This is a genomic window from Streptomyces sp. NPDC036764, from assembly GCF_055609385.1.
This window is the reverse complement of record NZ_JBVJPT010000021.1, coordinates 1-57671: the sequence shown is the minus strand read 5'-3', so window position 1 is coordinate 57671 and position 57671 is coordinate 1. Positions and strand designations below refer to the sequence as shown.

General features: G+C 71.1%; 41 protein-coding genes, 6 tRNA genes, 1 pseudogene and 1 riboswitch (1 of these 49 running past the window's edge). Of the genes and pseudogenes, 26 read left to right on the top strand and 22 right to left on the bottom strand.

Annotated elements, in window-relative coordinates; all coding sequences use genetic code 11:
• A protein-coding gene (gene purM, locus ACZ69Q_RS42930) for a phosphoribosylformylglycinamidine cyclo-ligase (protein ID WP_471053708.1) crosses the window boundary here: on the top strand, nucleotides 1–51 show its 3' portion. It extends 1026 nt beyond the left edge of the window; the window shows 51 of its 1077 coding nt (coding positions 1027–1077); its start codon lies beyond the left edge, outside the window; its stop codon occupies nucleotides 49–51.
• A gap of 72 nt (nucleotides 52–123) precedes the next feature.
• Here purM and ACZ69Q_RS42925 read toward each other — a convergent pair whose 3' ends face one another.
• Entirely contained in the window at nucleotides 124–384 is a 261-nt protein-coding gene (locus tag ACZ69Q_RS42925) for a DUF3073 domain-containing protein (protein WP_346186433.1), read from the bottom strand.
• Nucleotides 385–668: 284 nt separating this feature from the next.
• Nucleotides 669–1766 (bottom strand): Leu/Phe/Val dehydrogenase, encoded by a 1098-nt coding sequence (locus ACZ69Q_RS42920; RefSeq protein WP_471053704.1) that lies wholly within the window; start codon nucleotides 1764–1766, stop codon nucleotides 669–671.
• Nucleotides 1767–1988: 222 nt separating this feature from the next.
• Here ACZ69Q_RS42920 and ACZ69Q_RS42915 point away from each other — a divergent pair, with 222 nt between their 5' ends.
• On the top strand, nucleotides 1989–2831 hold the full coding sequence (locus ACZ69Q_RS42915; protein ID WP_471053701.1) for a DUF8083 family protein: 843 nt from the start codon (nucleotides 1989–1991) through the stop codon (nucleotides 2829–2831).
• 582 nt (nucleotides 2832–3413) lie between these two features.
• Nucleotides 3414–3620 (top strand): developmental transcriptional regulator BldC, encoded by a 207-nt coding sequence (gene bldC, locus ACZ69Q_RS42910; protein ID WP_003949541.1) that lies wholly within the window; start codon nucleotides 3414–3416, stop codon nucleotides 3618–3620.
• A gap of 538 nt (nucleotides 3621–4158) precedes the next feature.
• Here the strand turns inward: bldC and ACZ69Q_RS42905 are convergent.
• The 7 genes from ACZ69Q_RS42905 to ACZ69Q_RS42875 form a co-directional block, all read right to left on the bottom strand.
• A complete protein-coding gene (locus tag ACZ69Q_RS42905; protein WP_471053698.1) occupies nucleotides 4159–4353 on the bottom strand; it encodes a DUF6274 family protein in 195 nt (64 codons plus the stop codon).
• A 348-nt stretch (nucleotides 4354–4701) separates the two neighbouring features.
• Nucleotides 4702–4776 (bottom strand) — tRNA-Asp (locus ACZ69Q_RS42900).
• A 94-nt stretch (nucleotides 4777–4870) separates the two neighbouring features.
• Complete coding sequence (hrpA, locus tag ACZ69Q_RS42895) at nucleotides 4871–8875, bottom strand: ATP-dependent RNA helicase HrpA (RefSeq protein WP_471053695.1); 4005 nt, start codon at nucleotides 8873–8875, stop codon at nucleotides 4871–4873.
• Nucleotides 8876–8996: 121 nt separating this feature from the next.
• Nucleotides 8997–9070 (bottom strand) — tRNA-Phe (locus ACZ69Q_RS42890).
• Between the two features lie 22 nt (nucleotides 9071–9092).
• Nucleotides 9093–9170 (bottom strand) — tRNA-Asp (locus tag ACZ69Q_RS42885).
• 37 nt (nucleotides 9171–9207) lie between these two features.
• Nucleotides 9208–9280: transfer RNA gene (locus ACZ69Q_RS42880), tRNA-Glu, on the bottom strand.
• 80 nt (nucleotides 9281–9360) lie between these two features.
• Nucleotides 9361–10923 carry a metallophosphoesterase family protein gene (locus ACZ69Q_RS42875; RefSeq protein ID WP_471053692.1) on the bottom strand — a complete coding sequence of 521 codons (1563 nt, stop codon included), beginning with the start codon at nucleotides 10921–10923 and terminating at the stop codon, nucleotides 9361–9363.
• Nucleotides 10924–11008: 85 nt separating this feature from the next.
• Between ACZ69Q_RS42875 and ACZ69Q_RS42870 the strand changes: the two genes are divergently transcribed.
• The 6 genes from ACZ69Q_RS42870 to ACZ69Q_RS42845 all read left to right on the top strand — a co-directional run bounded on the left by ACZ69Q_RS42870 (nucleotide 11009) and on the right by ACZ69Q_RS42845 (nucleotide 19553).
• Nucleotides 11009–11359: a metallopeptidase family protein gene (locus ACZ69Q_RS42870; protein WP_471053689.1), complete on the top strand. Its 351-nt coding sequence runs from the start codon at nucleotides 11009–11011 to the stop codon at nucleotides 11357–11359.
• A gap of 112 nt (nucleotides 11360–11471) precedes the next feature.
• A complete protein-coding gene (locus ACZ69Q_RS42865) occupies nucleotides 11472–12011 on the top strand; it encodes a hypothetical protein (protein ID WP_471053685.1) in 540 nt (179 codons plus the stop codon).
• Between the two features lie 248 nt (nucleotides 12012–12259).
• A complete protein-coding gene (locus ACZ69Q_RS42860; RefSeq protein ID WP_471053682.1) occupies nucleotides 12260–14452 on the top strand; it encodes a DEAD/DEAH box helicase in 2193 nt (730 codons plus the stop codon).
• Between the two features lie 210 nt (nucleotides 14453–14662).
• Nucleotides 14663–17761 (top strand): FG-GAP repeat domain-containing protein, encoded by a 3099-nt coding sequence (locus tag ACZ69Q_RS42855; protein ID WP_471053679.1) that lies wholly within the window; start codon nucleotides 14663–14665, stop codon nucleotides 17759–17761.
• Between the two features lie 48 nt (nucleotides 17762–17809).
• The gene (locus tag ACZ69Q_RS42850) at nucleotides 17810–19360 is read left to right on the top strand and encodes an amino acid permease (RefSeq protein WP_471053676.1); all 1551 of its coding nucleotides are present in this window, start codon (nucleotides 17810–17812) and stop codon (nucleotides 19358–19360) included.
• 120 nt (nucleotides 19361–19480) lie between these two features.
• A tRNA-Lys gene (locus ACZ69Q_RS42845) sits at nucleotides 19481–19553 on the top strand.
• Between the two features lie 93 nt (nucleotides 19554–19646).
• Here ACZ69Q_RS42845 and ACZ69Q_RS42840 read toward each other — a convergent pair.
• Nucleotides 19647–20072, bottom strand: a complete 426-nt coding sequence (locus tag ACZ69Q_RS42840; RefSeq protein ID WP_471053673.1) for an arsenate reductase ArsC — start codon at nucleotides 20070–20072, stop codon at nucleotides 19647–19649.
• A gap of 109 nt (nucleotides 20073–20181) precedes the next feature.
• On the opposite strand from ACZ69Q_RS42840, the gene ACZ69Q_RS42835 reads away from it, so the two are divergent.
• Both ACZ69Q_RS42835 and ACZ69Q_RS42830 read left to right on the top strand, forming a co-directional pair.
• Nucleotides 20182–20490 carry an ArsR/SmtB family transcription factor gene (locus tag ACZ69Q_RS42835; protein WP_471053670.1) on the top strand — a complete coding sequence of 103 codons (309 nt, stop codon included), beginning with the start codon at nucleotides 20182–20184 and terminating at the stop codon, nucleotides 20488–20490.
• Nucleotides 20487–21266, top strand: coding sequence for an aquaporin (locus ACZ69Q_RS42830; protein WP_471053668.1), 780 nt, complete (start codon nucleotides 20487–20489; stop codon nucleotides 21264–21266). The genes ACZ69Q_RS42835 and ACZ69Q_RS42830 overlap by 4 nt, the downstream gene beginning before the upstream one ends.
• Before the next feature lie 99 nt (nucleotides 21267–21365).
• On the opposite strand, the gene ACZ69Q_RS42825 is transcribed toward ACZ69Q_RS42830, so the two are convergent.
• Nucleotides 21366–22151 (bottom strand): sulfite exporter TauE/SafE family protein, encoded by a 786-nt coding sequence (locus tag ACZ69Q_RS42825; RefSeq protein WP_471053666.1) that lies wholly within the window; start codon nucleotides 22149–22151, stop codon nucleotides 21366–21368.
• A 224-nt stretch (nucleotides 22152–22375) separates the two neighbouring features.
• Between ACZ69Q_RS42825 and ACZ69Q_RS42820 the strand changes: the two genes are divergently transcribed.
• Nucleotides 22376–22711, top strand: a complete 336-nt coding sequence (locus ACZ69Q_RS42820) for a YnfA family protein (protein ID WP_383832809.1) — start codon at nucleotides 22376–22378, stop codon at nucleotides 22709–22711.
• 45 nt (nucleotides 22712–22756) lie between these two features.
• Here the strand turns inward: ACZ69Q_RS42820 and ACZ69Q_RS42815 are convergent, their stop codons facing one another.
• Complete coding sequence (locus tag ACZ69Q_RS42815) at nucleotides 22757–23134, bottom strand: ArsR/SmtB family transcription factor (RefSeq protein ID WP_471053664.1); 378 nt, start codon at nucleotides 23132–23134, stop codon at nucleotides 22757–22759.
• Nucleotides 23135–23286: 152 nt separating this feature from the next.
• Here ACZ69Q_RS42815 and ACZ69Q_RS42810 point away from each other — a divergent pair, with 152 nt between their 5' ends.
• Both ACZ69Q_RS42810 and ACZ69Q_RS42805 read left to right on the top strand, forming a co-directional pair.
• Nucleotides 23287–24660, top strand: a complete 1374-nt coding sequence (locus ACZ69Q_RS42810; protein WP_471053661.1) for an FAD-dependent oxidoreductase — start codon at nucleotides 23287–23289, stop codon at nucleotides 24658–24660.
• A 28-nt stretch (nucleotides 24661–24688) separates the two neighbouring features.
• Nucleotides 24689–25156, top strand: a complete 468-nt coding sequence (locus ACZ69Q_RS42805; RefSeq protein ID WP_471053658.1) for an ArsI/CadI family heavy metal resistance metalloenzyme — start codon at nucleotides 24689–24691, stop codon at nucleotides 25154–25156.
• 63 nt (nucleotides 25157–25219) lie between these two features.
• On the opposite strand, the gene ACZ69Q_RS42800 is transcribed toward ACZ69Q_RS42805, so the two are convergent.
• Entirely contained in the window at nucleotides 25220–25795 is a 576-nt protein-coding gene (locus tag ACZ69Q_RS42800; protein ID WP_471053656.1) for a TetR/AcrR family transcriptional regulator, read from the bottom strand.
• Nucleotides 25796–25885: 90 nt separating this feature from the next.
• Here ACZ69Q_RS42800 and ACZ69Q_RS42795 point away from each other — a divergent pair, with 90 nt between their 5' ends.
• Nucleotides 25886–26719 (top strand): oxidoreductase, encoded by an 834-nt coding sequence (locus tag ACZ69Q_RS42795; RefSeq protein ID WP_471053653.1) that lies wholly within the window; start codon nucleotides 25886–25888, stop codon nucleotides 26717–26719.
• Nucleotides 26720–27085: 366 nt separating this feature from the next.
• A complete protein-coding gene (locus ACZ69Q_RS42790; protein WP_471053650.1) occupies nucleotides 27086–30367 on the top strand; it encodes a S8 family serine peptidase in 3282 nt (1093 codons plus the stop codon).
• Between the two features lie 69 nt (nucleotides 30368–30436).
• Here ACZ69Q_RS42790 and ACZ69Q_RS42785 read toward each other — a convergent pair whose 3' ends face one another.
• Both ACZ69Q_RS42785 and ACZ69Q_RS42780 read right to left on the bottom strand, forming a co-directional pair.
• Nucleotides 30437–31081, bottom strand: a complete 645-nt coding sequence (locus ACZ69Q_RS42785) for a GTP cyclohydrolase II (RefSeq protein ID WP_471053647.1) — start codon at nucleotides 31079–31081, stop codon at nucleotides 30437–30439.
• Between the two features lie 110 nt (nucleotides 31082–31191).
• Nucleotides 31192–31707: a MarR family winged helix-turn-helix transcriptional regulator gene (locus ACZ69Q_RS42780; RefSeq protein ID WP_471053644.1), complete on the bottom strand. Its 516-nt coding sequence runs from the start codon at nucleotides 31705–31707 to the stop codon at nucleotides 31192–31194.
• Between the two features lie 66 nt (nucleotides 31708–31773).
• Here ACZ69Q_RS42780 and ACZ69Q_RS42775 point away from each other — a divergent pair, with 66 nt between their 5' ends.
• From ACZ69Q_RS42775 to ACZ69Q_RS42760, 4 genes are all read left to right on the top strand, one after another.
• The gene (locus tag ACZ69Q_RS42775) at nucleotides 31774–32907 is read left to right on the top strand and encodes a dihydrofolate reductase family protein (protein ID WP_471053642.1); all 1134 of its coding nucleotides are present in this window, start codon (nucleotides 31774–31776) and stop codon (nucleotides 32905–32907) included.
• A gap of 251 nt (nucleotides 32908–33158) precedes the next feature.
• Nucleotides 33159–33232: transfer RNA gene (locus ACZ69Q_RS42770), tRNA-Met, on the top strand.
• Nucleotides 33233–33353: 121 nt separating this feature from the next.
• Complete coding sequence (locus ACZ69Q_RS42765) at nucleotides 33354–34166, top strand: PP2C family protein-serine/threonine phosphatase (RefSeq protein WP_471053639.1); 813 nt, start codon at nucleotides 33354–33356, stop codon at nucleotides 34164–34166.
• A 214-nt stretch (nucleotides 34167–34380) separates the two neighbouring features.
• A riboswitch (cyclic di-AMP (ydaO/yuaA leader) is annotated at nucleotides 34381–34538 on the top strand.
• Nucleotides 34539–34549: 11 nt separating this feature from the next.
• Nucleotides 34550–35572 carry a M23 family metallopeptidase gene (locus ACZ69Q_RS42760; RefSeq protein WP_471053636.1) on the top strand — a complete coding sequence of 341 codons (1023 nt, stop codon included), beginning with the start codon at nucleotides 34550–34552 and terminating at the stop codon, nucleotides 35570–35572.
• 123 nt (nucleotides 35573–35695) lie between these two features.
• Here the strand turns inward: ACZ69Q_RS42760 and ACZ69Q_RS42755 are convergent, their stop codons facing one another.
• From ACZ69Q_RS42755 to lhgO, 3 genes are all read right to left on the bottom strand, one after another.
• The gene (locus ACZ69Q_RS42755) at nucleotides 35696–37048 is read right to left on the bottom strand and encodes a PrsW family intramembrane metalloprotease (protein ID WP_471053634.1); all 1353 of its coding nucleotides are present in this window, start codon (nucleotides 37046–37048) and stop codon (nucleotides 35696–35698) included.
• 121 nt (nucleotides 37049–37169) lie between these two features.
• Nucleotides 37170–38021 carry a tRNA (guanosine(46)-N7)-methyltransferase TrmB gene (trmB, locus tag ACZ69Q_RS42750; protein ID WP_471053632.1) on the bottom strand — a complete coding sequence of 284 codons (852 nt, stop codon included), beginning with the start codon at nucleotides 38019–38021 and terminating at the stop codon, nucleotides 37170–37172.
• A gap of 106 nt (nucleotides 38022–38127) precedes the next feature.
• The gene (gene lhgO / locus ACZ69Q_RS42745) at nucleotides 38128–39336 is read right to left on the bottom strand and encodes an L-2-hydroxyglutarate oxidase (RefSeq protein ID WP_471053630.1); all 1209 of its coding nucleotides are present in this window, start codon (nucleotides 39334–39336) and stop codon (nucleotides 38128–38130) included.
• Nucleotides 39337–39609: 273 nt separating this feature from the next.
• Here lhgO and ACZ69Q_RS42740 point away from each other — a divergent pair.
• A pseudogene (locus tag ACZ69Q_RS42740) lies at nucleotides 39610–40360 on the top strand (histidine-type phosphatase); the annotation flags it as partial.
• 87 nt (nucleotides 40361–40447) lie between these two features.
• Here ACZ69Q_RS42740 and ACZ69Q_RS42735 read toward each other — a convergent pair.
• A complete protein-coding gene (locus ACZ69Q_RS42735) occupies nucleotides 40448–41872 on the bottom strand; it encodes an MFS transporter (protein ID WP_471053628.1) in 1425 nt (474 codons plus the stop codon).
• Nucleotides 41873–42632: 760 nt separating this feature from the next.
• Here ACZ69Q_RS42735 and ACZ69Q_RS42730 point away from each other — a divergent pair.
• Both ACZ69Q_RS42730 and ACZ69Q_RS42725 read left to right on the top strand, forming a co-directional pair.
• Nucleotides 42633–44726, top strand: a complete 2094-nt coding sequence (locus ACZ69Q_RS42730; RefSeq protein ID WP_471053626.1) for an asparagine synthase-related protein — start codon at nucleotides 42633–42635, stop codon at nucleotides 44724–44726.
• Nucleotides 44727–45182: 456 nt separating this feature from the next.
• On the top strand, nucleotides 45183–48545 hold the full coding sequence (locus ACZ69Q_RS42725; protein ID WP_471053623.1) for an AfsR/SARP family transcriptional regulator: 3363 nt from the start codon (nucleotides 45183–45185) through the stop codon (nucleotides 48543–48545).
• Nucleotides 48546–48568: 23 nt separating this feature from the next.
• Here the strand turns inward: ACZ69Q_RS42725 and ACZ69Q_RS42720 are convergent, their stop codons facing one another.
• Nucleotides 48569–50509: a sigma-70 family RNA polymerase sigma factor gene (locus ACZ69Q_RS42720; protein WP_471053621.1), complete on the bottom strand. Its 1941-nt coding sequence runs from the start codon at nucleotides 50507–50509 to the stop codon at nucleotides 48569–48571.
• A gap of 322 nt (nucleotides 50510–50831) precedes the next feature.
• Nucleotides 50832–51602 (bottom strand): TetR/AcrR family transcriptional regulator, encoded by a 771-nt coding sequence (locus tag ACZ69Q_RS42715; protein ID WP_471053620.1) that lies wholly within the window; start codon nucleotides 51600–51602, stop codon nucleotides 50832–50834.
• 385 nt (nucleotides 51603–51987) lie between these two features.
• Here ACZ69Q_RS42715 and ACZ69Q_RS42710 point away from each other — a divergent pair, with 385 nt between their 5' ends.
• Together ACZ69Q_RS42710 and ACZ69Q_RS42705 are read left to right on the top strand one after the other, a co-directional pair.
• Entirely contained in the window at nucleotides 51988–53367 is a 1380-nt protein-coding gene (locus ACZ69Q_RS42710; RefSeq protein ID WP_471053617.1) for an NAD(P)/FAD-dependent oxidoreductase, read from the top strand.
• 243 nt (nucleotides 53368–53610) lie between these two features.
• On the top strand, nucleotides 53611–55281 hold the full coding sequence (locus ACZ69Q_RS42705) for an ATP-binding SpoIIE family protein phosphatase (RefSeq protein ID WP_471053616.1): 1671 nt from the start codon (nucleotides 53611–53613) through the stop codon (nucleotides 55279–55281).
• 15 nt (nucleotides 55282–55296) lie between these two features.
• On the opposite strand, the gene ACZ69Q_RS42700 is transcribed toward ACZ69Q_RS42705, so the two are convergent.
• Nucleotides 55297–56568: an MFS transporter gene (locus ACZ69Q_RS42700; RefSeq protein WP_471053922.1), complete on the bottom strand. Its 1272-nt coding sequence runs from the start codon at nucleotides 56566–56568 to the stop codon at nucleotides 55297–55299.
• 146 nt (nucleotides 56569–56714) lie between these two features.
• On the opposite strand from ACZ69Q_RS42700, the gene ACZ69Q_RS42695 reads away from it, so the two are divergent.
• A complete protein-coding gene (locus ACZ69Q_RS42695) occupies nucleotides 56715–57263 on the top strand; it encodes a MarR family winged helix-turn-helix transcriptional regulator (protein WP_471053613.1) in 549 nt (182 codons plus the stop codon).
• The last annotated feature ends 408 nt before the right edge of the window (nucleotides 57264–57671 follow it).

The following is a 57671-nucleotide window of genomic DNA, read 5'->3' as shown; positions in this document are numbered from 1 at the left end:
CGCGGCGAGCACACGACAGGTGCCGCCCTGGTCGGCGACTACGCGAGCTGAGGCCGACGACAGCAGCGCAAAACCCGGTCCGGCGGGTAACCGCTCAGGACCGGGTCAGGCACTGCTGGGTAGTCAAGCGCCGCGGCGTTGTTGCGACGTGGGACCGGACTCGTCGTCCTCGTCGTCCTCATCGTCGTCGTTGTAGAGATCCGCGTACTGGGCGTACGGGTCGTCTTCTTCTTCGTCGTCCTCGAACGGCTCGCCGTTCGGCGGCTGGTTCGAAGTCGAAGCGCCCAGCTCGTTGGCCAGACGCGACAGGTCAGTCCCGCCGCTGTTGTACTTCAGCTGGCGGGCGACCTTCGTCTGCTTGGCCTTGGCCCGGCCGCGCCCCATGGCTCGACCCCCTCGGTGACGGGGCTCGACGGCCCCAGAGTCTTGACACGCGTTCATGATCTGGAACGGGCTCTCCGCGGAGAGACCGGTCCGTAGGGCTTCCACGGTACCTGAGCCCGCGCCCATACGGTACGTCGCCCGCAGCACGTGCCTGGTTCCAGAACCCTCGGGGCGCCCCGTCCCCGCTGGTCAACCGCGATTTTAACCACTTCTTGGCAGCCGACCCGCCGACGAACGTGAGAGTTCTCTCTAAGTGTGCGCCGACGGGTACCGGTCAAACCCGATCAGGGCATCCGGCGCGCCTGAGCGGCCTCGTGCATCCGCTGCTCGGCGATCCGGTCGGCCGCGGCGGCCGGCGGAATTCCGTCCGCCTTCGCACGTGCGAATATGGCCAGCGTGGTGTCGTAGATCTTCGCGGCCTTCGCCTTGCACCGCTCGAAGTCGAAGCCGTGCAGTTCGTCGGCCACCTGGATGACGCCGCCGGCGTTCACCACGTAGTCGGGCGCGTAGAGGATCCCGCGGTCGGCGATGTCCTTCTCGACGCCGGGATGGGCGAGCTGGTTGTTGGCCGCGCCGCACACCACCTTGGCGGTCAGCACCGGCACGGTGTCGTCGTTCAGGGCGCCGCCGAGCGCGCACGGGGCGTAGATGTCGAGGTCCTCGACGCGGATCAGGGTCGCGGTGTCGGCGACCGCGCGCACACCGTCGGGGTGTGCGGCGAGGATCCGGCCGACGGCCTCCTCGCGCACGTCCGTGATGACGACCTCGGCGCCCTCGGCGCGCAGGTGCTCCACCAGGTGGTGGCCGACCTTGCCGACACCGGCGATGCCGACCTTGCGGCCGCGCAGCGACGGGTCGCCCCACAGGTGCTGGGCGGAGGCGCGCATGCCCTGGTAGACGCCGAAGGCGGTGAGCACGGAGGAATCGCCCGCTCCGCCGTTCTCCGGCGAGCGCCCGGTCGTCCAGCGGCACTCACGGGCCACGACGTCCATGTCGGCGACGTACGTACCGACGTCGCACGCGGTGACGTAGCGGCCGCCGAGCGAGGCCACGAACCGGCCGTAGGCGAGCAGCAGCTCCTCGGACTTGATCTGCTCGGGGTCCCCGATGATCACGGCCTTGCCGCCGCCGTGGTCGAGGCCGGCCATGGCGTTCTTGTACGACATCCCGCGCGCGAGATTCAGCGCGTCGGCGACGGCCTCTTCCTCGCTCGCGTACGGGTAGAAGCGCGTACCGCCGAGGGCGGGGCCCAGGGCGGTGGAATGGAGGGCGATGACGGCCTTGAGGCCGCTGGCGCGGTCCTGGCAGAGCACGACTTGCTCATGACCCCCCTGGTCCGAATGGAACAGGGTGTGCAGGACGCCGTGTGTTACGTCGGTCACTGTGGTGACTCCTGAGTACGGTGCGGCGGTTGGAGCGAGCTCCCGTACAGGTGGCGGGGGCTGTTGAGCATGAGATTAGACCCGCGAGCGCCCGTCCAACCCGCAGTGCTCAGGATCACCTACTCGCGGAGTACCTCCGTGCGACGATTTGCATAGTTTTCCCGCGCATTTGTCGGCGGGTTTCGCAGGTTTCCCTGGCAGACGGCGGGGGAGGGAGCAGGCGTGCCCAAGGTGTCTTCGGTGATCGTCCCGTACGCGACGTATTTGCGGGTCTATGAACCGCTGGCGGCCTTCCCGGAGCCGGAGCGCGGCCACTGGGCCCGTTACGCCCGCCGCCCCGACCGCCCCTCGTACCAGGACGAACTGCGCCGTTCCCTGGCGGACTTGCTGCCCACCCCGCCCGTCCCGGTGCCGGTGCAGGAGAGCAGCGACGCCTTCGTGCTGGAGATCGACGGGGTGCTGTGCGTGTGCCCGTGGCGCACCCGGCTGCGCGGCTGGCAGGCGCTGGGGGAGCTGGGCGACGAGCTGCCCAGGCCGGTCCTGGACGCGGTGCTGCCCGAGTTCGTACGGCGGCAGGCGGCCCAGGACTACGAGCGCTGGCTGGCCCGCAACCCGGACGCCCGGCCGTGGATCCGCACCTCGACCTGGCAGGTGCCGCTGCACTGGTTCGTGCTGGTCTCGGACGAGGAGCGGCGGTTCGACAAGGGCTCGGGCGAGATCCCCCCGACGCTGCGCTACCGGACGCCGATGGTGCAGGCGCGCCGGCGGGTGGCGCGGGCTCTGCGGACACTGAAGGACGCCATCGACGAAGGGCCCCTCATCGACGGCCTGGTGGACGTCGGGCGCTGGCTGGAGGAGTTCCATCCCCGCTCGCTGGTCGAGTTGGACTACGGCGGTCTGGTGCACACCCTCCCGGCCGGCGAGCTGGAGGACGATCACTCGGCGGCCGACGTGGCCGACGGCATCGAGGCGCTGCGGCAGGGCGACGGGGCGGGGGCCGGGGAGGCCTACGCGCGGCTCGTGGAGCGCTGGCGGTCGGTGCGGGACCGGCGCTCGGCCAACTGAGCCGGCGCCGTCGGAGTGACCTGGAGCACTACGGCCGGTGTGATCTGACGCACTGTGTGACGTAACGAACTGGCGTTTGACGGGACGCCCGTTTTGGGGTTTCGTGCTCGTTCTGAGGTTCTTGATGCCTCGTCAACAAGGGACGTAGGTCCCGATCCGGGCGTATGCATCAAGGTCGTGTCAACACCCGCAAGCGTGACGGAATGCACGTACGCGGCTCTTGCGCCCCTAACCCCCCCTCGTGCCAAAATAGGACAAGGAGTCCGGGGAGGACTCCATCTCGACATTGCACGCTTTGGGGGGTCTTGGGACTCCTGCACGCCACTGTGACTGATCGTCACAGTGGCGTGACTGTCCGCTATGGCATGGTCCATCGGCATCCGTCGCTGATGACTACCTGGGAGGGCAATTCCATCGGTTTGGCCGACGCGGCTGGACAGATGGTGTAGTTGTAGTGCCGAGGACAAGCCGTTCGTCCTATAACCGACTCGACTCGCGTCCGCCATTTCGGGCAACGCGGGTCAAGGTGCAGAATTTAGAGGAAAGAACCGAGAAGGTTCGGTTCTCCCGAGGAGGCCGCTCATGACCGCTCGCACCCCTGATGCCGAGCCGCTGCTGACCCCGGCTGAGGTCGCCACCATGTTCCGTGTCGACCCCAAGACGGTCACGCGGTGGGCGAAGGCCGGGAAGCTTACTTCCATCCGTACGCTCGGCGGTCACCGCCGTTACCGCGAGGCTGAGGTCCGCGCTCTGCTCGCGGGTATCCCGCAGCAGCGCAGCGAGGCCTGAACAGCTTCATAACCGGGCAAAACGGCGGTTCCCCCAACTCGCCGCAGCGCCCGAACCCTAGCTCCAAGCGACGCGGGTTCTGCCCCAACAGGGCCCACGCCCCAGCCGACAGAGCACTTCAGGCACGCAACAAGGGTGCGTCGTAGATCGCGCTGGACTCCGCCGAGTCCAGCGCGATCTTTTTTGTGCGCGGTGTGTGCGCCGGCTGCGCGTCCTGTGAGCGGGCTTGTCGGAGTCTGGGGAGGGCTGTCGGATCTCCTGTGGACTCACTCTGCGTGTTCACCGTGTGTGGGCTGCGTGTGCGCCCGGAGCGGGGTGGGCGGACGTCGGCGGGGGCCCGAAACCAGCGCGGACGCTGGTGCAATTGCACATATTAAATTGACCAGTTGTAGGGGAGGTGTAAGAGCTACCCCCCAGGAAACTTATACGGTGACACCCGTCACATGCCACGGCGCTTGTTGCCTCTGGCCTATGTGCGCTAGTGGGAAGCGCGTACTCCAGCGGCCCATGGCCGGAGGGCAGTTGACGAGGCCGAGGGTCATGCCGTGGACGGGGCCTCGTCCTCGATGACCTCGTCCGGAGCCGGCCGGTAGGCCCGCGTACCGGAGTCCATCGCGAGCCGCAGGAGCCGGTGGCATATCGGGCAGTGGCGCGTGAGATGTCGATAGGAGGTGGCGGCCGACAGGTGCGCGCGGAGCAGCGCCCGCGTCTCGTGCCTAGCCGTCGCCGTCATACGCCACCTCCAGGGGCCACGCGGGGAAGGGTCCTGATTTCTGGGTACCGACCGAATGTGACCCCGTCAAGGAGGCCTGCGCCCGGCCCGACCGGGAGACGAGAAGACCCCGCAGCTCACGGGCATGAAGAAGGGCCCGCATCCGTCGCGGGACGCCGGGCATGGAGAAGGGCCCGCATCCACCACGGGATGCGGGCCCTTCTTTGTTGCGGTCCTGACGGGATTTGCTGTACCCGATTGCGGCTGCGCCGCGGGCGCGGCCTCCACCTTGACAGTGTGGCGGGTGGGCGAGGCGGGGGGATTGAGAAGGGCCCGCATCCACCACGGGATGCGGGCCCTTCTTTGTTGCGGTCCTGACGGGATTTGAACCCGCGGCCTCCACCTTGACAGGGTGGCGAGCACTCCAAACTGCTCCACAGGACCAGATTTCGCTGCGCGATTCGTGCGTTGCGCTGCGAGAAGAGACTGTACAGGAGCGCGAGCCCCCTGGTCGAACTCACCCAGCGTGCGCGGTCCGTTACGGCGCCAGGGCGTCGATCGCCTTCACGATCCGCTTGTCGGAGATCGGGTACGCCGTGCCGAGCGCGTGGGCGAAATAGCTGACGCGGAGCTCCTCCAGCATCCAGCGCACGTCCAGGACCTGCTGCGGGACCGGACGGCCCTGCGGCATCTGCTCCAGCAGCCAGGCGTACTCGTCCCGCATCTCGTGGATCTTCTCCATGCGTGTCGTGTCCCGCTGGACGTTCGTCGGCATCTGCTGGAGCCGGCGGTCCACCGCGATCAGGTAGCGCATCAGATCGGGCAGGCGGCGCAGGCCCGCCTCCGTCACGAAACCGGGCTTCACAAGGCCGTCGAGCTGCCCCCGCACGTCCGTGAGGTTCGCCAGCAGCACGGGGCTGCGTACGGCCTTCAGACGGCGCTCGGCGGCCTGCCACGCGGCGAGGACCTGCTGCACCTGGCCCACCGCACGGACCGTCGTGTCGACGATCTCCGCGCGCACCTTGTCGTAGAGCTTGCGGTGCGACTCCTCGTCCCACGCCGGCCCGCCGAAGTCCCCGATCAGCTTGTCCGCCGCCGCCATCGCGCAGTCGTCGAACAGGGCCTGGATCGAGCCGTGCGGGTTGGCGGACAGCGCGAGCTTCTGGGCGTTCGTCAGCTTCTCGGACGCGAACTTCGACGGGTTGACCGGGATGTTGCGCAGGATCAGCCGACGGGTGCCCTTCCACATCGCCTGCTGCTGCTCGGCCTCGGTGTCGAAGAGGCGCACCGACACCGTGTCGCCGTCGTCCACCAGCGCCGGGTACGCCTTGACCGGCTGGCCGGCACGGCGGGTCTCGAAGACGCGGGTGAGCGTGCCGATGGTCCAGTCGGTCAGGCCCTTGCGCTCCAGGGACTCCCCGCCCTCGCGGGAGGCGGTGGCCGCCGCGGCCTGGGACAGGGCCTGGCGGGCCTTCGGCTTCAGCCGGAGCTTCAAGGCCTCCAGGTCCTTGTCCTCGGCCAGCTTGCGGCGCCGCTCGTCGACGATGCGGAAGGTGATGCGCAGATGGTCCGGGACCCTCGACCAGTCGAAGTCGTCCGCCTCGAAGGGCACGCCCACCATGCGCTTCAGCTCACGGGCCATGGTCACCGTCAGCGGTTCCTGCAGCGACTGTGCTTGATTGCGCCCCTCCGGGGACGACGCGGTGTCCAGGAACCGCTTGGCGAAGTTCGGCGCCGGCACGTAGTTGCGGCGGATCGGCTTCGGCAGGGAACGGATCAGCTCCGTCACCAGCTCCTCCCGTAGACCCGGGATCTGCCAGTCGAAGCCCTCGTCCGTGACCTGGTTCAGCACCTGCAGCGGGACGTGCACCGTCACACCGTCCGCGTCCGCACCCGGCTCGAACTGGTAGGTCACCCGGAACTTGAGCTGCCCCTGCCGCCAGGAGTCGGGATAGTCGGCCTTGGTGACCGCCTCCGCCGACTCCCGGATGAGCATCTCGCGCTCGAAGTCCAGGAACTCCGGCTCCTCGTGCCGCTTGCGCTTCCACCACGAGTCGAAGTGGGCACCGGAGACGACGTGTTCGGGCACCCGCTGGTCGTAGAAGTCGAACAGCGTCTCGTCGTCCACGACGATGTCCCGGCGCCGCGCCCGGTGCTCCAGCTCCTCGACCTCGCTGAGGAGTCTGCGGTTGTCGGCGAAGAACTTGTGATGCGTGCGCCAGTCGCCCTCGACCAGGGCGTTGCGGATGAACAGCTCGCGGCTGGCCTCCGGGTCGATCCGGCCGTAATTCACCTTGCGCTGGGCGACGATCGGGACGCCGTACAGCGTCACCTTCTCGTACGCCATCACCGCCGCCTGGTCCTTCTCCCAGTGCGGCTCGGAGTACGTGCGCTTCAGCAGGTGCTCGGCGAGCGGCTCGACCCACTCCGGCTCGATCTTCGCGTTGACGCGGGCCCAGAGACGGGAGGTCTCGACGAGCTCGGCCGACATCACGAAACGCGGGGGCTTCTTGAACAGGGCCGAACCCGGGAAGATCGCGAACTTGGCGTTGCGGGCACCGATGTACTCGTTGCGCCCGCCCTCCTTGCGCGCGCCGGGGCCCGAGTCCTTGGACTCCTTCACGTCCTTCATCCCGATGTGGGACAGCAGACCGGCGAGGAGGGAGATGTGGACCCGGTCGTCGGGGGCGTCGTCCTCGTTGAGGTGGATGCCCATCTGCTTGGCGACCGTGCGCAACTGCGTGTAGATGTCCTGCCATTCGCGAATGCGCAGGAAGTTCAGGTACTCCTGCTTGCACATCCGGCGGAACGACGACGAGCCCCGCTCGCGCTGCTGCTCACGGACGTAGCGCCACAGGTTGAGGAAGGCGAGGAAGTCGCTCGTCTCGTCCTTGAAGCGGGCGTGCTGCTGGTCGGCCTGCGCCTGCTTGTCGGCCGGCCGCTCGCGGGGGTCCTGGATGGACAGCGCCGCCGCTATGACCATGACCTCACGGACACAGCCGTTCTTGTCGGCCTCCAGGACCATGCGGGCAAGGCGCGGGTCGACGGGCAACTGGGCGAGCTTGCGGCCGGTCTGCGTCAGCCGCTTGCGCGCGTCCTTCTCGGCCGGGTCGATCGCGCCGAGTTCCTGCAGGAGCTGGACGCCGTCACGGATGTTGCGGTGGTCCGGCGGGTCGATGAACGGGAACTTCTCGATGTCGCCGAGCCCGGCCGCGGTCATCTGGAGGATGACGGAGGCGAGGTTCGTACGCAGGATTTCCGCGTCCGTGAACTCCGGGCGGGTGACGAAGTCGTCCTCGGAGTACAGCCGGATGCAGATGCCGTCGCTGGTACGTCCGCAGCGGCCCTTGCGCTGGTTGGCGCTGGCCTGGGAGACCGGCTCGATGGGGAGCCGCTGCACCTTGGTGCGATGGCTGTACCTGCTGATCCGGGCGAAGCCGGGGTCGATGACGTACTTGATGCCGGGGACCGTCAGGGAGGTCTCGGCGACGTTCGTCGCCAGAACGATCCTGCGGCCGGTGTGCGGCTGGAAGACGCGATGCTGCTCGGCGTGCGAGAGACGGGCGTAGAGGGGGAGGACCTCGGTGAAGCGGTAGTTCTTCTTCACGAGGGCGTCGGCGGTGTCCCTGATCTCCCGCTCCCCCGAGAGGAAGACCAGGATGTCGCCCTTGCCCTCGGCCTGAAGCTCCTCGACGGCGTCGCAGATCGCGGTGATCTGGTCGCGGTCGGAATCCTCCGAGTCCTCCTCCAGCAGCGGCCGGTAGCGCACCTCCACCGGATACGTGCGCCCGCTGACCTCGACGATCGGGGCGTCGCCGAAGTGCCGCGAGAACCGCTCGGGGTCGATGGTCGCCGAGGTGATGACGACCTTGAGGTCGGGCCGCTTCGGCAGCAACTGCGCCAGATACCCGAGCAGGAAGTCGATGTTGAGGGACCGCTCGTGGGCCTCGTCGATGATGATCGTGTCGTAGGCGCGCAGCTCGCGGTCGGTCTGGATCTCGGCGAGCAGGATGCCGTCCGTCATCAGCTTGACGAAGGTGCCTTCGGGATTCACCTGGTCGGTGAAGCGCACCTTCCAGCCCACGGACTCGCCGAGCGGGGTGTCCAGCTCCTCCGCCACCCGCTCGGCGACCGTACGGGCCGCGATCCTTCTCGGCTGCGTGTGCCCGATCATGCCCTTGACCCCGCGTCCGAGCTCAAGACAGATCTTCGGGATCTGGGTCGTCTTACCGGACCCGGTCTCACCGGCGACGATCACGACCTGGTGATCGCGGATCGCGGCCGCGATCTCGTCCTTCTTCTGGCTGACCGGGAGCTGCTCGGGGTACGTGACGGCCGGCAGACGGGTGCGCCGGGTGGCGATACGCTCCTCGCCCTTGGCGATCTCCGCCTCGATCTCGGCGAGCACGGCGGCCTGCGCCTGCGGCTTACGGATCTTGCGAGCACCTTCGAGCCGCCGACCGAGCCGGTGCGCGTCACGCAACGACAGCTCGTTCAGGCGGGGGGCCAGGTGGCCGAGGGCGGGGGCGGGGTGCGTAGACATACGGGGTCCAGGATCTCATCCCGGCGAAATCCGTGGCGAACGCTTTTGCCGCGGGCGGCCGTGGCGGGTGTGGCCGGGCACGAAAGAACCCCCGTCGATCACTCGACGGGGGTTCTGTCCGTGGCTGGGGCCGGGGTCGAACCGGCGACCTATCGCTTTTCAGGCGATCGCTCGTACCAACTGAGCTACCCAGCCATCAAGGCTTCTTTCGAAGCCTTGGCGGTCCTGACGGGATTTGAACCCGCGGCCTCCACCTTGACAGGGTGGCGAGCACTCCAAACTGCTCCACAGGACCTTGCGTTGCGTACGACAGTGTCGCACACCGTACTGCGTGCCCCCAACGGGATTCGAACCCGTGCTACCGCCTTGAAAGGGCGGCGTCCTAGGCCGCTAGACGATGAGGGCTATCGGCCCGCCTGGGCGCCTCTCAGCGCGTCGGGGACGTGAGAAGCATATGGGATGGCGGGAGGTATCGCCAAAACGGTTTACGGGGCGGGGCTGGGGGTGGGAGTCGGGGAGTCGGTCGCGCCCGGCTGGTTCTCCTCCACCAGGTTGCGCCGCACCTCCGCGGTGGTCAGGCCCAGGCCGCCCAGTTCGATCTCGTCCCAGGCCTGGAGGCGGCGGGTCTCGCGGTCGAAGTAGAGCACCGAGGTCTGGATGGGGTCGGGATGCTTGCCCTCGACCGCGCGCAGGCCGCTGCCGCCGGTGGAGCCCTCAAGGCGCAGCCGGGTGCCGTACCGCATGACCTCCATCTCCTGGTGGTGGAGGTGGCCGGCCAGGGCCAGCGGGACCTCGCCGTCCGTCTGGCGGGCCGCCACCGGTTCGTGGGCGATGGCCACGTCGACGGGGGTGCCGGCGGCCTGCTGGTCGCGCAGGGATGTGGCCAGGCGGGCGCCGGCGAGTTCGTTGGCCGCGTCGCCGCCGGCGATCTGGGAGCGGTCGGGGGTGAACTGGGGGTCGCCGATGCCGGCGAAGCGCAGGCCGGCGATGGTGCGGGCCTGGCCGTCGTCGAGGACGTGGACGTTCTTGAGGTCTTCCAGGTAGCGCTGGGTCAGGCGGGAGTCGTGGTTGCCGCGGACCCAGACGTAGGGGGCGCCGAGGTTCTCGATGGGGTCGAGGAAGCCGTTCTCGGCGGCCGTGCCGTGGTCCATGGTGTCGCCCGAGTCGACGATCACGTTGATCTTGTACTGGCTCACCAGCGAGGCGATGATCTTCCAGCTCGCCGGGTTGAGGTGGATGTCGGACACGTGCAGGACGCGGATGGTGCTCGGGTCCGGTGCGTAGGCGGGGAGCGTGGAGGTGGCGTCGTAGAGCTTGGTCACGTTGGTGACGAGGCGGGCCAACTCCTTTTGGTAGACGTCGAATTCGGTGACGATGCTGCGTGCGTTGCCGACCAGGGACGGGGCGGAGGAGAGCAGCCCGGAGAACTTCGGTTCCAGGACGGACTCGGGGTTCCAGGTCGCGTAGGCCGTGCCGCCCGAGGCGGCCAGAAGGGTCAGGGCCATGCCGCCGGCGGCGAGGGCGCGGCGGGGGCGGCGGTAGACGGCGAGGCCGAGGGCCGCGGCGCCGGTGACGACGGCCACGCAGCTTCGCACGGCGAGATCGCGGGTGCCGTGGGCGACGTCCTGGGCGACCTCGTCCTGGAGGCCGGAGAGCCGTTCGGGGTGGTCGACCAGGGCCTGGGCGCGATCGGGGTCGAGCTGGTCGACGTTGACGTCCAGCCGGACGGGGGCGGTGTGGCTGTCCAGGGTGAGCGCGCCGAGCGGGGAGACGTTGATCTTCGTGCCGCCGGTGATGGAGGGGCGCAGCGTCATCGTGGTGTTCATGGGGCCGACGGGGACGCGTACGTTGCCGACGATCAGCAGGCCCAGCCAGGCGCCCAGGAGGACCACGGTGACCAGGCCCAGGGCGCGTGTCCAGGGGTGGGGCTGGGTGACGAGTTCCAGCGTGGGCAGTGGACGGCGGGTGGAGTATCGGCGGGCGAGGGCGCGCGGGGCCCTGGGGACGTGGGCGAGAACCTTCATGACTGCGGCGGGGACGCGGGCCATTGGTCCCGTATGCCCAAGTGCACGGGTGGATATGCGGGGCCGTTGGCGGCTCCTTCCCGGGCGGGTCGTACCCGACAATGGTCCTGTGCTGGAGATGACGCGCGAGGAGTTCGAGGAACTGGTCGCCGAGTCGCTGGACCGGATTCCGCCGGAGCTGACACGGCTGATGGACAACGTCGCGGTGTTCGTCGAGGACGAACCGCCCGCGGACGACCCCGAGCTGCTCGGGCTGTACGAGGGGACTCCGCTCACCGATCGCGGGGAGTGGTACGCCGGGGTGCTGCCGGACCGGATCACGATCTACCGGGGGCCGACGCTGCGGATGTGCGAGTCGCGGGAGGAGGTCGTCGAGGAGACCGAGGTGACCGTGGTGCACGAGATCGCGCACCACTTCGGGATCGACGACGAGCGGTTGCACGCACTCGGTTACGGGTGAGCGAGGGCCATATCGGGCGGGTGGCCGGACCGTGCCGCGGGGCGCGTGTCCTCTTGTGGGCGGCGGGAGTTGGGCAGGTTGACTTCTTCGCCCGCCACTGGAGGTGGCCCCCGTGCGCCCTTTGTACGTACCTGTCCGTCTGGCCGCCACGGTGGTGGCCGTCGCCGCTGCCGCCGGCTGTATGAGTGTCGGTGACGACGGTGGCGGCGGGAGCGCGAAGCCGTCGCACTCCGCGGGGCAGCGCGGTGGCGAGGCGCCCGACGGGGGGACGGCGGTGTCGGGGGGCGGATCCGGGTACGGCGCGCATGGCGACGACGGCAAACCGGACAAGGCGAAGGGCAAGGGCAAGGGCAAGAAGGGGGCCGTGGATTCGGCGTCCCCCTCGGCCTCGCCGTCGGCGCAGGTGAGCGCGTCCGCGCCCGATGGGGGCGGCAGGCCGCAGAAGCCGGCGCAGAGCGAGAAGCCCGGGCCCACCCGGACGGCCGAACCGACGCCGACCCGTACGGTGGAACCGGAGCCGACGCCCACGGAGGAGCCGACGACGGTCACGCCGACCCCGACGGAGGCCGAGCCCTCGTCGTCGGCGCACGAGGAGACCGGGCCGCAGCTCGGGCAGCGGGAGCCGGCGCCGGCCGCGGGGGCGCCGGCGTGAGGTTCGGGGCGCGGGCGGCGTGGTTGTGAGTGACGTTGCCTACACCGGCCTCGGTCGGTTTGCCTTGGGGGGCAGGGGGTGCGTATGGTGGTAGATCGTTTGATCCCATTTGCCCGGCGCCAACGCAGAGCGCGCCGTGTGGCGCGTACTCTCCCTTGCCGTGGCTGACCGCATTGAGGCGGTCGTATTGCGAAATCACGGAGTTGACGGGCGCGTGCCGACGAGACTCCGGAAGGTTTCGCTTACGCATGTCCATTTCCAGTACTGATCACGTTGTCGTGCCCGAGAACGGCGAGAACAACGACGAGACGACCACCCCCGAGATCACCTTCGCGGATCTCGGTCTGCCCGAGGGCGTCGTGCGCAAGCTCGCGCAGAACGGCGTGACCACCCCCTTCCCGATCCAGGCCGCGACCATCCCGGACGCCCTGGCCGGCAAGGACATCCTGGGCCGCGGTCGCACCGGCTCCGGCAAGACGCTGTCGTTCGGTCTGCCGACCCTGGCGCGTCTGTCCGGCGGCCGTACCGAGAAGCACAAGCCGCGCGCCATCATCCTCACCCCGACCCGTGAGCTCGCGATGCAGGTCGCGGACGCGCTGCAGCCCTACGGCGACCAGCTCGGCCTGAAGATGAAGGTCGTCTGCGGCGGCACGTCCATGGGCAACCAGATCTACGCCCTGGAGCGGGGCGTCGACGTGCTGGTCGCCACCCCGGGCCGGCTGCGCGACATCATCAACCGCGGTGCCTGCTCCCTCGAGGACGTCGAGGTCGCCGTGCTCGACGAGGCCGACCAGATGTCCGACCTGGGCTTCCTGCCCGAGGTCACCGAGCTGCTCGACCAGGTTCCGGCGGGCGGTCAGCGGATGCTGTTCTCCGCGACCATGGAGAACGAGATCAAGACTCTCGTCGACCGGTACCTGACGGACCCGGTCCTGCACGAGGTCGACGCCGCCCAGGGCGCGGTGACGACCATGTCGCACCACATCCTGATCGTGAAGCCCAAGGACAAGGCGCCGGTCACCGCCGCGATCGCCTCCCGCAAGGGCCGCACCATCATCTTCGTGCGCACCCAGCTCGGCGCCGACCGCGTCGCCGAGCAGTTGCGTGACGCCGGTGCGAAGGCCGACGCGCTGCACGGCGGCATGACGCAGGGGGCGCGCACCCGGACGCTGGCCGACTTCAAGGACGGCTACGTCAACGTCCTCGTCGCGACGGATGTCGCCGCGCGCGGTATCCACGTCGACGGCATCGACCTCGTCCTGAACGTCGACCCGGCCGGTGACCACAAGGACTACCTGCACCGTGCCGGCCGTACGGCCCGCGCGGGGCGCACCGGTACGGTCGTCTCCCTCTCCCTGCCGCACCAGCGCCGCCAGATCTTCCGGCTGATGGAGGACGCGGGCGTCGACGCCTCGCGCCACATCATCCAGGGCGGTGCCGCGTTCGACCCGGAGGTCGCCGAGATCACCGGCGCCCGTTCGATGACCGAGGTGCAGGCCGAGTCGGCGGGCAACGCCGCTCAGCAGGCCGAGCGTGAGGTCGCCCACCTCAGCAAGCAGCTCGAGCGGGCGCAGCGGCGTGCGCTGGAGCTGCGCGAGGAGTCCGACCGGCTCGTCGCCCGCGTGGCGCGCGAGCGCGGCGAGGACCCGGAGGCCGCGGTGGCCGAGGCCCAGGCCGCGGCGGTCGAGGCCGCCGAGAGTGTCGAGGTGGTCGTGCCCGAGCAGCCTGCGGCGCAGGATGTCGAGCGGGAGCAGGCTCCGGCGTCGTACGAGCGTCGCGAGCGGCGTGACGAGCGGAGCGATCGGGGCGGGTTCAACCGTGACCGCGGTGGGCGTTCCTTCGACCGTGACCGTGGTGGGCGTTCCTTCGAGCGTCGGGACGACCGGGGCGGGTTCAACCGCGACCGTGACCGTGACCGTGGCTTCGAGCGTCGGGACGGCGACCGTGGCGGCTTCCGTCGCGACGACCGCGGTGACCGTGGTGGGCGTTCCTTCGAGCGTCGGGACGACCGGGGCGGGTTCAACCGCGACCGTGACCGTGACCGTGGCTTCGAGCGTCGGGACGGCGACCGTGGCGGCTTCCGCCGGGACGACCGCGGTGACCGTGCTGGGCGTTCGTTCGACGGTGACCGTGGTGGGCGTTCCTTCGACCGTGACCGTGGCGGGCGTTCCTTCGAGCGTCGGGACGGCGACCGTGGCGGCTTCCGTCGCGACGACCGTCCGGCCGGCCGTCCCTTCGAGCGTCGTGACGAGCGTGGCGGTCACCGTGGCAGCGACCGTCCGTTCAACCGCGACCGCCGCGACGACCGTCCCGGCTTCCGCTCCGGCGGTCACGAGCGTCCGCACGGCCGCCGTGACGACCACCGCGGCACCGGCACCGGCACCGGCGGCTCGTCCTTCGGCCGCCGCGACGACAAGCCGCGCTGGAAGCGCAACGGCTGACGCCGCGTGAGGTGACTTCGCGCCGGGGTCCCACCGTCTATCGGTGGGACCCCGGCGTTTTTCGTCGGAGTGGGGGCCGGAAACCCCTTACCCGGAAGCCTGTTCGGTGGCTGTAGGATCGGCCGACTTGTGAGACGGATGTGAAGGCCGGGGGGCCTTGGGCGCCGTGAGTGCGCTGGGACCGTCTCCTGCTTCCCGGGGAGGACCCACTTGCCACGCCATGGCTTCGTACGCCTGCGCCTCGTCGCGGCCACCGCTGTACTGGCCGCCGGCCTGAGCCCGTCGCTTCCGGCGGCCGCCGCCCCGGATGTGCCGCAGGAGACGGTGGTGCCGGCGACGCTGCGCAGCACGTACACCTCCGGTGCGCTCTACGGCGGGTCGGTCTACGCAGGGAACAACGGTGCCGGAGCACAGGGGGTGTTCCACACGCTGGAGGGCTACGGCCTGGTGTGGACGCGGTACGCGGACGGCAGGTCCGCGAAGGTGGTCCATCCGGCCGGGTACTCCGGCTACGGCACGGCCGGCGGCGATGTGCTCGCGTACCGCTACGCCGACGGCCGGGTCGACCTGTGGAACGCGGCCGACGGCACGACCCGTACGGTGCGGACGCCGGAGGGTCTGACGTATCTCACCGCTTATGAGGACCTGGCGGTCGCCTACCGGGACCGGACCGACGAGGCCGGGACGCGCCTGCGGGAGACGCACCTGCTGATCCCGGAGGCCGACGGCGGCACGCGCGACGTGCCGGTCACCGGGGTGCCGGAGGGCTACGTCATCGGGCAGCCCAGGAGCGCGGACGCCGACGGGCTGTTGTTCCTGGCGGGGCGGCCGGGCACCTCCGGGCCCTATGTCTGGGTCATGGTCGACAGGCGCACGGGACAGGTCCGGAGCGTGACGCCGCCGATCTCCGAGCCCTACCTCAAGGCGCAGGTCACCGCCGACCATGTGGTCCTGTTCAACATCAACGACCCCGTCGTCAAGGTCTTCTCCCGCTCCGACCTGTCCGCCGCGCCGGCCGAGGTCACGCTGGAGGGCGGGGGCGTCAACCCCGCGCAGGACCTCGCGGTCGTCGGTGACTGGCTGATCCACCGGCCCAGTGGGGGGTATGCGGTGCGCGCGAAGCCCATCGCGGGCGGGCCGACGGTGACCCTGCTGCCCAGTTCGAGCCCGCGCGTGGCCGGCGTCCCCGACGGCACCGCGGTGGCCGTCGGCCGCACGGACTCCGCCGCCGACGACTGGGGCGTCCAGCGCATCCAGCCGGGCCCGGACGGACGCCCGGTCGTCACGCGGATCAAGGCCCTGCCGAAGCCGCCGGCCGCGATCCAGGGCATCTCCCTCGAACAGGGGCGCCTGGTCGTCGTGGACGCGAGCAGAGGTGAGCGGCGCGACGACTATGTGCGGACCGTCGCCGCCACCGGAACGCCCGAGTTCGGTGAGCGTTCCGACTTCACCCCCGGGTCCGCCCCGCAGATCGCCGCCTGTTCGGAGAAGGAGGTGGCCTGCTCGCAGATCTTCGGCACCGCCGACGGCCGGGTCGCCTGGATGGACTTCGGTGGCGTCGAGTCGTATGCGCTCCATGTCAACGGCCCGAAGGACGGGGGCCTCTGGGAGCGGGGCGTGCCCTTCGACGGGCGCATCCTCGATGTGTCGGGGCGGTACGTCCTGTACACGGACCCGGGCACGCGGTTCGTCTACCGGATGGACGACCACGGTGCACCGGTCGCCCAGGCGTCGGGCGCCAGCGCACTCGACGGCGACGTGCTGTGGACGGCCGGGGCCACCCCGGGCACCGTCACGGCGCTGAACCTGTCGACCAAGAAGTCCTCCACGGTCACTACCGACGCGGGCTGCAAGCCCGACCGGCTTCAGGCGCTCGGCCGCTACCTGTACTGGACCTGCGACGGTCGGGCCGGTGTCTACGACCGTACGGCGAAGAAGTCCGTGCCCGTCCCGGCGGACGAGGCGAAACTCGGCGACGGATACGTGGTCACGCACGACAGGCAGGCCGGGAAGCTCACGCTCACCACGGTCGCGGGCGGCACGCCGGTGAGCCGGGTCATCGGCGACCTGCCCGACACCGGTGACTCGCAGCGCGAGGTGCGGTGGACGGTGGACAGGGCCGGTGCCAACGCCGCCTATGTCGACGACCAGCAGCGCGTCCACCTCGTACCGTCCGGAGTGGCCCAGCAGCCGCTGCGGCTGCTCGGGCCCGCGCGGAGTGCCACGTTCGTCGAGGCGCACGGGATCGACACCCCGTCGGACACCTTGACCACCGTGCTGCTGTCCAAGCCCTCGGCGGGCTGGAAGCTGACGGTGCGGAACAAGGCGGGCCAGGTCGTCGACACGAGCACCGGCGGTGCGGCGCGCGGTGAGCTGAGCGTCGGGTGGGACGGGGACGACCCGGCGCGGACCGGTGACGCGTTCCTGCCGAGCGGCTCGTACGACTGGACGCTCGCGGTCACGCCCGCCGACGGCACGGGCGCGCCGCTGGAGGTGCGTGGCACGGTCCGGTTGCTGCACGGCGACCCGGTCCGGCACGACCACGCCGGCTCCGAGGGGCTGCCGGACGGCGTGGGCGACCTGCTCACCCTCAACTCCGCGGGCACGCTGACCTTCCAGCAGGGCACGGGCAAGGGCACCTTCTCCGGGAAGGTCTCGGGCAGCGGCTGGTCGACCAAGGCGGTCGCGGTGCCGTTCGGGGATTTGAACGGCGACCGGTGCAATGACGTGCTGGTGCGGATGAGCGACGGTTCGCTGCGCGGCTACAAGGTCAAGTGCGGTCTGGCGCCGGCGACTTCGATGCCGTACACGAAGCTCGGCACGGGCTGGAACGCCTACGACGTGCTGACCTCGCCCGGCGATCTGACCGGCGACAAGCGGCCCGATCTGCTGGCGCGGAAGACCTCGACCGGGGACGTCCTCGTCTTCGCGGCGAAGAGCGACGGGACGCTCGCGGCCGGGAAGAAGATCCGTTCGGCGTGGACCGGTTACACGAAGATCGTGGGTGCCGGTGACCTGAACGGCGACGGTCACGGGGACGTCCTCGTCCGGGACAGGGCCGGGACGCTGTGGCGCTACGACGGCCTCGGCAACGGGCTGCTGAAGGACCGGGTGAAGGTCTTCGCGAAGTGGGGCACGGGCTACGACGTCATCGTCGGTCCCGGGGACATCACCGGAGACGGAAAGGCCGACCTCGTCTCGCGGGACGGCAGCGGCAACGTCTGGCGCAACGACGGTGACGGCAAGGGGTCGTTCGGGGCCCGAGTGAAGATCGCCGGTGGCTGGCAGGGCTACAAGGGCATTTTTTAGCCATCCTGTGATGCATGTCACGTCCCCGGTGAGGGAATCGCTGGGGACATGACAGATGACGACATAGCGAGTGGGCGGTCTTCCGGGGGGATCTCGGACGAAGAGCGGCTGGCCCAGCTCGGCTACACGCAGGTTCTCGCCCGCCGCATGTCGGCGTTCTCCAACTACGCGGTCTCCTTCACGATCATCTCGGTCCTGTCGGGCTGCCTGACGCTGTATCTGTTCGGCATGAACACGGGCGGCCCGGCGGTGATCACCTGGGGCTGGGTCGCCGTCGGCCTGATGACCCTGTTCGTGGGCCTGTCGATGGCCGAGATCTGCTCGGCGTACCCGACCTCCGCGGGCCTGTACTTCTGGGCGCACCGGCTCGCGCCACCGCGTACGGCCGCCGCCTGGGCGTGGTTCACGGGCTGGTTCAACGTGCTCGGCCAGGTGGCCGTGACGGCCGGCATCGACTTCGGCGCGGCGTCCTTCCTCGGCGCCTATCTGAACCTCCAGTTCGGCTTCGAGGTGACGCCGGGCCGGACGATCCTGCTCTTCGCCGGGATCCTTCTGCTGCACGGCCTGCTCAACACCTTCGGCGTCCGCATCGTCGCCCTGCTCAACAGCATCAGCGTGTGGTGGCACGTGCTGGGCGTCGCGGTGATCGTCGGCGCGCTGGCCTTCGTGCCGGACCGGCACCAGTCCGCGTCCTTCGTGTTCGGCGAGTTCGTGAACAACACGGGCTGGGGCAGCGGGGTCTACGTGGTCCTGCTGGGGCTGTTGATGGCCCAGTACACCTTCACCGGCTACGACGCCTCGGCGCACATGACGGAGGAGACGCACGACGCGTCGACGGCCGGCCCGAAGGGCATCGTGCGGTCGATCTGGACGTCGTGGATAGCCGGCTTCGTGCTCCTGCTCGGCTTCACCTTCGCGATCCAGTCGTACGAGGGTGCCCTCACGTCCCCGACGGGCGCGCCGCCCGCGCAGATCCTGCTGGACGCACTCGGGGCGACGGCGGGCAAGCTGCTCCTGCTGGTCGTCATCGGGGCGCAGCTCTTCTGCGGGATGGCGTCCGTGACGGCCAACAGCCGCATGATCTACGCCTTCTCGCGCGACGGCGCCCTGCCCTTCTCGCACGTCTGGCACACGGTCAGCCCGCGCACCCGGACGCCGGTCGCGGCGGTGTGGCTGGCGGCGGGCGGGGCGCTGGTGCTGGGCCTGCCGTATCTGATCAACGTCACGGCGTACGCGGCGGTGACCTCGATCGCCGTCATCGGCCTGTACATCGCGTACGTCATCCCGACGCTGCTGCGGCTGCGCAAGGGGGAGGCGTTCGAGCGGGGGCCGTGGCATCTGGGCCGCTGGTCGCAGATCGTGGGGGCGGTGGCGGTGGTCTGGGTCGGCCTGATCACGGTGCTGTTCATGCTGCCGCAGGTCTCGCCGGTGACCTGGGAGACCTTCAACTACGCCCCGGTCGCCGTCCTGGCCGTCCTCGGCTTCGCCGCGGCCTGGTGGCTGGTCTCGGCCCGGCACTGGTTCCTCAACCCCGAGCACAAGCGGAACATCGCCCGGGAGGCGGGGCGGGTGGGGGCCCCCGAACCGGTGGATCCGTAGCACTTTCGGCGCGCGACGGCTCATTCCGACGCCCTGCGCGACCGCCGACGTGGCCGTGACCCGGATACCCGATCGGAGACACGGCCACGTCCGGCTATGCTCGGGGAGGCAACATCGCCTGGGCCCTTAGCTCAATTGGCAGAGCAGTGGACTTTTAATCCATTGGTTGTGGGTTCGAGTCCCACAGGGCCTACAGCTTGGACCCCAGCTCAGAGAGTGATCGAGCTGGGGTCCTGTCTGTTTTGGGTAGGGCGTGTGTTCGTCGGCCCGCCCACCCGTACACCGACTACACCGCGTTGAACGGCTGTGCCGGGACGCCGAGGTCGTCGAGGAGGCCGCGGACGCGGCGTTCGATTTCGTCGCGGACGGGGCGGACGGCGTCGACGGACTTGCCCGCCGGGTCGTCCAGAGTCCAGTCGAGGTAGCGCTTGCCGGGGAAGACCGGGCAGGTGTCGCCGCAGCCCATCGTGACGCAGACGTCCGACTCCTTCACCGCGTCCACGGTGAGCATCTTCGGCACCTCGGCGGAGATGTCGATGCCGACCTCGGCCATGGCCTCGACGGCGGCCGGGTTGACGTCGGTACCCGGGGCGGAGCCGGCGGAGCGGACCTCGACGCGGTCCCCGGCCAGGTGGGTCAGCCACGCGGCGGCCATCTGGGAACGGCCGGCGTTGTGGACACAGACGAACAGCACGGAGGGCTTGTCGGACATCGGAGGTTCTCTCTTGTCTCACGACGGCATCAGGCACGTCAGGCATATCGGGCACCTGGACATCGGTACCCGTTGATGTCAGTCGCCGCTGATGTGACAGTATCAGTCCATGCTGACGTCAGTCGACACTGATCTGATCCGGGTTCTGGCCGACCCGCTCAGGCTCCAGATCGTGACCCTGCTCGCCAAAGAGACCCTGTGCACCACCCACCTCGTGGAGGAGACCGGTGCCCGGCAGACCAACCTCTCCAACCACCTCAGAGTGCTGCGCGAGGCCGGGGTCGTCGAGACGGAGCCGTGCGGCCGGTTCACCTACTACCGGCTCAAGCCCGACGTCATCGCCCACCTCGCCGGCCGCTTCGCGGACCTGGCCGAGTCCGCTCGCACCGCCGCCGAGAACAAGAGGGCCTGCCCATGACCCCCGCCGAAGCCGCCTCGACCGACGAGTCCGCGCCGGCCGCGCCCGTGCCTGAGTCCGTCGCGCCCGCCCCGGGAGCCACCCCTGCGCGCAGCCCGCTGGTCGCGCGGGCCTCCGCCGAACTCATAGGCACCGCCCTGCTGGTGGCGGTCGTGGTCGGCTCCGGCATCCAGGCCACCGAACTGACCGAGGACGTCGGCGTACAACTGCTGGCCAATTCCACGGCCACCGTCTTCGGTCTCGGCATCCTGATCCTGCTGCTCGGCCCGGTCTCCGGCGCCCACTTCAACCCGGTCGTCACGCTCGCCGAGTGGTGGACCGCACGACGCGGCGGGCCCGGAGTCACGCCACGCGAGGTCGCCGTCTACGTCCCCGCACAGGTCGTCGGCGCCATCGCGGGCGCCATCCTGGCGGATGCGATGTTCGGCGAACCGCTGGTGAAGTGGTCCACCCACGACCGCTCCGCCGGACACCTGCTGCTCGGTGAAGTCGTCGCCACCGCCGGCCTGATCCTGCTGATCTTCGGCCTGGCCCGCGCCGGCCGACTGCAGTTTGCGCCCGTTGCCGTCGCCTCCTATATCGGCGCCGCGTACTGGTTCACCTCCTCCACGTCGTTCGCCAACCCGGCCGTGACGGTCGGCCGCGCCTTCACCGACACCTTCGCGGGCATCGCCCCCGGCTCGCTCGCCGGGTTCGTCGGCATGCAACTCGTCGGCGGTGTGGTCGGGCTGGCCCTGGTGGGCCTCGTCTTCATGCCCGGACGATCAGCGGAATGAGCCACAGCACGCAGGCCGTGGCGCTCGCCGTTGGTCGTCCCCGCCCGTGAGGCAGGTCGCGAGATCGCCGGCCTACGCGCACCGGCCCCGGCCGTGGACTCACTTCAGGGTCTGGGCGGCGTACAGGGCGCCGAGGGCTGCGGCGAGGCCGCCGAGCAGGAGCCGTAGGGCCCGTTCGGGCAGGCGAGGTTGGAGGCGTGCGCCGAGGTAGCCGCCGATCAGGCCGCCGGTGCCGCAGGCGAGCCCGAGCCACCAGTCGGGGCCGACGTCTCCGGGGCTCACGAGCGACAGCAGCGCGTAGGCGGCGGCGCCGACCAGCGAGGTGGCGAACGTGGCGGCGAGCGCTGCCGGTGCGACGCGTGCGACGGGCAGGCCGCGTCCGACGAGGATCGGCCCGAGCAGCGAGCCGCCGCCGATGCCGTAGATGCCGCCGACCACGCCGACCACCAGCGCGAGACCGGTGAGCGTGCGCGGGGCCAATTCGCCTGCGGGCGGCGTCCGGTGGTGCGCCGGGGCGAGGGCGCGCAGGCACAGCCACAGGCCGAGCGGCAGCAGCAGGGCGGCGATCAGGATGCGGAAGACGTCCGGGCCGGGGAGGGCGAAGACCCGGATGGCGGCGCCGAGGACGACGCCCGGCAGTGTGCCCAGCACCAGGCGTCGGGCCAGGTCGCCGCGCAGGGCGCCGTCGTTGCGGTAGCGCCACAGGGCGCCTGGCCCGGCGACGACGTTGAACAGCAGGTTGGTCGGGGTGACCGCTGGATTGGGCACGCCGAAGACACTTAGCTGGACCGGGAGGAGGAACACCGCGCCGGACACGCCGACCGGGGCGGTCACGGTCGCGATCAGCAGGCCGGCGACCAGCCCTCCCACCCATGTCCAGTCCACCGTCGCCCCCGCTTGCCGATCGCCCGGTCAGTATCGGTGCTTCGGACCGGAGCGGGGGTGGCCTGCAACGAGATGTTCATGAGCAGCAGGTGCAGTAGGGCCGGCAGCCGTACGCGTCCGCGTCGTCGTTCGCTCCCCTCCGGTCGCAGTCTCCACATGCGGCTGCGAAGGCAAGGCCGCACGGGCCCCGAGTGGGCGCCGGTGAGCTGCGTAGAGTCCCGCCCATGACCGTAGCCCGCTCCGTTGCCCTGTTCGTTGTCGCCGCTCTCTTCGAGATCGGTGGCGCGTGGCTGGTCTGGCAGGGCGTTCGTGAGAACAAGGGGTGGATCTGGGCCGGTGCCGGGGTCATCGCGCTCGGCCTGTACGGGTTCGTCGCCACCTTGCAGCACGACGAGAACTTCGGCCGGGTCCTGGCCGCCTACGGCGGCATCTTCGTCGCCGGATCGATCGCCTGGGGCATGATCGCCGACGGCTACCGCCCCGACCGCTACGACATCATCGGAGCCCTCATCTGCCTGGCCGGCATGGCCGTGCTGATGTACGCGCCCCGCGGCAACTGACCCGCCCGCGAACAGGGACTTGCCGGTCGCTCGCCGGCGGGACCGTCAGACCACGGCCGGCGCGATGGTCAGCAACTTGCCCATCGCGGCCAGTACCGACGGCTCGACCCGGTAGTAGACCCAGGTGCCGCGCCGCTCGGAGGTGAGCAGGCCGGCCTCCTTGAGCTTCTTCAGGTGGTGGGAGACGGTCGGCTGGGAGACGCCGACGTCGGAGATGTCGCACACGCACGCCTCGCCGCCCGCATGCGAGGCCACCGCCGAGAACAGCCGCAGACGCACCGGGTCACCCAGCGCCTTGAACATCCGCGCGGCCGTCTCGGCCTCCTCGGCCGTGAAGGGGCGCTCGGTCAGCGGAGGGCAGCACGGGGCCACGGCCTCGGCGGCCTCGGGCTCCAGCAGCGGCAGCACCTTCGTATTCGACATGCATCTATGTTGACATACGTCGAACCAGGCAGGCCAGACGTCGCCACCTTGCAGAATTCGACAGATGTCTATGTTGACGACCGTCTAATCAGGCGTCATCCTGGCCAGGTAAGACATCGACGAACATCGAAACAAAGGGGAACCTCGTGGCCGTGTCCATCACCAGCGTGCCCACCACCGGCCGGCCGCCCGTCGTGGTCATCGGAGCGGGCCCCATCGGCCTGGCCGCAGCCGCCCACCTCCTGGAGCGCGGTTTCGAACCCCTGGTCCTGGAAGCCGGACCGTCCGCCGGGACCGCTGTACGCGACTGGTCGCACGTACGGCTGTTCTCCCCCTGGGCAGAGGTCACCGACCCCGCCGCCGAGAAGCTCCTCGCCCCCACCGGCTGGACCCGCCCGGACGGCGCCACCTACCCGACCGGCGGCGACTGGGCCGAGCGCTACCTCCAGCCCCTCGCCGACAGCCTGGGCGACAAGATCCGCTACGGCACCACGGTCACCGGCGTCGCCCGCGCCGGCCGCGACCGCGTCGTCGACTCCGGCCGCGACGAACAGCCCTTCACCGTCCACATCCGGCTCGCCGACGGACACGAGGAGCGGATCACCGCTCGCGCCGTCGTCGACGCCTCCGGCACGTGGTCCACCCCCGGTCCAATGGGCGCCGACGGCCTGCCCGCCCTCGGCGAGAGGGCCGCCGCCGACCACATCGCATACCGCGTCCCCGACCTGAGCGCCCCCGCCGTTCGCGCCCGTTACGCCGGCAAGCGCACCGCGGTCGTCGGCTCCGGCGCCTCCGCCTTCACCGCGCTCGCCCTGCTGGCCGACCTGGCGAAGGAGGACGACGGCACGCACGCGGTGTGGATCCTGCGGCGCGGCATCAGCGACAACACCTACGGCGGCGGCGAGGCCGACCAGCTCCCCGCCCGGGGCGCACTCGGCCTGCGCGCCAGAGCCGCCGTCGAGGCCGGTCACGCGAGCGCGGTCACGGGGTTCCGTACACAGGCTGTGGACCGGGAGGGCGACCGGCTCGTCCTGGTCGCGGAGGACGGCCGCCGCCTCGACCCGGTCGACGAGGTCATCGTCCTGACCGGCCTCCGCCCCGACCTGTCCTTCCTCTCGGAAGTCCGCCTCGGCCTCGACGAGCGCCTCCAGGCGCCGACCGCCCTCGCTCCGCTCATCGACCCGAACGTCCACTCTTGCGGCACCGTCTACCCGCACGGCGTAGGCGAGCTCTCGCACCCCGAACAGGGCATCTATCTGGTCGGCATGAAGTCCTACGGCCGTGCCCCCACCTTCCTCGCCATGACCGGCTACGAGCAGGTCCGGTCCATCACCGCCGCCATCGCGGGCGACCGCGAGGCCGCCGAGCGCGTCGAGCTCACCCTCCCGGAGTCGGGGGTGTGCGGCGGCGCGGGCCTCTTCGACGAGCCGGAGAACTCCGGTGAGTCCGGCGGCGGATGCTGCGCCGCCCCCGCCACCCTCCAGATCGGCACCGGCACCCCAACCGCCTCCTCCGGCGGCTGCTGAACACCCCACCCACCCAAGGAGGTTCGCCGTGACATCCCGTGTACAGCTCGCCCTCCGCGTCCCCGACCTCGCGGAATCCGTCGCCTTCTACGCGAAGCTCTTCGGCACCGAGCCCGCCAAACTCCGCGACGGCTATGCCAACTTCGCCATCGCGGAGCCCCCGCTCAAGCTCGTCCTGATCGAAGGAACCGCGGGTGAGGCGACCCGCATGGACCACCTCGGCGTGGAAGTCGACAGCACCGAGGCCGTCCACGCGGCCACCACACGGCTCGGCGAGGCCGGCCTGGCCACCGACGTGGAGAAGGACACCACCTGTTGCTACGCCCTCCAGGACAAAGTCTGGGTCCACGGCCCCGGCCAGGAGCCGTGGGAGGTCTACGTCGTCAAGGCGGACGCGGACTCTCTGACCAAGCAGCAGGGCAGCGCGTGCTGCGCCGGTACGGCCGAGGCCGGCACCGGCCCGGAAGAACCGGTCGCTGTCGGCGACTGCTGCTGATCCGCCGTTGACGTACCGGTCTCGATGGACGGCCGATGTTCGGGCCGCGCCCAGAACCCCGTTTCAGCTCTGTTCTGTGCGGGTGTGCGTGGTCAGGCCGGTGAGGACCAGGGCGAGCCAGCGGGCCCGGGTGGCGGGTGGCTGGTCGGTGGGGGCGGTGTTGAAGAGCAGGTAGAGGTCGTCGACGGTGACGTCCTGGTGGATGTCTCCGTCGGCCTGTCCCGCCTGGATCAAGGTGGCCAGCGCGGCGCCGGCGCGGGCTTCGGCGTCCCCGCCGGCCAGGTCGGCGCCGAGGGTGTGGGCGGCGGCCTTGACGGCGCGGTTGGTGGCGGTCGCCTCGATGACGTAGTCCAGGAAGCCGGTGATCTCGTCCATGGCGCGCGAGCCGGACGCGAGGCGTTCGCGGGCGGCCTCGGCGACTTCGGCGACGTGCCCCAGGTATTCGGCGATGACGGCCGTCACCAGGTCGGTCTTGTTGGGGAAGTGGCGGTAGAGGGTGCCCACGGCCACGCCCGCGGCGGCGGCGATCTCGTCCATACCGGCATCGGGTCCGTGCAGGGTGATCTGCTCGCGGGCGGCGTCGAGGATCTTCTTGCGGTTGCGGACCGCGTCGGCGCGCGGCGCTCGGGCGGGTGGCATGGCTCTCCTGCGGTCGGGTTGCAATAACGTGAACCACGGTTCATGATGGATTGTGAACCAACGTTCATCTTACTCTCCCGAGGATCCGTCATGACCACGAAGACCGCACTCGTCACCGGCGCCTCGTCCGGCATCGGCGAGGCCACCGCCCTGAAGCTGCACGCCCTCGGCTACACCGTCTACGGCGCCGCCCGCCGCACCGACCGCCTCCAGGAGCTCGCCGGCCACGACATCCGCCCGCTCGCCATGGACGTCACCGACGACGACTCCATGCGCGCGGGCATCGAGAGGATCGTCGCCGAGACCGGCCGCATCGACGTCCTGGTCAACAACGCCGGCTACGGCTCCTACGGCGCCATCGAGGACGTACCGATGGACGAGGCCCGCCGCCAGTTCGAGGTCAACGTCTTCGGCGCGATGCGCCTGGCCCAGCTCGTCCTGCCGCACATGCGCGCCCAGCGCTCCGGCTCGATCCTCAACATCACCTCCATGGGCGGGAAGATCCACACCCCGCTGGGCGGCTGGTACCACGGCACCAAGTTCGCGCTCGAAGCCCTCAGTGACTGCCTGCGCCTGGAGGTCAAGCCCTTCGGCGTCGACGTCGTCGTCATCGAGCCCGGCGGCATCAAGACCGAGTGGGGCGGCATCGCCGCCGGGAACCTGGACAAGACCTCCGGCGGCGGTGCCTACGCCAGGCAGGCCGACGCCGTGGCGGCCGCTTTGAGGTCCGAGGCCAACACCAAGCGCAGCTCTCCGCCCCAGGTCATCGCCGACGCGATCGGCAAGGCCGTCACCGCCCGCCGGCCCAGGACCCGTTACGCCACCGGCTTCGCGGCCCGCCCGTTGATCACCATGCGGCGCGTCCTGCCCGACCGGGCCTTCGACGGCCTCATCACCCGGGTCATGGGCGTGCCCACCTCCTGACCCGCACGGAGCGCCATTCCCATCAGGGGCGACAGGTTCCAGTCCGTGTCGGCGGGGATGCCCGGCTCGCGCCGCTCAAGCAGGTCGCCGAGCGGTTCGAACCGGTGGACCTCGCCGCTCCTCGACCGTGTCCCGGACCGGGCGCACCGCCGGCACGCAGGGAATGTCACAGGCCGGCCCGATAAGTCCCCCCTGGCACATGGCGAGTTCCCGCCAGTCCGCGATTTCCCCTCCGCGAACTATCAATAGAAAACGGTCCCTTGAGGAAGGCTGGGCGATCATCCGGGATCACATTCCGGACCGCGGCGGTCGAAGGTGCTCGACCCGGCCGCCGACGCCTATGTTCCTTCAGCACCAGGGATCACCATGCCCCCCACCCCCCACCCGGCCGCGATACCGGGCGCGAGAAGCGTCGCCCGGATCGCCGTGGCCGCAGGGCTCGTCGCCGCGCTCTCCGCGGCCGGGCCCCTGCCCCTCGCCCTCGCCGCGGACGGCGCCACCGGCACCGCCTCCACGGCCGACCCCGGCGTCAAGTCCGCGCACGACAAGCTCGGTTCGGACGACGCCGACCTCCTCGCCGAGGCCAAGGCACAGCGCAGCAAGAACGTCACGATGATGATCGCCACCGCACCGGGCCGGACCGAGAAGGTCGCCGAGCAGTTGGACGCGGTCAAGGGCGGCTCCGTCGGCCGTACCTACGACAGGCTCGGTTACGTACGGGCCACCGTGCCGACCGGCAAGGCGGACTCCGTCATCGCCGCCGCCGCGCGGCTCACCTCCGTGCAGGCCATCGACCTGCGCGAGGAGATACCCCTCGAACAGCCCACCGCCGACACCGGCAGGTCCAGCGCGTCCGCGGCCACCTACCCCGGCCCGGGCAGGACCACCCCCGCGAAGAACCCGTACAACCCGTCCTTCGAGACGGGCGCCGTCGACTTCGTGAAGAAGAACCCGAAGGCGGACGGGCGGGGAGTGACCATCGGCGTCCTCGACACGGGCGTCGACCTCGCGAGCCCCGCGCTTCAGAAGACCACCACCGGCGAGCGCAAGATCACCGACTGGGTGACCGCCACCGACCCGATCGCCGACGGCGACGGCACCTGGCGGGCGATGACCACCTCCGTCTCGGGGCCGTCGTTCACGTACGGCGGCAAGAGCTGGAAGGCGGCCCAAGGGTCGTATCTGATCAGCACCTTCCGCGAGTCGGTCACCGCGCAGGGCAAGGTCACGGACGGCGACGCCGACGGTGACGTCAACCGCGACGGCGACACCACCGACGACTGGGGCGTCCTGTACGACCCGGCCGCCGGCACGGTCACCGTCGACGTGAACGACAACGGCGACTTCACCGACGACACCCCGATGAAGCCGTACAAGGACGGCCACCAGGTCGGCCACTTCGGCACCGACGACCCGGCCACGGACATCCCCGAGACCCAGGACTTCGTCGTGGAGGTCCGGGGGGACGTCCCGATGGACCCGCTGGGCGGCGACTGGGCCGGCAAGAAGGCCGACTTCGTCAACATCGGCCTCACCGCGGGCGCGCACGGCACCCACGTCGCCGGCATCACCGCCGCCAACGGCATGTTCGGCGGCGCGATGGACGGCGCCGCCCCCGGCGCGAACATCGTCTCCGCGCGGGCCTGCGTCTTCGGCCCCGGGTGCAGCAACGTCGCGCTCACCGAGGGCATGATCGACCTCGTCGTCAACCACGGCGTCGACATCGTCAACATGTCCATCGGCGGCCTGCCCCCGCTCAACGACGGCAACAACGCCCGCGCCGAGCTGTACACGCGGCTCATCGACACCTACGGCGTCCAGCTCGTCATATCCGCAGGCAACTCCGGCCCCGGCGCCAACACCATCGGCGACCCCGGCCTCGCCGACAAGGTCATCTCGGTCGGCGCGGGCGTCTCCAAGGAGACCTTCGCCGCCAACTACGGCACCGCCGTGGCGAACAAGTACCAGCTCTTCAACTTCTCCTCGCGCGGCCCGCGTGAGGACGGCGGCTTCACCCCGACCGTCGTCGCCCCCGGCTCCGCGGTCAGCACGATCCCCGCCTGGATGCCCGGCGCACCCATCGCCGAGGCGGGCTGGAAGCTGCCGGCCGGCTACGCCATGTACAACGGCACCTCGATGGCCTCCCCGCAGACCGCGGGCGCGTCCGCGCTGCTGCTGTCGGCCGCCAAGCAGAAGGGCATCGATCTGACGCCCCAGAAGCTGCGCACCGCGCTCACCTCGACCGCCCATCACATCGAGGGACTCCAGGCGTACGAGGAGGGGGCCGGCCGCATCGACGTCGTCGACGCCTGGAAGGCGGTCAAGGCGGGCGCCACCGCCCACGACTACGCCGTCAAGGCCCCGGTCGACACCGCGCTCGACCAGGCGCTGAAGACGCCGGGCTTCGGCACGGGTCTGTACGACCGCGAGGGCGGTCTGAAGGCCGGTCAGAAGATGACGTACGACGTCACCATCACCCGTACGTCCGGCCCGGCCGGCTCGCTCCCGCACACCCTGCGGCTGGCGAACAACAAGGCCCGCACCTTCTCGGTCGCCGGCCCGAAGGTGGTCGACCTGCCGCTGAACAAGGCGGTGACGGTCAAGGTGCAGGCCGCGCCGAAGCGCGCCGGCATCAAGAGCGCGATCCTTGAGGCCGACGACCCGCGGACGGCCGGCGTCGACGAGCAGATCCTCGCCACCGTCGTGGTCTCCACGCCGGTCCGGCACACCTTCACCGCCTCGGGCTCGGTGCAGCGCAACAACGTGAAGTCGTACTTCGTCACCGTCCCCGAGGGCGCGAAGTCGCTCCAGGTGACGCTCGGCGGGCTGAAGGACGGCAGCAAGACGCAGTTCAGCGCCATCAGCCCGTACGGCGTCACGGCCGCCGACGACGACCCGGCCACGACGGACATCGCCGCCTACGAGGACCCGCAGCCCGGCGTCTGGGAGATCGAGGTCGACTCGCGCCGTACGTCGGCGCTGCTGGACAACCCGTTCAAGCTGAACGCCACCGTTTACGGCGCGTCCTTCGAGCCGGAGGCCGTGACCGTACCCGAGGCCGAGGTCGGGTCCGCGGTCGCCGCGTCCTGGACGGTGACCAACAAGCTGGAGTCCGTCGAGGGCCGCCTCAAGGGCGGCGCGCTCGGCTCGTCGAAGACCGCGCGGCCGACCATCGCCGCCGGTCAGACGCATACCAGCACCATCGAGGTGCCCGAGGGCACCACCTCGCTGGACGTCGCCATCGGCAAGGTCTCCGACCTCGGCGCCGACCTCGACCTGTCGGTGTACGACGCCCAGGGCAAGCTCGTCGGCCAGTCCGCGGACGGCGACGCCGATGAGTCCGTCTCCGTCGCCGACCCGGCCCCCGGCACCTACACCGTCGAGGTGGCGGGCTTTGAAGTGCCGTCCGGCTCGACCGCGTACGACTACCGGGACGCGTTCTTCTCCACCGCCCTCGGCACGGTCGAGGTCGACGAGTCGACGCCGGTGAAGCTCGCGACGGGCGACTCGGCGAAGGTGGCGGCCGACGTCACCGTCGCGCGGGCGGTGCCCGAGGGCCGGCAGCTCTTCGGTGAGGTGCGGCTGGTGAACACGCGCGGGACGACCGCGGGCGTGGGCGGGGTGACGATCCAGAAGGTCACGCCGTAGCGGTCGTACGTACGACAGTGGGGCGGGCGCCCGGTGCCGGGTGCCCGCCCTTCGTCATGCCGTGCGCGCTCAGCCCGCGCTGAGCTTCGCCAGGTCGCCCAGCGGCAGGGTGTGCTGGGTCTGGAGGACCTTCGCGCGCAGGTAGCGGACGTTGTCCGCGGTGGCGAAGACGCCGGTGGGGACGCGGTCCTTCACCTCGATGCCGAGGGCGCGCAACTGCTCCGCTTTGTCGGGGTTGTTGGAGAGCAGGTCCAGCTCGCCGACGCCGAGGGCGGTGAGCATCTGGGCGGCGGCCGTGTAGTCGCGGGCGTCCTCCGGGAGGCCGAGGGCGGCGTTCGCGGCGTAGGTGTCCAGGCCCTCGTCCTGGAGGGCGTACGCGTCGAGCTTGTTGTAGAGCCCGATGCCGCGGCCCTCCTGGCGCAGGTACAGCAGCACGCCGCCGCGCTCGGCGATGCGCTCGACGGCCTCGCGCAGTTGGGGGCCGCAGTCACAGCGCGCCGAGCCGAAGACGTCGCCGGTCAGGCACTCGGAGTGCAGGCGGACCAGCGGGGTGGTGCCGGGGGCCGGGTCGCCGAGGACGACGGCCACGTGCTCCAGGCCGTCGGCCAGGCCGTGGAAGGTGACCAGCTCGGCGTCGACGCGGTAGCCGTCCTGGAAGCGCAGCGGGACCCGGACGCGGGCGCGCTGGGTGGCGGCGGCGGTGAAGTCGGGCATGCGGGTTCTCCGGGTTCCGTACGTGGGTGTCTGCTTCAGATTTGAAGCAGGTCCTCGACCCAGGACCCTACCCGTGCTTTAAATTTGAATCAACAGAATTGTCGTCCAGGTCACGAACAGGACTTGGCCGAGCGTCGCCGCCAGGGCACGTCGTCCCCGGTGACCTTCGCCGCGTCGCCCTGGAAGCCCTCGGTGACCTGCGTGAAGATCTCCTCTAGCTGCCGGACCTGCTCCGGGCTCAGCCGGTCGAAGAGCACCGAGCGCACGGTCTCGACATGGCCCGGCGCCGCGCCCTCAAGGACCGTCATGCCCTCGTCGGTGAGCGCCGCGATGCTGCTGCGTTTGTCCCAGCGGCAGTCCTCGCGCCGCACCAGGCCGTCCTTCTCCAGTCGCGTGACGGCGTAGGTCAGCCGACTGCGGGTGATCTTCAGCCGTTCCGCGAGATCGGTCATCCGAAGCCGCCGTTCCGGGGACTCGGACAGGCTGGACAGGATGGAGTAGTACATGTGAGGCATGCCGGCCTCCTGCTGGAGCTGCCGGTCCAGTGCGTCCTCCACCAGATGGGCGGCGCCGATGTACGCGCGCCAGGCGCGTTGCTCCTCGGGGGTGAGCCAGCGAGTCGTCATGGGACCAGTGTAGGTTTGTTTCAAACTTGAACCAAGATCGAGTCTGTCGAGCCGGAGAGCGCGCCGATGCCGTCGTACCCCTACGTCCTGCTGTCCGCCGCCGTCTCCCTGGACGGCTACCTCGACGACACCACCCCCGAACGGCTGCTCCTGTCCAGCCCGGCCGACTTCGACCGGGTCGACGAGGTCCGCGCGTCCGTGGACGCCATTCTGATCGGCGCCGGCACGATCCGGGCGGACAACCCGCGGCTGCTGGTGAACTCGGCCGAGCGGCGGGCCGCGCGGACGGCGGCGGGCAGGCCGGAGTATCCGCTCAAGGTCACGGTCAGCGCGTCCGGCGAGCTGGACCCGGCGGCGAACTTCTGGCACACCGGCGGCGAGAAGATCGTCTACACGACGGACAAGGGCGCGGAGCAACTGCGGCAGGCGCCGGTCGCGGCGGACGTCGTCGCGCTGGGGCCGGAGCTGGACTGGCGGGCCCTGCTGGCGCATCTGCGCGAGGTGCGCGGCGTGCAGCGGCTGATGGTCGAGGGCGGCGGCACCATCCACACCCAGCTCATGCTCCAGGGGCTGGCGGACGAGTTGCAGCTCGTGCTGGCGCCGCTGTTCGTGGGTGATCCCGAGGCGCCGCGGCTGTTCGGGCCGGGCGGCTATCAGGGCGGCCGGCTGCGGCTGCTGGAGTCGCGGCGCATCGAGGACGTCGTGCTGATGCGCTACGCGCCGACGGCACCCGGCGCCGGCGCCGTCCCCTCGGCCGCGGACCGGCACTGGCTGGCGCTGGCCTGCGAGCTTGCGGCGCAGTGTCCGCCGTCGGCGACGGCCTTCAGCGTCGGCGCGGTGGTCGTCGCGGCCGACGGCACCGAGCTGGCGCGCGGGTACTCCCGCGAAGGCGGCGATCCCGTGGTGCACGCGGAGGAGGCGGCCCTGGCGAAGATCGCGGCCGGGGACCCGAGGCTCGCGTCCGCCACCGTGTACAGCAGCCTGGAGCCCTGCACGCACCGCTCGTCCCGGCCCGTGCCCTGCGCACGGCTGATCCTTCAAGCGGGCGTCCGCCGGGTGGTGACGGCGTGGCGGGAGCCGGACACGTTCGTGACGGGGGCCGACGGGAGCGGGATGCTGGCGGCGCAGGGCGTGGCCGTCCTGGTCCTGCCGGAGTACGAGGAGCGGGCCAAGGCGCCCAACGCCCACCTGGCGCCCTGAACCGCCTCCGCCAAGCCCTTTGAACCGCCTCCGTCACTCTCTGAATCGCCTCCGCCAAGCCCTTGAACCGCCTCCGTCACTCTCTGAATCGCCTCCGCCAAGCCCTTTGAACCGCCCTCCCGCCGCCCTGTGCGACCCGCTGTCCGATGTGACCTGGCCCGCACAACCGCCCGAAAAGTCCTGGTCAGAAACGGCTCCCGGGAAAGTCGTGTGCTTTGGGTCCCGCGGATGGCGTACTATGGATTCAACGACGCGGGGTGGAGCAGCTCGGTAGCTCGCTGGGCTCATAACCCAGAGGTCGCAGGTTCAAATCCTGTCCCCGCTACTGAAGACTCAGGGCCGGAACTGATTCAGTTCCGGCCCTGAGTGTTTTCCCGGTCGGCCCTCAGCGCTCGCCCCCACCACCGCTTCGGTGACCCTGGTGAGGTGGAGGAAGGGCGGATCTCATGCGCCGGTTCGTCCGGTCGCTCCCCGCCCTGCTGATCGCGGCCGGAGCCGTGTACGACCACGCCACACCCCTCGACTACACCGGCGCCCCGTTCCTCACCGCCGCGCCCCTGGTCGCCGCCCCGCTCCACTCGCAGCGCGGCACGGTGCTCACAGGCGTCGCGGCCATCCTCGTCCGGTTCATGCTCCGTGTCGTGCGCGGCAAGGGCATGGGCGCGGTCGGGGTGAGCGCGGTCGTGATCGGCGCCTTCCGGGAGGCCGCGGAACAGGAGGCCACGCTGGAGGCGGTCGCGCAGCGACTTGAGCGGGCGCTGGCGCGCGAGCGGGCCAGGCGCGAAGGGGGCGGGATCCGCGAAGGGTTCACCACGGTGGTACTCGCCGAACTGCCGCACGGCGACGCGACCGTGCGCCTCGTCAACCGCGGGCATCTCTCGCCCCTGCTGCTGTACGCCGACGGCACCGTACGCCCGCTGCCCGCCACCGAACCCGCCCTGCCGCTGGGCATGAGCGAGCTCGGCACCTGGCCCGACCGGGCCGAGGAGGCCGCCTTCCCGTGCGGGGCCACGCTGCTGCTGTACACCGACGGGCTGTCCGAGGCGCGGGACGACGGCGGACGGTTCTACGACCCCGAGACGGGCCTCGCGGGGCGCGCCAACGCACTGCGCGAACCGGGTGCGTTGCTCGGTGTGCTTTCGGTGGAGGTGCGACGGCACTCCGGTGGAGGGATGGCGGACGACATGGCCCTCATGGCCCTACGCCGGGGCGCCCGCGCCACGCCGCCGCGATCCCTCGACCGCCGTCACCGGCGGTGATCGGTCGACCGCCCTCCGCATAACAACTGACATACCGTCAATACCTGTGAGGCCTCTGAGCCTGGGCCAACTCGCCCGAATTAGGCCACTCATGACCCGTAAGTCCAGGCGAAAATCGTTAATGATCAAGAGGAACAGCTTGGAATCCATACCCCGCGTCTATTAACGTTCGATAACGCAGCGCGGTCGTCCCAGCCGTCACAAGAGTCGGCTCCGTGCGCACGCGCCGAGTCCCGCAAGGGAGCCGGGGAACCACCACCCTGGGGTGAATCGCACGGATTCCGCCGTGGAAGCACGGTTGGTATACGCGCGTAGGAGACCTTCCTGCTCCGAACCCGTCAGCTAACCCGGTAGGCGAGAAGGAAGGAAAGGAGTACGCCCACGTGGCGTCAAACCGGCCTGCTCCGCAAGCCCCGTTCGTGCCGAGCCAGCGCACCACCGACACCTTCGGCTACGACAGCTACCGCACCGACGAGGGCCCGTTCGAGGAGTGGAACCCCACCGCGGAGTCCATTCGTCCCGTTCGCGGCAGGCATCGCGTCTCCAAGCAGCGCGGCGGGGGACTCGCCCGCAGCTCCACGGTTCTCGGCGTCGGCGTCATAGCCGCCGTCGGCGCGGGCGGCATGGCCAGCGCGAACAGCGGCAAGCCGCCGGTCGCCATCACCATGCCCGACCTGCCGCTGATCTCCGACGACTCCTCCGAGCCCGCCGAGGACACGGCCACCGCGTTCAGCACGATGGGCGAGACCACCGAGCAGACCGCGCAGGGCTCCGACGCCGGCGAGGCGCTGCGCAGCCGGATCATCGCCCAGGCCGAGCTCCAGCAGGACCAGATCGACAGCAAGGCCGCCGCCGCTGCCGTCGCCGCCGCCGAGAAGGAGGCCGCCGAAGCGGCCGCCAAGGCGGAGGAGGAAGCCAAGGCCAAGGCCGCCGCCGCGAAGGCCGCCGCCGAGGAAGAGGCCCGCAAGAAGGCCGAGGCCGAGCGCCTCGCCGAGCTGGCCAAGCAGTACACGCTGCCGACCTCCTCGTACACCATCACCTCGACGTTCGGTCAGGCCGGCGCCTACTGGTCCTCCGGCTACCACACGGGCCTCGACTTCGCCGCCCCCACCGGGACGCTGATCAAGGCGATCCACTCCGGCACGGTCACCTTCGCCGGCTGGGACGGCTCGTACGGCTACAAGACCGAGATCACCCTCGACGACGGCACCGAGCTCTGGTTCGCGCACCAGTCCTCGATCAGCGTCAGCGTGGGCCAGAAGGTCAACACGGGCGACGTCATCGGCCGCGTCGGTGCCACGGGCAACGTCACCGGCGCCCACCTGCACCTCGAGGTGCACCCCGACGGCGCCGCCAACGGCATCGACCCGATGGCGTGGCTCCAGGGCAAGGGCCTCACCCCCTGAGGCACCCCCCGCCGGTCGTTCAATTCTGATCCCCGGCGGTCCTGACGGCGACCCCCCGACGTCAGGACCGCCGGTTTCGGCATGCCCGCAGAGCCTGTTGGCGCCCCCTGAATCCCGGCCCGGTCACATCCGGTACGGGTTGTACGCGGGGTACGGCGCCGCCGGGCCGTACACGGGAGCGTCGACCTGGCCGTAGGACTGCCAGTAGACCGGCGCCGGCGCCGCGTACGTCTGCCCGTACCTGTGCTCGTATCCCCACCAGGCCTGTGCGGCGGCCGCGTGCTCCAGGGCCGGGCGGGCGAACTCCCGGCGGTGCCACAGCTCGTGCAGCAACTCCTGTTCCCGTACGACGAAGTCCGCGCCGGCCCGCCCGCGGCGCCCCCGGTGCCGTAGGAACGCGAGCGAGGTCGCGTAGGCCTCGTACTGCGCCACGGCCCGCGCCGCCGACCGCCCGCCGTGGTGGCGCGCGTACTGCCGGGCGACCCGTCGGTCCCGCATCGAGCCCAGCGCGAACGGCTCGCCCGGCGCCAGCCACCCGGCGACGACATAGGCGGGCAGTTCCTCGCGCACGGTCCGCAGCTCGCGCTGGCGGGTCCAGATCACCAGCCAGGTCAGCAGCCCGAACGCGGGCACCATGAGGGTCGCGTACACGGCGAAGAAGCCGTACTCGCCGAAGGTCGAGGAGCCGTTCCACAGGGCGTGCATGCCCATCGCGAGCAGCAGGCCGAGGAGCGGGAGCAGGACGCGGCGCACATGCTGGCGCTCACCCGACAGCGCGGCGATGCCGAAGCCGATGCCGGTCAGGACGGTGAAGAGCGGGTGCGCGAAGGGCGACATGATCACGCGGACGAAGAAGGTCGCCGCCGTGACGGAGGCGATGCCGCGGTCGCCGGTGAGCTGGTCGGTACCGAAGGCGGTACCGAGGTAGAGGATGTTCTCGGTGAAGGCGAAGCCGGTGGCGGTGACCCCGGCTATCACCACGCCGTCGACGATGCCGGTGAAGTCCCGGCGGCGGAAGAGGAAGAGCAGCAGCACGGCCGCGGACTTCGCCATCTCCTCCACGACGGGCGCTATGACGGTCGCGCCCAGGGTGTCCGCGTGCGACGGATCGGCCGTCGCGGTCGCTATCCATTTGGTCGCGAAGCTGTTGGCGACGATCGCTATCAGCGCGGCCGCGCAGGCACCCCAGGCGAAGGAGAACAGCAGATTGCGCCAGGGCCCCGGCTCGACCCGGTCCAGCCAGCGGAAGGAGGCCACCAGCAGCGGCACGGGCAGGACGGCGAGCCCGAGGCCGACCAGGAACCCTTCGGTGCCGGTCTGCTCGCGCACCAGCGCGAGGATGACCAGCCCGGAGAGCGTGAGCAGGGTGCTGAGCGCGCCGTAGCGCACCCATCGCCTGTGCCACCAGTGCGCGTGCCGCAGTGCGCCGCCGGTGGGACCGGTGGGGTGCGTCGGGTACGGGGGACTGGTGGCCACGGCATTGACCCTAACGAGGCAGAGGCGCCGCCCGCAGCAGCGCGAGGGGGCTCGGGCGCCGGTGGGGTTGTTGTCGGTGCTGCTGTCGATGTTCTCGTGGGTGCTGTTCTCCCCGCTGCTCCTACCGCTGTACGCGGCGGAAGAGCAGGTCGTTCACCACATGACCCTTGTCCAGTCCCTGGCCCTCGAAACGGGTCAGCGGCCGGAACTCGGGACGGGGCGCGAAACCGCCGTCGGCAACGGTGTTCTCGAAGGCGGGATGCGCGGTGAGCACTTCGAGCATCTGTTCGGCGTACGGCTCCCAGTCGGTGGCGCAGTGCAGCAGCGCGCCGGGCCGCAGCCGGGTCGCGGCGAGGCTGAGGAACTCGGGCTGGATGAGCCGCCGCTTGTGGTGCCGCTTCTTGGGCCAGGGGTCCGGGAAGTAGACGCGCAGCCCGTCGAGCGCGTCCGGCTCCAGCATCTCCCGCAACAGGATGATGGCGTCGCCGTTGGCCACGCGGACGTTGCCGAGTCCGTGGTGGTCGGCGAGGTTGAGGAGGTTTCCCTGCCCCGGGGTGTGGACGTCGACCGCGAGGATGTTGGTGCCGGGGTCGTCGGCGGCCATCTGCGCGGTGGCCTCGCCCATGCCGAAGCCGATCTCCAGGACGACGGGGTTGTCGTTCCCGAACAGCTCGGCCAGGTCGACGACGCACTGCCCGTCGATGTCCAGGCCCCACTTGGGCCACAGCCGCTGCAACGCGTCGGCCTGCCCCGCGGTCACCCTGCTGCGCCGTGGCTGGAAACTCCGGATCCGCCGCTCGAAGTGCGACCCGGCCGGATCGGCCCTGGGCCCGTCCGGGAACCGCGGCTCACCCTTGGCCCGGGTGTGCCGGACGGAGAGCCCGGGAACATGATGCAGACCCTCGCCACCGATCTCGGACTGAGCGGGGGTGGCGGGGTGGGGGACTTCGGAGGCGTTGAGGGAGTCAGACACAGTGGGGTCGATTTTACGGGGAGCAGGACAAGGCGGATCCACGGCCGTCCCGGCCCCCGCGGACCAGCTCGCCCGCGGCAAGGGCGGCCCCTCCCTGCGGCCCCGCTCACACGGAGCCCAGCACCGCCAACGCCCTGCGTGCCACCTCCCGCCCGATCGGCAGCGAAGCCGTCGCCGCGGGGCTCGGAGCGTTCAGTACATGCACGGCCCGTGGTCCCTCGCGGATAAGGAAGTCGTCCACCAGCGATCCGTCCCGGAGCACCGCCTGCGCCCGCACTCCGGCCGCCGCGGGCACCAGATCGTCCGACGTCACGGCCGGCAGCAACCTGCGCACGGCCACCGTGAACGCCGCCCTGGACACCGACCGCCGCAGTTCCCCGGCCCCGTACCGCCAGTGCCGCCGCGCCATCCGCCAGGTCCCGGGCCAGGCCAGTGTCGTCCCGACCTCCCTCGGCCGTACGACACCCCAGCCGTAGCCCTCCCGGGCCAGTGCCGGCACCGCGTTCGGCCCGATGTGCACGCCCCCGTCGATCCCGCGCGTGAGATGCACCCCGAGGAACGGGAACGCCGGATCCGGCACCGGATACACCAGCCCCCGCACCAGCTCGGGCCGAGCCAGGGAGTAGTACTCCCCCCGGAAGGGCACGATCCGGACCTCCGGCTCGTCCCCCGTCATCCGCGCCACCTCGTCGCAGTACAGCCCGGCGCAGTTCACCAGGACCCGCCCCCGCACGATGTCCCCGGCCGTCGTCCGTACGGCGACTCCCAGGTCCGCCCGCCGGTCGACGCGCTCGACCTGCGCGCCGTAGCGGATGTCGGCACCCGATCCCTCGGCGAGCTGCCGGGCGACCCCGACGAAGTCGCACACGCCCGTCGTCCCGACGTGTATGGCGGCGAGGCCGCGGACCTCCGGTTCGTACTCCGCGATCTGCGCCGCGCGCAGCTCCCGTACCGGAATGCCGTTCTCCCGGCCGCGCTGCACCAGGGCGTGCAGGCGGGGCAGCTCCTCCCGCTCGGTCGCGACGATCAGCTTGCCGGTGACGGCGTGCGCGATGCCGTACTCCGCGCAGAACTTGACCATCTCGGCTGCGCCCCGCACCGCGTACCGCGCCTTGAGGGACCCCGGCCGGTAGTAGATCCCGCTGTGGATGACCCCGCTGTTGCGTCCCGTCTGATGCCGGGCGGGGCCCGGCTCCTTCTCCAGTACGGTCACCCGGGTGCCCGGCGCCGCGCGCGTGATCGCGTACGCCGTGGCCAGCCCGACGATCCCACCGCCGACCACGAGCACGTCACAGTCGTAAGCGATCGCACGCACCTGCCCCACCTCCCGGTTTCGATAATGCACTGCGCCACTGACAGCGCGGTCAAACCCACGGAACGCCGCGCTCCGCCCAAGGCGCCGGCCCGCGCGCCGCTGGCGAGGCGATTCCAAGGGGGGAACCTTGGGCAAGGCCGGGAGATCCGGCCACTCACCTGCCCCGAACCAGCCACGGGAAGTTCACGCGCCGCTTCGACGATGCGGCAGGTCACCCCGGCCCGCCGCATCGCTGCGACGCAGCGGCGCTGAACGAAACGGCACATCGATCCGGCCGGCGGCGCGGCCTACCGGGACTACATCGCCCACGACCAGCGGCTCGCGAGCACCCTGAAGTCCCTCACCGACCAGCCCACCACCCACCGCGCCGCCCGCGACGTACTGAAGAAGCTCTTCAAGGGCGCCTTCGTCGACCGGCTCTCCGACGCCGACCGTGTGGCCGCCGCCACGGCCGTCCACAACCTGTACGCCATCGCGCCCGCCATGAGCGACGAGAGCCCCGGCGGCCGGGGCTGGGGCATGGAGCGGTTCATGACGCGGCGGGACGCGGCCTGGTTCGGGTACCTGAGCGACGCCGAGGACTTCTACGAGAAGGGTCCGGGCTTCGCCGGCAGCGACATCACCTACCGGATGGCCGACGTCCTCCTCGACGGCTTCTTCGACAAGGCCGAGGCCAAGCGGGACGGCACCGGTGACCTGGGCGCCGAACTGCGCTTCACGCACGCCGAGGAGATCATCCCGCTGGCCGCGCTGATGGGCCTGCCCGGCAGCACGAAGGGCGCCACGGACCGGCAGCCGTACACCTGCGCCGACAACCCGTGGCGCGGCGCGTCCGTCGCGCCGCTCGGCTCGAACATCCGGTGGGACGTCTTCCGCAAGGGCGACACCTACCTGGTGCGGATGCTCTAACAACGAGAAGGAGACCGCCTTCAGGGCGGGCTGCCGGCCGATCGCCGGGAACAGAGCCTTCTACGACCTCGACGAGCTGGAGCGCTGCTTCGGGCGTGCCGACAGCGCGTCCTGACCGCGGCACGGCAGGGTCAGGACGGAGGCGGCGGCTCGGTTCTGCCGAGCCGCCGCGCACTGCACGCGTGCGTGCGGGCACGCTCGCTCAGGCCGGTGCCATGAGCAGCGGCCGTGCCCGCTCCCGCAGTTCGACGACCCGCGGCTCGTCGCCGTAGGGCTCCAGGCGGTGCAGCAGGTCCTTCACGTACTCGGTGGTGCGCGCGGACGATATCCGCCCCGCGACCTCCACCGCCCGCACGCCCTGCTCGCATGCCGCGTCGAGGTTGCCCGACTCCAGTTCGGCGACCGCCGAGACGACGAGCCGCAGTCCGTGCGAGCGCACGAACTCCTCCGTCGGCTTCGACAGCGCCTGCTCGGTGAACCGGCGTACCTGGCGCGGTGCCTTGAGGTCCCGGTAGCACTCCGCGGCGTCCGCGGCGAAGCGGTCGTAGGAGTAGAAGCCGAGCCAGGACGGGTCGTTGTCGCCCTCCCGGGACCGCTCCAGCCAGCCCTCCGACGCCTTCAGGGCCGCACCGGCGGCCTGCGCGTCGCCGGCACGCGCGTGTGCGCGTGCCTCGACGAGGCGGAAGAAGCTCATGGTGCGGGCCGTGGCGAGGCCGCGGTTGCGTTCCAGTGCGGCCTGCGCGAGGTCGACGCCCTCGTCGCCGAAGCCCCGGTAGGTCGCCTGGAGCGACATCGACGCGAGCACGTACCCGCCCAGAGGCACGTCGGCCGCCGCGCGGGCGAGCCGCAGCGCCTGGATGTAGTACCGCTGCGCGGCCTCCTGCTGCCCGGTGTCGAAGGCCATCCACCCGGCGAGGCGCGTGAGTTCGGCGCTCGCCCCGAACAGGGCCCGGCCCACCTCGTCGGAGTACGAGCCGAGCAGCAGCGGTGCCGCCTCCACTCGTAAGCACTCGGGCACCATGGACGAACGCCAGTCGCCGCCTCCGTACTTGGAGTCCCAGCGCCTGGCGTCCTCTGCGGCCTCCCGCAGCTTCTGCACATCGCTGTGGCCGACTTTGAGCGGTGCGCCGGAGCCCTCGGAGGGGCCAACCTCCCGTGCGACCGAACTGTCGGCCGGGGTTATCAGCCACCGTGAGGCGGGCGTTGCGTATGCGCTCACCGCGAATGATCCGGCCAGTGACTGCCAGATGCCGCCGGATCCCGCGCGGCGGCCGGCGAGGTCGAGACGGTAGAGCTCCGTCGCCGACTTCACCGCCTGTCCGACGTCCCGGGGGAAGGCGAGGCCCACTTCGGGTGCGGGGTCCGCGTCCGCCAGGCCGATCTCGTGGAGCGGCACGGGGCGGCCGAGCTTCTGGCCGATCGCGGCGGCGATGAGATGCGGCGCGGCGCCCTGCGGCACCATGCCCTTCGACACCCAGCGCGCCACCGAGGTCTTGTCGTAGCGAAGAGTCAGGCCCCGCTGAGCGCCAAGGTCGTTGACGCGCCGAGCGAGTCCTGCGTTGCTGATTCCCGCGAGGGCGAGAACGGTGCCGAGTTTTTCGTTCGGCCCGCGTTGCTCCCTGGACATGCGCCACCCCTCGACACAGACGGCTGCCGCGCTGGCATAACCACGCGGCATTCGTAAACCCAGCGTAGTTCGCCGCATCCCAAGCGTTAAGGGGCATTCTTCCGGATGGCGGGATTGTGGTCCGTACTCAAGTGCGCACCCCCTACGCACAGTTGTGTCGTGCTCCCAGTGTGTGGCCGTGCGCCCGTCCGTGCGCTCTTCTCCGGCCATCCCGGGAGCGGTTCCATGGCTCATGCGTGGGTCGGCCCGCTGTACTGGATCCAGTGGGCTGGGGGATTCCGCCGCCTACATCCCCGCGGGCGGCGGAACGGTCCGGGGGGCGCACTCCGTTCCCCGGACTGCGCACGCGGCGAGCACGGCGAGTAGTGCGGAGGGCTTGTACGGAGCGTGCGTGAGCCTGTCCCTACGACGCTGATTTGGCCGAAAATCGACCCCACCCTTCATGGGTGATTGCCCCTCTCACCATGGCACTTGAGGGCGCGAAGGGAGTTTTTGGGGAGCGCATCGGGGGCGCATTCGCGCCGCAGGTGTTGCTCGATCCAGTCGCTCCGCACGCGTGGACCTCGAGGTCACGCGCGTGGGGATCCCCTTGCCCCGGCCGGGCGTTCACATCGCTTGCCGTCCGCCACGCGGGCGCCCGCACAGGCCCGATCACCCGAGCCCGACCCGCTCCGCCGCCGCTCCGGCGCGCGTCCTTCATGGCAGCATGGTGAACCGGTTCGTACGGTGCACTGGTTGTCCACAGCCTGTGGAGGCGTCCATGCGGTGGTTGGTGGGATGGAGCAGCACCGCCGCGGTGGCCGCCGGAATCGGCTCCGCCGGGGCAACCGGAGGCGACGGCGAGACCGTGCACCCGGTGGGGTCCCAACTCCTTTGGGGCGACCCCGATCCGCTGTGGGCGGTCGGCGACTGGCGCCCCGACGAGGTGCGCGTGGTGAAGGCCGACGCGCAGAACCGGATCGCGGTGCTCGGCACGTGCGGGGCGAGCGACGAACAACTGCGCCTGGGTCTGTTCGCCGCGCGCGGAGGGGCACTTCGGCATCTGACGGCCTGGTCCGGCAGCTACACGGCCGTCGTCCAGGTCGGCCGCAGACTCATGGTGTGCGGCGATCTGGCGGGCGCACGGCCGGTGTTCTACACCCCCTGGGCGAGCGGTACGGCGTACGCGACCGCCGCGCTTCCCCTCGCCGACCTCATCGAGGCCAACCTCGACTTCGGACACCTCGCCGCCCTGCTCGCCGCCCCCGACGTACCGGCGGCCCTGCACGACTCCACCCCGTACGACGGCGTACGGCGCATTCCGCCGGGGCATGCGCTGATCCTGCGCGCCGGAGCACGTGAGATCGCCGGGTACGAGCCGGTCGCCTCGCTCGCGGTGGCGGCGCCGCCGGCCGACCCGGACAGCGCGGTGGGCGCCGTCCGCGACGCACTGGTGGAGGCGGTACGCGCGCGTCTGTCCGCGCCCCGCCACGTCCCCGACATCGACCCCGGCCCGGTGCCGGGGATGGGGCCGGCCGAGCGGCGGGCCGCGCGCGGGATGCCGGTTCCGGGCATCGGCGCCGACCTGTCCGGGGGCCCCGCCTCGGGCACCCTGGCACTGCTGGCCGCCGGCCTCCCGGGCATGCCGGGCACGGTGCTGGGCCACGGCACGGGCGCGGGGGAACGCCTCCTGGCGGTCACCTTCAACGACCTCGCGGTCGGCGGCCGCGAGGCGGAACTGGAGCGGGCGGGCGCCCTGGCGGCCAACCCGCGCCTGCACCACGTGGTGGTGGCCGGCGGCGAGGAGACACTGCCGTACGCCGACCTGGACGGTCCGCTGACCGACGAGCCCGGCCCGAGCCTGGTGACGGCGGCCCGGCACCGTGCCCGCCTCGCCTCCGGCAGCGCCGACCACTTCACCGGCTATGGCGCCCGCCAAGTGCTGGACGCCCACCCGGCCCGCCTCGCGGACCTCCTGATGGACCGCAAACGGCGCCACCTGGTCCGCCCGGTCGCGGCCCTGGCCAAGGCGGACGGCTCGGTGCTGGTCCCCGCGCGCGTGTACGGCGCGGCGCGGAAGCTGGCCCGGACTCCGTACCGGACGGGCCTGGAGTCCCTGGCCGACCGTCTGATGGAACGCCGCTTCGACGAGCCCGGAGGTGCCGTAGGGGCTTCGCTCGCCGCGCTCACCTGGGCCAGACCTGGCCCCGCGGCGCGCTGGCTGACCGGTGAGGCGCTGGCTGAAGTATCGGTTCGCCTGCAAGCGGCGACGAGCCGCAACGGAGTGGGACCGGGCCAACGTCCCGGCGACTACCGCGCGCGTGCGGCACTCGCCCGGTACGCCTCGGACATCCGGATCCTGGAACAGGCCGCCGAGATCCGCTCTCAGCGCCTGCACACGCCCTTCCTCGACAACCAGGTCGTCCGCGCCTGCCGGGCCCTGCCGGAGGCCCTGCGCGTGCAGCCCGGCGCCCGCGCCGCGATCCTGCGTACGGTCCTGGAGGGCGCCGGCGTGGCCGACCTCCCGCCCGGCTGGGGCGTCCCCTCCCACGCTTCCGCGGCGGTGGCGGCGCGCACGGGCCTGAGGGTGGCCAGCGACTCCCTGATGTCCCTCTTCGGCACCCCTCTGCTCGCCCAGGCGGGCCTGGTGGAGGCCCGAGTGGTCCGCAAGGCCCTCCGCGCAGCGGCGGAGGGCGAGCCCCTCCCCCTGGACGGCCTCGCAGACCTGGTCTCCCTCGAACTCTGGCTCCACCGCCTCCTGGCCCGCCGAGGCACCTGCTGGACAGGAACCCCGGCCCGCCAGCGAGCGGTACCGGCGGGGATCACGCCGCAGCGGGGGGCGCTGGGGGCGGGGGCGGGGGTTCGGCGGGGTTGACGGGGCCGACCTGGTTGCCGGGGGATCCGGATTCGGCGGGAGGCGCACGCCGGTCGGCACCATCCAGCACGTGCGGCGTTAGAGGGCGAGGACTGGCCGTCCCCAGCCCCGATTCACGGACCCTTCGCGGTGCCGGTCCGCACATCCAGCCCGTCCGGCGTTTGAGGACGAGGCCGTTCAGGCCGACGGGGGTCAGGGGGCGGAGCCCCCTGGGCGGGGTCGAAGGGGCGGCAGCCCCTGGGGATGGGACGGGTAGGGGCGGCGGGGGCGAGAACCTCCCGACCCGCACCCGCCCGATCACTGTCCGCCCGATCACTGTCCGCCCGATCACCGTCCGCCCGATCACCGTCCGCCCGATCACCGTCCGCCTGACCACCATCCCCCCCCCGCCCACGATCCACCCCCGCCGCAGACAAAGTTCGTGCCCCGCACAGCCACTCCCGCGACAATGACCCGGTGCGGTACAGAATCCTGGGCGTCACCCAGGCAGAGGACGACCAGGGCACCGTCGTATCCGTCGGCGGCCCGCGCCTGCGCGCCCTGCTCACCGCCCTCGCCCTGCGCCCCGGTCGCCTCACCACCCCCGACACCCTGATCGACGAGGTCTGGGCCGGCGCCCCACCCCAGGATGCGCCCGCCGCCCTCCAGGCCCTCATCGCCCGCCTCCGCCGCACCCTCGGCAAGAACACCGTCACCTCAGCCCCAGGCGGCTACCGCCTCACCGCCACGAAGGACGAAGTAGACCTCTTCGTCTTCGAACGCCTCGTCCACGAGGGCACCGCGGCCCTCGCCCAGGACGACCCGTCCGCCGCCGCCCACACCCTCACCACGGCCCTCGCCCTGTGGCGCGGCCCGGCCCTCGCAGACCTCCCCGACCGCACCGCCGCCGCCACCCGCCCGCAGGCCCTGCGCCTGGAGGCGACCCGCACCCGCATCGAGGCGGACCTGCGACTGGGCCGCGCCCACCACGCCGTACCCGAACTGCGCGAGCTGACCGCGGCGCACCCGTACGACGAACCCCTGCACGCCCTCCTCATCCGTGCCCTGCGCGACACGTCCCGCCCGGCCGACGCCCTCGCCGCGTACGAAGCGGCCCGCCGCGCCCTGGCCGACGGCCTCGGCACCGACCCCGGCCCCCAGCTCCGAGCCCTGCACGCCGAACTCCTGTCACCACCGCCCGCCGAGTCGCTGACACCGCCGCCCGGCGACACGCTTCCCGCGGCACTCCTCACCGGAACCCCGGACGCCCCCAGCCCCACCCCCTACCGGGCCCACCCCGAACGAACCGGCAACCTCCGTCCACGCCTTACCTCTTTCGTGGGCCGGGAACTCGAACTCGACGCCATCCGTTCCGAATTGCACAGGGCCCGACTGGTCACGCTCACCGGACCGGGCGGTTCTGGAAAGACCCGTCTCGCCGAGGAAGCCGCCGCCGGGTTCCCGCAGGCATGGCTCGTCGAGCTCGCCCCGCTCGACCGGCCGGAGGCGGTGCCGGGCGCGGTGGTCAACGCCTTCGGTCTGCGCGAGACCGTGCTCCTGACCAACGAGCTGACGGCCCAGCCGGACGACCCGCTCGCCCTGCTGATCGAGTACTGCGCCGATCGCAGCCAACTCCTGATCCTTGACAACTGCGAACATGTCATCGGCGCCGCCGCCACCCTCGCCGAGACCCTCCTCACCCGCTGCCCGGGCCTCACGATCCTCGCCACCAGCCGTGAACCCCTGGGCGTCCCCGGCGAGTCGGTGCGCCCGGTCGAGCCCCTGCTCCCCGACCACGCGCACCGCCTCTTCGCGGACCGCGCGGCGGCCGTCCGCCCCGACGCCGCCCTGCGCGACGGCCGCGAGCAAGAGGCCGTCAGGGAGATCTGCCGCCGCCTCGACGGTCTGCCGCTCGCCATCGAGCTGGCGGCGGCCCGGCTACGGCTGCTCACGCCCCGGCAGATCGCCGACCGCCTCGACGACCGCTTCCGCCTCCTCACCTCCGGAAGCCGCACGGTCCTGCCCCGCCAGCAGACCCTGCGCGCCGTGGTCGACTGGTCCTGGGAGCTGCTGGAGGAGCACGAGCGCACGGCACTGCGTGAGATGTCCGTCTTCGCGGGCGGCTGGGACCTCACGGCGGCCGAGGCCGTGTGCACCGGACCGGTCGCCGACGTCCTCGGCGCCCTCGTCGACAAGTCCCTGATCGTGGCCACCCCGTGCGAGCGGGACGGCTCCGACGGCATGCGCTACCGCATGCTGGAGACCATCCACGAGTACGCCGTGGAGCGCGCCGCGGAGGTCCCCGAGCTGCGGCGTGCGGCCGAGCGCCGGCACCGCGCGTGGGTGCGCGCGCTCGTGGAGGAGGCCGACCCGCTGCTGCGCTCCGCCGGCCAGCTCCCGTGGATCTCCCGCCTGGAGACCGAGCTGGACAACATCCGCGCGGCCCTCGACCGTGCCCTGACGGCGGGCGACGAACCGGACGCCACGGCCATCTCCCTGGCCATGTGCTGGTTCTGGTGGCTGCGCAACTACCGCGTCGAGGGCGCGGCCTGGGTCGACCGGATCCTCCGCCTGTGCGCCACCCTGGACGCACAAGCGGCTTCCGCGGATCCCGGTGCCCTTCCCGCGTCCGACCTGGACGCCTTCCTCGCCGACCCGGAGGGACAGGAGCGCCACCCCCGGTACACGCACCGAATGAGCCTTCGCCTGCAACACCTGTTTCTCTCCATCGAGTTCGAACCGCTGGAGCACTGGCAGGACGAGCGCTGGCACCCGTACATCGAGCGGGTACGGGCCCACTTCGCGCGCGGCGGCCCCGAATCGGCCCGCATCCCGGGCATGGTCTGGCCGCTGACCCAGTACATCCTGGGCGACACGGCGGACACCGGGCCGGTCATGGACGCGGTGCTGGCCAACTGCCGTGTCTACGGGGGCGACTGGGAGATCGGCTGCATCCTGATGTTCCGCACGCACATGCTCGTCGACTCACCGGGCGGCCTGGGGAGTGTCGACGACGACCTCGCGGAGCTGCGGATCCTCAGCCGCCGGGCGGGCGACCGCTGGATGCGGGCCCAGGTGTCCAGCGCGGCCGGCGAGACGGCCATGTCGCGCGGCCGCTACGAGGAGGCCGAGGTCGAGTTCGAGGAGGCACTGCGCCTCGCCCACGAGGTGGGCGCCTACGCCGAGACGCCGTTCCTCATCGCCCGGCTCGCCGAGATCGCCTACCGCTCGGGTGACCGTGCGGCCGCCCTGGCCGCGCTGGACGAGGCGGGCGCCGCGGCCGACCGGTACCGCGTGGCGGACTCACGGGCGTTCGTCCTGCTGATGCGGGCCTATCTGGCGCTGGACGACAAGGACACCGCACGCGCGCGTGAGCTGTGGGAAGCGGCCCGCGCGCAGACCGAGCGGGCCACGCTGCCGCCCCAGTTCCTCGTGATGCTGAACATCGTCGACGCTCACACGGTGACGGCCGAGTCGGGCCCGGAGCAGGGTCTGCCCCGCCTGGCCGACACCCTGCGCCTGGCCGTGGAGAACCGCTGTGCGGACGAGATCACGGCGACCCTCACCGACGCCGCCGCGGATCTGCTGACCCGGCTCGGCGACCCGGCGCGCGCGGTCCGTCTGCTCGCCGCCGCGGACCACTGGCGCGGCGGCCTACCGCGCCGGATGCCGGAGCGCGAGCATGCCGAGCGGGCCGAGGCCGACGCCCGTATGGCCCTGGGCGCCGAGCGGTTCACGGCCGAGTACGGCCGGGGCGCCGCCCTCACCCACGACGAGGTGCTGTCCGAGCTCGCCGAGGCCGTGCGCGACCTCCAGCCGCCCGCCGATCCGAAGCCGTAGGCCCGAAGCCCGGCCGAACGGCCCTACCGGCACCTGAACTTCGACTCGGCCCAGTCCGCGAGCAGCAGGTTGTCGACGGTGCCGCGCGGCTCGACGACCAGGCGGACGGTCTCGCGTCCGGTGAGGTTCACCTGCACGGGCACCGCCGCGTCCCCGGCCTTGACGACCGAGGACCGCCACAGGCGCACGCCATCGGCGTAGACCGAGAAGGAGAACCGGCCGAGGCCGAGGTTCATGTCGTCGACGCCGACCAGTGCCTCGTAGGCGGAGCACTGCCGGTTGAGGTCGATGGTGACGGAGGACCGGCCGTGCACGGTGACGCCGTGCGCGTAGTGCTCGCCGCCGATCGACACGCCGCCGCGCTGCCACACCCAGTTGCTCTCGTGCAGCCGCATCTCGGGCTCGCTGCCGTCACCGGTGAGGTCGTACGACAGCTCGCTCCACTGGTAGTCGGCCGGGGCCGGCGGTGGCGTCGGGGTGGGCGTGGGTGTCGGCGTCGGGGTCGGTGTCGGGGTCGGTGTCGGAGTGGGGGTGGGAGTCGGCGTGGGCGTGGGCGTCGGACTGGGCGAGCGCGTCGGCGTGGGCGATGGCGTCGGAGTCGGCGTCGATTCGGGCTCCACGGCCGGGACGACCGCCGGAGGCCGCGCGGTGGGCTCCTCCTTCGGCGGCTTCGGGGTCGGCGTCTCCTCGACCACGGGGGAGGGGACGGGGGGCTGCTTGGCGTCGGTGTGCTCGGCCGGCTTGTCGTTGCCGGCCAAGGCGAGCACGATCGCCGCCGCGACGCCCACGGCGACCACACCGGCGGCGATACCGGCCTTCAGCGGCGCGCCCAGCCCCTCGGAGACCGCTGCACCGCCTCCGGCGCCGCCGGACGAACCTCCGCTCGCCGCCCCGGCCCCGCCGGCGGCACCGGCGCCGCCCGACGAACCGCCGCTCGCGGCAGCGGCCGCCCCCGCGGCACCGGCCGCACCCACCCCGGCACCGCCGGCGATGAGACCGGCCGCCTTGGCGTACCCGGCGACGCCGAACCAGCCGATGACCGCGACCGGCACGACGGCCGGGATACTGCTGGCGACTTCCTTGATCTGACCGGCGGCCAGCCGGCACTTGGCGCACTCCTCCAGGTGCTTGCGCAGACCCCGCTCGGCGCGGGTGCGCAGGCTGCCGCGGGCGTAGGCGCCGAGCCGGTCGGCGTAGCGGGAGCACTCCTCGTCGCCGGCGAGGCTGGCGCTGACATGGGCTTGCAGGTAGGCCTGCTTGAGGCCCTCGCGGGCGCGGCTGGCGAGCACGCGCGTGCCGTTGGCGTCGAGCCCGAAGAGCGTGGCGACCTCGCTCGGCGACTCGTCCTCGACCTCGGTGTGCCACAGCACGGCCTGCCAGCGCTCCGGCAGCGACCGGAAGGCCTGCATGGCCATGGACTGCTCGGCCTCGTGCATCGCCCGTACGTCCGCGCCGAGGTCCAGAGTGTCGTCGTCGGACACCTCGGCCACCCGCGAGGACTGCGCGGCGAACACCGCGAAGTCGTCGACGAGCTGCTCGCGCCGTGCCGACTTCGTCCAGTCCGCGGCGGCCCGCCGGATCGAGGTGAGCAGGTAGGCACGTACGGCGTGCTCGGGACCGGAACCGCCGCGTACCGCCTGGAGCATGCGGGCGAAGACCTCGGCCGTGAGGTCGTCCGCGGTGTGGGCGTCACGGCAGCAGGTGCGGGCGTAGCGGCGCACCGCCTGGGCGTGACGCCGGTACAGCTCCTCGTAGGCGCTGTCGTCGCCGGAGCGCATCCGGCCGATCAGATCGGCGTCCGAGGGCGGCAGCTCGCGCGGCGGTGGCAGCACGCTGTCCTGGCGCCGGTCGCGCTGGGCCGGGACGCCGGCCGGTGGCACGTCCGCGCGGCCGCCCTGGCTCGGTACCTGGGGAGTCTCCGACTCCCCGTCGCCACGTGACTCGTCCCACCCGTCAACGCTCATCGCGGAAAGCCCCCGCCGCCAGCTCCACCAGTCCCGGACACCGGGTCAGGGTGCCACATTGGCTTTTGGTCAGGACCCACTCGTACGGACATCCACCCGTCCGTGGGGACTTCCCGCAACCCAGTACTAGCCCTCGCTCCTGCGGGGAATGCTCAAGCAGCCGTCACCGGGCGGGAGTTGAGGTCGGAACCCGAAATGCCCGGCATGTTCCGTAAGGCGTGAGGCGAGGGTGCGAGGCGAGGGCGGTGCGGCCCCCCGCCTCCCGGTCACCTCATGCCGATCCGTCGCCCCGTGGACGACACGGTCGTCGCATCGGCCCGGCTCACGCCTGAGGCCGCGACCGCAACCCCTCCAGCAGGATGTCCAGCAACCGCGCCGAGGCCGCCGCCTGCTGCGCCGCGTCCGGCAGCGAGGGCGCCGCCGTCGCTATCACCAGCAGGACGTCCGACACCGAGACGTCGGCCCGCAGCTCACCCGCCGCACGCGCCCGCTCCACGAGCTGGCCCACCACGTCGAGCAGAGCCGCCGCGCCCGCGTCGTCCGCCGGATCGACCGCCGGCTGCTCGGGCACCAACCGCAGCTCACCGGTGCCCGGCTGGATCCGCTGCTGCGGCACCCGCGCCTCGTCGAGCCCGGCGCCGTCCTCGGCGACCCCGACCCGCAGCACCTGCGGCGGCAGCAGCCGGCCCGCGCCCGAGGCCACCGACGTGCGCAGGAAGCGCGACAGCGCCGACCACGGCTCGTCCTCCTGGCCGAGCGCGGCACGTGCCTGGTCGGTCAGCCGGGACGTCTCCTCCTCGGCTATCCGTCGCACCAGGACGTCCTTGCTCGGGAAGCGCCGGTACACCGTCCCGACGCCGACCCGCGCGCGCCGCGCCACATCCTCCATCGGCGCGCCGTATCCCAGCTCGCCGAAGACCTCGCGCGCCGCACGCAGCACGTGCTCCAGATTGCGCTGTGCGTCCACGCGCAGCGGCGCCGAACGCGAGTCCCCGCGTCCGTTGCTCGCAGCCGCGCTCATCGTGCCGCCCACCGCGCCGCCGCCGGATGAGATGGCGGACACGGAAGTCCAACGAGAATCCTGAACATGCATAAGCGATCCCCCGGTAATGACGTCTCCCCCCGGAGACTCTCCCCGTCACTGCAAAGCCGGAGCGTCGCGGAACAAGCCCGGACCACGAGTCCGTTCTGTGTCACTCGCGGACCCGAAGAGCGCATCCCCCTACACCCCGTCGACACACGAACATAGTTGAGCGAGGGTCAATTCAGAAGGGGCACGTTCCGCACGGAGCGCCCCTCGATCGGAGTACGGGTCGTTTACATCCCGATTGCGCCACCTACGACCCCCCGGCGCACACCCATTGACCTGCGAAGTTTCCGCGCACTCCGGCAATTCGGCCAAATCGTGGCGGCGTCGGCCTCCGGTCACACAAATTGTCGAGCCTGTGGACAAACGCAAGCGTCGGGTGCGTCATGGGATGGTGAAGGAACGTGCGCGCATTCTCGTTGTCGGCGGCGGCTACGTCGGGATGTACACGGCCCTGCGTCTCCAGCGGAGGCTGAAACCGGAACTCGGGCGGGGTGAAGTCGAGATCACCGTCGTCACTCCCGACCCGTACATGACGTATCAGCCGTTCCTGCCCGAAGCGGCGGCCGGCTCGATCTCGCCCCGCCATGTGGTCGTACCGCTGCGCCGCGTCCTGTCCGGGTGCCGGATCATCATCGGCGAGGCCACCGCCATCGACCACGCCGAGCGCACCGCCACCCTCACCACCCTCGCCACGGAGGAGGAAGGGACGGGCACCGAACAGCTCTCGTACGACGAGCTCGTCCTCGCCCCCGGCTCCGTCTCGCGCGCCCTGCCCATCCCCGGGCTCGCCGAGCACGCCATCGGCTTCAAGACCGTCGAAGAGGCCATCGGCCTGCGCAACCACGTCATCGAGCAGATGGACATCGCCTCCTCCACCCGCGACCCCGAGATCCGCGACGCGGCTCTCACCTTCGTCTTCGTCGGCGGCGGCTACGCCGGGGTCGAGGCGCTCGGCGAACTGGAGGACATGGCCCGCTACGCCGCGCGCTACTACCACAACCTCCGGCCCGAGGACATGAAGTGGATCCTGGTCGAGGCCTCCGACCGGATCCTGCCCGAGGTCGGCGAGGACATGGGCCGCTACACCGTCACCGAACTGCGCCGCCGCAACATCGACGTACGCCTGCACACCCGCCTGGAGTCCTGCGCCGACCGTGTCGCCGTACTCAGCGACGGCGCCCGCTTCCCCACCCGCACGGTCGTGTGGACGGCCGGCGTGAAACCCCACCCGGTCCTCGCCGCGAGCGACCTGCCACTTAATGAGCGCGGCAGGCTGAAATGCACCCCCGAGCTGACGATCGACGGCACCACGCACGCGTGGGCCGCGGGAGACGCCGCCGCCGTCCCCGACGTCACGGCCACCGAGCCCGGCACGGACTGCGCCCCCAACGCCCAGCACGCCGTGCGCCAGGCGAAGGTCCTCGGCGACAACATCGTCCACACCCTGCGCGGCGAACCCCTGGAGACGTACGCGCACAAGTACGCGGGCTCCGTCGCCTCCCTCGGCTTCCACAAAGGGGTCGCCCAGGTCTACGGCCGCAAGCTGAAGGGCTACCCTGCCTGGTTCATGCACCGCGTCTACCACCTGAACAGGGTGCCGACCTTCAACCGCAAGGCCCGCGTCCTGGCCGAATGGACCCTTTCGGGTCTGTTCAAGAGGGAGATCGTCTCTCTCGGTTCGCTCGAACATCCCCGAGCGGAGTTCGAACTCGCGGCCGGTGGAAAGCATCACTCCAAGCCGGGAGACGACACGAAGGGGTCGTCCTGACCGGACCCAGGAACTCCACCGACAGGGCAGGCGTCTGACGGGTGTCGGCCAGGTCGGCCGCACTGCCAGACTGATCCCGAACCGATCCCGACCCTGGACAACCCTTGGACGACCCTGGACGGGCACCCGCCCGCCCTTTGCACCACGAGGCCCTCCCCACAGTGCCGCAACCGGGGTGCCGCCGCCCTCAGGCCCAGGCCGGGTCCGGAGCCGGCCGAAGACGACGACACGAGGCAAGGATTCGTGAACTTCACGCGCTGGAGCGCCCGGCTCCCCGGAACGCAGCGCCGCGCCGCAGCGCGGACCGAGAACGCGGCGGCGGCCACCCCGGACCGCCGGGGGGAGAGCCCGAGCCCCGTCCCCGCGGCCCGCGTCGAACAACTCACCGACGAAGGCGAGCCGATCCCCGGAGTGGACGAGCTGCGGGTCCGTGAGGTCCTCGACCGCGTCCCGGCCCTGGTCGCCCTCGTCCACGGCACCGACCACCGCCTCGCGTACGTCAACGACGCCTACGTGATGGCCTTCGGCGTACGGCCCCCGGGCGAACCCGCCCGCGAGGCCGTGCCGGAACTGGCCGAACTGGGCCTGCTCCCGCTCCTGGACCAGGTCCTGCGCAGCGGCAAGCCCCGCACCCTGAAGTCCCGCAAGGCCCCCGACGGCCGCTCCTACACCTTTACCTGCACCCCGGTCGCCGAGGGCGACGGCAGCAGCGGTGGCAGCGGAGTTCTGGTGTTCGCCACCGACGTCACCGACCACGCGGAGGCCGCCGAGCGCCTGCGCGCCAGCGAACGCCGCCAGCGCGAAACGGCCGTCACCCTTCAGCGCTCCCTCCTGCCCCAGGAGCTCGAGGAACCGGACGACCTGCGCGTCGCCGCCACCTACCACCCCGGCGGCACCGAGGCCGCGGTCGGCGGCGACTGGTACGACGTGATCACCCTGGGCGGCGGCCGCACCGCCCTGGTGATCGGCGACGTCATGGGCAGAGGCGTACGGGCGGCCGCGGTCATGGGCCAGCTCCGCACGGCGGTCCGCGCCTACGCCCGTCTGGACCTCCCGCCGCACGAGGTACTGCAACTGCTGGACGGCCTCGCGATGGAGATCGACGCCAACCAGATCGCCACCTGCGTCTACGCCGTCCACGACCCGAACGAGGGCCGCCTGGTGTACGCCTCGGCCGGGCACCTCCCGATCCTGGTCCGCGACGAGAACGGCGACGTCCAGCGCGCCGACGAACCGACGGGCCCGCCCCTCGGCACCGGCGGCTGGATGCACGCGTCCGGCTCGATCGCCCTGAGCCCCGGCTCCACCGCCGTCCTCTACACCGACGGCCTGGTGGAGCGCCGGAACGAGGACCTGGACGAGGGAATCGCCTCCCTCGAACGGGCCCTGGCAGGCGCGACCGGCACACCCCAGGTCATCTGCGACCGCCTGGTCCGCTCGGCGGGTGTCACCGCGGACCACGACGACGACGTCGCCGTCCTCGTCCTCCAGCACCCGGCCCGCAACGGCCCCGACAGCGACCTCTTCCGCAACGCCGCCCTGGAACTCCTCGGCGGTGTGGAGGCGGCCCCACGCGCGCGTGCCTTCGCCTCCGGCGTCCTGACGAGCTGGCGCTTCCCGACGGACCTGCACGACCTGGGCGTCCTGGCGGCCAGCGAACTCGTCGCGAACTCCCTCCAGCACGGCACCCCGCCCATGCGCCTGCGCCTGCGCCGCACGGACCGCCGCCTGATCATCGAGGTCACCGACGGCGACGACCACCTCCCGCGCCGCCGCCGAGCCGAACCGGTCGACGAATCGGGCCGAGGCATCGCGATCGTCGCCACCATCGCCTCGGCCTGGGGCTCCAGACGCACACCCGGGGGCGGGAAAGCGGTCTGGTGCGAGTTCGTCCTCCCCAAGGGGAGTCGCTAGCGAGTCAGGGGAGGGTCAGGCGTGCGCCCGGGACGGCCCCGTCGCTGAGACGGCGGCCCCCTGCGCCACGACCCGGCTCTTCCCCAGCCACGGCTGATCCTGCACCGCGGTGAGCTGACGCCCAAGGCGCAGCGCCAGATACGTGATCCCCAGCGAGAACAGCAGGAACGTCACGACATACGGCCCGTGCAGAGCCGCCCCCATGGGCCCGCCCACAGCCGGCCCCACCGCCAGCGCCAACTGCTTCACCAGGGCGAAAGCGGAGTTGTACTGCCCGGCCATCCCGCTCGGCGCAAGGTCGGCGACCAGCGGAGCGACGGTCGGCGACAGCATCGCCTCACCCAGCCCGAACAGCGCGTACGTGGAGATGAAGGCCGCCGTGGCCATCTCCTGGCTGCCGTGCCCGAGCCCTGCGTACCCCGCCGCGACCCAGGCCACGGCCCAGATCAGCCCCACACCCGCGATCACTCGCGACCGCCTGCGCCGCTCGACGAACTTCAGCACGGCGAACTGCGCCACCACGATCATCGCGGTGTTGGCCGCCAACGCGGTCCCTAGCCCCGACGTGGAAACCCCAGCCGCCTCGACGCCGTACGCGCTCAGCCCCGACTCGAACTGGCCGTAGCAGGCGAAGAACAGCACGAAGCCCAGCACGCAGAGCTGCACCATCGCGCGGTTCTGGAGCATCTGCTTCCAACTTCCCTTCGCCGACTGCCCGGCAGGCGCCCCGTCGACCCGCGGCGCGTGCGGCATCCGCACGGTCGCCATCACCACGACGAGCAGCAGGAACATCGCCGCCTCGATCGCGAACAGCAGAGTGAAGGACGAGACGCTCGTGGTGTCGACCAGATGACCACCGATGAGCCCGCCGACGCCGAGCCCCAGGTTCTGCAGAAAGAACTGCGTCGCGAACGCCCGCGAGCGGGTCTCGGCCGAGGAGCAGTCCACGATCATCGTCGCGAGCGCCGGCTGCATCACGGCCTGCCCCGCCCCGAGCGCCGCCGCCGACAGCAGTACGGCCACCGCGGTCCCGGCGAGTCCCAGGCTCAGCGCACCGAGCGCGGCGGTGACCAGAGCGGCGAGCAGAACCGGCAGCGGGCCACGCCGGACGATCGCCCGCCCGGCGAACGGCAGCACGACAAGCGCGGCCACGGCGAAGACGGCGAGGACCGTCCCCGCCGTCATGGCACCCAGCCCCCGCACCTGCGCCACATAGACGTACAGGTAGGGGACGGTGAAGCCGAGCCCGAACGCGCTGAGTGCGTTGCCCACGTGGATCCGGCGCATCGCTGCGCCCATCGCCCTGGTCACGTTCACCTCTCTCAGTGAAGACCTGTCGATGCAGGTCTGAAGACTTCAAAGCTAAAGTTCGAAGCTAAACAGTACACCTCGAAGGACTTCAACGCCAAGCAAGCCCGTGCCATACTCGGCCCATGGGCGACACACCCGGCATCGGCGAACCGACACTCGAAGAACAGATCGCCGCCTACCAGCGCGAGTTCCAGGACCTCGACCCCCAGGTCGAGCAGATCGTCTCGGCGCTGTCCCGCCTGAACCGACGTATGAACGTCGCCTACGGCCGCCAGACCTCCGCCCTCGGCATCAGCAACGCCGAGTGGGAGGTCCTCAAGGCCCTCGTCCTCTCCGGCGCCCCGTACCGCCTGGGCCCGAGCGAGCTCGCCAAGCGGCTCGGCCTCACGCCGGCCGCGATGACCCACCGGATCGACCGCATGGTCTCCGAAGGTCTGGTCACCCGTGAGCGCGACGAGTCCAACCGCGTCCGCGTCATCGTGGAGCTCGCCGCGGAGGGACGCGAGAAGTGGCTGGAGGCGATGCGACTCGCGTCGGTCTTCGAGGAGGACCTCCTCCAGGACCTCTCGCCGCAGGAGCGCACCTCGCTCGGCGACGTCCTGACCCGTCTCCTGCGTAGGGTGGAGCACGCCCAGCCCGACGCCGGCGGACGCCTCAGCGACCTGGACTGACGCGAGCCCGGCACCGGCGTAAAAGATCTTGACAGGGGATGCTTGACAGCCCCTTGCCCGATCCGTAAAGTTCTCCGGGTTGCCGCTGAGCCGTAACGGTTCTGCGACAGCACCTCCCGCCGCGAGAGCGGCAACCAAACCACCAGCACGATCTCCCAACCGGGTTGATTTCGGCGTGCCCGAATTCAATTCGAATTGGGGCTCGGCGGCCCGATTAGGAATCGCCGAGCGGATCCGCTAAGGTTTGAAACGTCGGAACGGCCCAACGGCCGGGAAGACAAGCCCCGCTGACTGGGAGTCAGGCCCGAAAGGATCTGATAAAGTCGGAACCGCCGGAAAGGGAAACGCGGAAGCGGAAACCTGGAAAGCACCGAGGAAATCGGGTCGAGAAAAGATCTGATAGAGTCG

Excerpts from the sequence above, each read along its gene's own strand:
- ACZ69Q_RS42710 (WP_471053617.1), top strand. The coding sequence starts at position 51,988 with ATGGTGAAGGAACGTGCGCGCATTCTCGTTGTCGGCGGCGGCTACGTC.
- ACZ69Q_RS42905 (WP_471053698.1), bottom strand. The coding sequence starts at position 4,353 with ATGACGGCGACGGCTAGGCACGAGACGCGGGCGCTGCTCCGCGCGCAC.
- ACZ69Q_RS42835 (WP_471053670.1), top strand. The coding sequence starts at position 20,182 with ATGCTGACGTCAGTCGACACTGATCTGATCCGGGTTCTGGCCGACCCG.
- ACZ69Q_RS42850 (WP_471053676.1), top strand. The coding sequence starts at position 17,810 with ATGACAGATGACGACATAGCGAGTGGGCGGTCTTCCGGGGGGATCTCG.
- ACZ69Q_RS42735 (WP_471053628.1), bottom strand. The coding sequence starts at position 41,872 with ATGTCCAGGGAGCAACGCGGGCCGAACGAAAAACTCGGCACCGTTCTC.
- ACZ69Q_RS42925 (WP_346186433.1), bottom strand. The coding sequence starts at position 384 with ATGGGGCGCGGCCGGGCCAAGGCCAAGCAGACGAAGGTCGCCCGCCAG.
- ACZ69Q_RS42875 (WP_471053692.1), bottom strand. The coding sequence starts at position 10,923 with ATGGCCCGCGTCCCCGCCGCAGTCATGAAGGTTCTCGCCCACGTCCCC.
- ACZ69Q_RS42700 (WP_471053922.1), bottom strand. The coding sequence starts at position 56,568 with ATGCGCCGGATCCACGTGGGCAACGCACTCAGCGCGTTCGGGCTCGGC.
- ACZ69Q_RS42775 (WP_471053642.1), top strand. The coding sequence starts at position 31,774 with ATGCCGTCGTACCCCTACGTCCTGCTGTCCGCCGCCGTCTCCCTGGAC.
- ACZ69Q_RS42785 (WP_471053647.1), bottom strand. The coding sequence starts at position 31,081 with ATGCCCGACTTCACCGCCGCCGCCACCCAGCGCGCCCGCGTCCGGGTC.
- ACZ69Q_RS42815 (WP_471053664.1), bottom strand. The coding sequence starts at position 23,134 with ATGTCGAATACGAAGGTGCTGCCGCTGCTGGAGCCCGAGGCCGCCGAG.
- ACZ69Q_RS42800 (WP_471053656.1), bottom strand. The coding sequence starts at position 25,795 with ATGCCACCCGCCCGAGCGCCGCGCGCCGACGCGGTCCGCAACCGCAAG.
- ACZ69Q_RS42765 (WP_471053639.1), top strand. The coding sequence starts at position 33,354 with ATGCGCCGGTTCGTCCGGTCGCTCCCCGCCCTGCTGATCGCGGCCGGA.
- ACZ69Q_RS42795 (WP_471053653.1), top strand. The coding sequence starts at position 25,886 with ATGACCACGAAGACCGCACTCGTCACCGGCGCCTCGTCCGGCATCGGC.
- ACZ69Q_RS42780 (WP_471053644.1), bottom strand. The coding sequence starts at position 31,707 with ATGACGACTCGCTGGCTCACCCCCGAGGAGCAACGCGCCTGGCGCGCG.
- ACZ69Q_RS42790 (WP_471053650.1), top strand. The coding sequence starts at position 27,086 with ATGCCCCCCACCCCCCACCCGGCCGCGATACCGGGCGCGAGAAGCGTC.
- bldC (WP_003949541.1), top strand. The coding sequence starts at position 3,414 with ATGACCGCTCGCACCCCTGATGCCGAGCCGCTGCTGACCCCGGCTGAG.
- ACZ69Q_RS42695 (WP_471053613.1), top strand. The coding sequence starts at position 56,715 with ATGGGCGACACACCCGGCATCGGCGAACCGACACTCGAAGAACAGATC.
- ACZ69Q_RS42720 (WP_471053621.1), bottom strand. The coding sequence starts at position 50,509 with ATGAGCGTTGACGGGTGGGACGAGTCACGTGGCGACGGGGAGTCGGAG.
- ACZ69Q_RS42820 (WP_383832809.1), top strand. The coding sequence starts at position 22,376 with ATGACCGTAGCCCGCTCCGTTGCCCTGTTCGTTGTCGCCGCTCTCTTC.
- ACZ69Q_RS42840 (WP_471053673.1), bottom strand. The coding sequence starts at position 20,072 with ATGTCCGACAAGCCCTCCGTGCTGTTCGTCTGTGTCCACAACGCCGGC.
- hrpA (WP_471053695.1), bottom strand. The coding sequence starts at position 8,875 with ATGTCTACGCACCCCGCCCCCGCCCTCGGCCACCTGGCCCCCCGCCTG.
- ACZ69Q_RS42860 (WP_471053682.1), top strand. The coding sequence starts at position 12,260 with ATGTCCATTTCCAGTACTGATCACGTTGTCGTGCCCGAGAACGGCGAG.
- ACZ69Q_RS42715 (WP_471053620.1), bottom strand. The coding sequence starts at position 51,602 with ATGCATGTTCAGGATTCTCGTTGGACTTCCGTGTCCGCCATCTCATCC.
- ACZ69Q_RS42730 (WP_471053626.1), top strand. The coding sequence starts at position 42,633 with ATGCGGTGGTTGGTGGGATGGAGCAGCACCGCCGCGGTGGCCGCCGGA.
- ACZ69Q_RS42830 (WP_471053668.1), top strand. The coding sequence starts at position 20,487 with ATGACCCCCGCCGAAGCCGCCTCGACCGACGAGTCCGCGCCGGCCGCG.